Origin of the sequence: Duganella callida (genome assembly GCF_004614165.1) — a bacterium.
Taxonomy (GTDB): Bacteria; Pseudomonadota; Gammaproteobacteria; order Burkholderiales; family Burkholderiaceae_D; genus Rugamonas; species Rugamonas callida.
On record NZ_SPVG01000007.1, the window covers coordinates 1 to 42,404 of the forward strand.

36 protein-coding genes are annotated in these 42,404 nt (G+C 63.8%); 15 read left to right on the forward strand and 21 right to left on the reverse strand.

The features are described 5' to 3' along the window. A partial coding sequence (locus E4L98_RS00590) for a condensation domain-containing protein (protein WP_135199623.1) occupies nucleotides 1-695 on the reverse strand: 695 nt, incomplete at its 3' end. Continuing rightward, the gene (locus E4L98_RS00595; RefSeq protein ID WP_135199624.1) at nucleotides 692-10,411 is read right to left on the reverse strand and encodes a non-ribosomal peptide synthetase; all 9,720 of its coding nucleotides are present in this window, start codon (nucleotides 10,409-10,411) and stop codon (nucleotides 692-694) included. The genes E4L98_RS00590 and E4L98_RS00595, both read right to left, overlap by 4 nt. A 290-nt stretch (nucleotides 10,412-10,701) precedes the next feature. Here E4L98_RS00595 and E4L98_RS00600 point away from each other — a divergent pair, with 290 nt between their 5' ends. Both E4L98_RS00600 and E4L98_RS00605 read left to right on the forward strand, forming a co-directional pair. Further along, nucleotides 10,702-11,283: an acyl-homoserine-lactone synthase gene (locus E4L98_RS00600; protein WP_135199625.1), complete on the forward strand. Its 582-nt coding sequence runs from the start codon at nucleotides 10,702-10,704 to the stop codon at nucleotides 11,281-11,283. 53 nt (nucleotides 11,284-11,336) lie between these two features. Next, a complete protein-coding gene (locus tag E4L98_RS00605; RefSeq protein ID WP_135199626.1) occupies nucleotides 11,337-11,663 on the forward strand; it encodes a hypothetical protein in 327 nt (108 codons plus the stop codon). Here the strand turns inward: E4L98_RS00605 and E4L98_RS00610 are convergent. Beyond that, entirely contained in the window at nucleotides 11,660-12,361 is a 702-nt protein-coding gene (locus E4L98_RS00610; RefSeq protein WP_167761238.1) for a helix-turn-helix transcriptional regulator, read from the reverse strand. The genes E4L98_RS00605 and E4L98_RS00610 overlap by 4 nt on opposite strands. Before the next feature lie 149 nt (nucleotides 12,362-12,510). Between E4L98_RS00610 and E4L98_RS00615 the strand changes: the two genes are divergently transcribed. The 3 genes from E4L98_RS00615 to E4L98_RS00625 all read left to right on the forward strand — a co-directional run bounded on the left by E4L98_RS00615 (nucleotide 12,511) and on the right by E4L98_RS00625 (nucleotide 14,594). After that, nucleotides 12,511-12,870, forward strand: coding sequence for an acyl carrier protein (locus E4L98_RS00615; protein WP_135199628.1), 360 nt, complete (start codon nucleotides 12,511-12,513; stop codon nucleotides 12,868-12,870). 125 nt (nucleotides 12,871-12,995) lie between these two features. Beyond that, complete coding sequence (locus E4L98_RS00620; RefSeq protein WP_135199629.1) at nucleotides 12,996-13,829, forward strand: 4'-phosphopantetheinyl transferase family protein; 834 nt, start codon at nucleotides 12,996-12,998, stop codon at nucleotides 13,827-13,829. A 21-nt stretch (nucleotides 13,830-13,850) separates the two neighbouring features. Beyond that, nucleotides 13,851-14,594 (forward strand): hypothetical protein, encoded by a 744-nt coding sequence (locus tag E4L98_RS00625; protein ID WP_135199630.1) that lies wholly within the window; start codon nucleotides 13,851-13,853, stop codon nucleotides 14,592-14,594. A gap of 3 nt (nucleotides 14,595-14,597) precedes the next feature. Here the strand turns inward: E4L98_RS00625 and ruvB are convergent, their stop codons facing one another. From ruvB to ruvC, 3 genes are read right to left on the reverse strand one after another with little or no spacing between them, the layout of a single operon-like run. Then, nucleotides 14,598-15,653, reverse strand: a complete 1,056-nt coding sequence (ruvB, locus tag E4L98_RS00630; RefSeq protein ID WP_135199631.1) for a Holliday junction branch migration DNA helicase RuvB — start codon at nucleotides 15,651-15,653, stop codon at nucleotides 14,598-14,600. Nucleotides 15,654-15,693: 40 nt separating this feature from the next. Then, nucleotides 15,694-16,272, reverse strand: coding sequence for a Holliday junction branch migration protein RuvA (gene ruvA / locus E4L98_RS00635; RefSeq protein WP_135199632.1), 579 nt, complete (start codon nucleotides 16,270-16,272; stop codon nucleotides 15,694-15,696). 20 nt (nucleotides 16,273-16,292) lie between these two features. Beyond that, nucleotides 16,293-16,847 (reverse strand): crossover junction endodeoxyribonuclease RuvC, encoded by a 555-nt coding sequence (ruvC, locus tag E4L98_RS00640; protein ID WP_135199633.1) that lies wholly within the window; start codon nucleotides 16,845-16,847, stop codon nucleotides 16,293-16,295. A 105-nt stretch (nucleotides 16,848-16,952) separates the two neighbouring features. On the opposite strand from ruvC, the gene E4L98_RS00645 reads away from it, so the two are divergent. From E4L98_RS00645 to E4L98_RS00655, 3 genes are all read left to right on the forward strand, one after another. Then, complete coding sequence (locus tag E4L98_RS00645) at nucleotides 16,953-17,879, forward strand: LysR family transcriptional regulator (protein ID WP_135199634.1); 927 nt, start codon at nucleotides 16,953-16,955, stop codon at nucleotides 17,877-17,879. A gap of 115 nt (nucleotides 17,880-17,994) precedes the next feature. Continuing rightward, entirely contained in the window at nucleotides 17,995-18,399 is a 405-nt protein-coding gene (locus E4L98_RS00650) for a nuclear transport factor 2 family protein (protein ID WP_135199635.1), read from the forward strand. An 80-nt stretch (nucleotides 18,400-18,479) separates the two neighbouring features. Then, nucleotides 18,480-19,157 carry a carboxymuconolactone decarboxylase family protein gene (locus E4L98_RS00655; RefSeq protein ID WP_135199636.1) on the forward strand — a complete coding sequence of 226 codons (678 nt, stop codon included), beginning with the start codon at nucleotides 18,480-18,482 and terminating at the stop codon, nucleotides 19,155-19,157. A gap of 18 nt (nucleotides 19,158-19,175) precedes the next feature. Here the strand turns inward: E4L98_RS00655 and E4L98_RS00660 are convergent, their stop codons facing one another. From E4L98_RS00660 to tyrS, 8 genes are all read right to left on the reverse strand, one after another. Further along, on the reverse strand, nucleotides 19,176-19,886 hold the full coding sequence (locus E4L98_RS00660; RefSeq protein WP_135199637.1) for an SDR family NAD(P)-dependent oxidoreductase: 711 nt from the start codon (nucleotides 19,884-19,886) through the stop codon (nucleotides 19,176-19,178). Between the two features lie 206 nt (nucleotides 19,887-20,092). Further along, complete coding sequence (gene purH, locus E4L98_RS00665) at nucleotides 20,093-21,679, reverse strand: bifunctional phosphoribosylaminoimidazolecarboxamide formyltransferase/IMP cyclohydrolase (RefSeq protein ID WP_135199638.1); 1,587 nt, start codon at nucleotides 21,677-21,679, stop codon at nucleotides 20,093-20,095. A gap of 87 nt (nucleotides 21,680-21,766) precedes the next feature. Beyond that, nucleotides 21,767-22,000: a helix-turn-helix domain-containing protein gene (locus tag E4L98_RS00670; RefSeq protein WP_135199639.1), complete on the reverse strand. Its 234-nt coding sequence runs from the start codon at nucleotides 21,998-22,000 to the stop codon at nucleotides 21,767-21,769. A 110-nt stretch (nucleotides 22,001-22,110) separates the two neighbouring features. Next, nucleotides 22,111-23,127, reverse strand: a complete 1,017-nt coding sequence (gene dusB / locus E4L98_RS00675) for a tRNA dihydrouridine synthase DusB (protein ID WP_135199640.1) — start codon at nucleotides 23,125-23,127, stop codon at nucleotides 22,111-22,113. Nucleotides 23,128-23,261: 134 nt separating this feature from the next. Further along, the gene (locus E4L98_RS00680; RefSeq protein WP_135199641.1) at nucleotides 23,262-23,909 is read right to left on the reverse strand and encodes a histidine phosphatase family protein; all 648 of its coding nucleotides are present in this window, start codon (nucleotides 23,907-23,909) and stop codon (nucleotides 23,262-23,264) included. Between the two features lies 1 nt (nucleotide 23,910). Continuing rightward, complete coding sequence (locus E4L98_RS00685; RefSeq protein ID WP_135199642.1) at nucleotides 23,911-24,564, reverse strand: YbhB/YbcL family Raf kinase inhibitor-like protein; 654 nt, start codon at nucleotides 24,562-24,564, stop codon at nucleotides 23,911-23,913. A 1-nt stretch (nucleotide 24,565) separates the two neighbouring features. Next, nucleotides 24,566-25,012, reverse strand: coding sequence for a D-aminoacyl-tRNA deacylase (dtd, locus tag E4L98_RS00690; protein ID WP_135199643.1), 447 nt, complete (start codon nucleotides 25,010-25,012; stop codon nucleotides 24,566-24,568). Further along, a complete protein-coding gene (gene tyrS / locus E4L98_RS00695) occupies nucleotides 25,009-26,265 on the reverse strand; it encodes a tyrosine--tRNA ligase (RefSeq protein ID WP_135199644.1) in 1,257 nt (418 codons plus the stop codon). The genes dtd and tyrS overlap by 4 nt, the downstream gene beginning before the upstream one ends. Before the next feature lie 158 nt (nucleotides 26,266-26,423). On the opposite strand from tyrS, the gene E4L98_RS00700 reads away from it, so the two are divergent. Together E4L98_RS00700 and E4L98_RS00705 are read left to right on the forward strand one after the other, a co-directional pair. Next, nucleotides 26,424-27,818, forward strand: coding sequence for a M23 family metallopeptidase (locus tag E4L98_RS00700; protein WP_135199645.1), 1,395 nt, complete (start codon nucleotides 26,424-26,426; stop codon nucleotides 27,816-27,818). A gap of 98 nt (nucleotides 27,819-27,916) precedes the next feature. Then, nucleotides 27,917-29,011, forward strand: coding sequence for an anhydro-N-acetylmuramic acid kinase (locus E4L98_RS00705; protein ID WP_135199646.1), 1,095 nt, complete (start codon nucleotides 27,917-27,919; stop codon nucleotides 29,009-29,011). Between the two features lie 63 nt (nucleotides 29,012-29,074). Here E4L98_RS00705 and erpA read toward each other — a convergent pair whose 3' ends face one another. The 5 genes from erpA to E4L98_RS00730 all read right to left on the reverse strand — a co-directional run bounded on the left by erpA (nucleotide 29,075) and on the right by E4L98_RS00730 (nucleotide 33,882). Further along, a complete protein-coding gene (gene erpA, locus E4L98_RS00710) occupies nucleotides 29,075-29,425 on the reverse strand; it encodes an iron-sulfur cluster insertion protein ErpA (RefSeq protein WP_135199647.1) in 351 nt (116 codons plus the stop codon). 111 nt (nucleotides 29,426-29,536) lie between these two features. Next, the gene (gene argC / locus E4L98_RS00715; protein ID WP_135199648.1) at nucleotides 29,537-30,574 is read right to left on the reverse strand and encodes an N-acetyl-gamma-glutamyl-phosphate reductase; all 1,038 of its coding nucleotides are present in this window, start codon (nucleotides 30,572-30,574) and stop codon (nucleotides 29,537-29,539) included. Between the two features lie 154 nt (nucleotides 30,575-30,728). Then, complete coding sequence (gene rpsI, locus E4L98_RS00720; protein WP_135199649.1) at nucleotides 30,729-31,121, reverse strand: 30S ribosomal protein S9; 393 nt, start codon at nucleotides 31,119-31,121, stop codon at nucleotides 30,729-30,731. Nucleotides 31,122-31,130: 9 nt separating this feature from the next. Further along, nucleotides 31,131-31,559, reverse strand: a complete 429-nt coding sequence (gene rplM / locus E4L98_RS00725) for a 50S ribosomal protein L13 (RefSeq protein WP_135199650.1) — start codon at nucleotides 31,557-31,559, stop codon at nucleotides 31,131-31,133. Nucleotides 31,560-31,692: 133 nt separating this feature from the next. Further along, a complete protein-coding gene (locus E4L98_RS00730; protein WP_135199651.1) occupies nucleotides 31,693-33,882 on the reverse strand; it encodes an NHL repeat-containing protein in 2,190 nt (729 codons plus the stop codon). A gap of 140 nt (nucleotides 33,883-34,022) precedes the next feature. Between E4L98_RS00730 and E4L98_RS00735 the strand changes: the two genes are divergently transcribed. Beyond that, on the forward strand, nucleotides 34,023-34,445 hold the full coding sequence (locus E4L98_RS00735; RefSeq protein WP_135199658.1) for an OsmC family protein: 423 nt from the start codon (nucleotides 34,023-34,025) through the stop codon (nucleotides 34,443-34,445). Nucleotides 34,446-34,468: 23 nt separating this feature from the next. On the opposite strand, the gene coq7 is transcribed toward E4L98_RS00735, so the two are convergent. Together coq7 and E4L98_RS00745 are read right to left on the reverse strand one after the other, a co-directional pair. Further along, the gene (coq7, locus tag E4L98_RS00740) at nucleotides 34,469-35,110 is read right to left on the reverse strand and encodes a 2-polyprenyl-3-methyl-6-methoxy-1,4-benzoquinone monooxygenase (RefSeq protein WP_135199652.1); all 642 of its coding nucleotides are present in this window, start codon (nucleotides 35,108-35,110) and stop codon (nucleotides 34,469-34,471) included. Between the two features lie 51 nt (nucleotides 35,111-35,161). Continuing rightward, on the reverse strand, nucleotides 35,162-35,596 hold the full coding sequence (locus E4L98_RS00745; protein WP_135199653.1) for a hypothetical protein: 435 nt from the start codon (nucleotides 35,594-35,596) through the stop codon (nucleotides 35,162-35,164). A gap of 108 nt (nucleotides 35,597-35,704) precedes the next feature. On the opposite strand from E4L98_RS00745, the gene E4L98_RS00750 reads away from it, so the two are divergent. The 4 genes from E4L98_RS00750 (at nucleotide 35,705) to E4L98_RS00765 (ending at nucleotide 42,349) form a co-directional block, all read left to right on the forward strand. Beyond that, the gene (locus tag E4L98_RS00750; RefSeq protein ID WP_135199654.1) at nucleotides 35,705-36,484 is read left to right on the forward strand and encodes an ABC transporter ATP-binding protein; all 780 of its coding nucleotides are present in this window, start codon (nucleotides 35,705-35,707) and stop codon (nucleotides 36,482-36,484) included. Nucleotides 36,485-36,487: 3 nt separating this feature from the next. After that, nucleotides 36,488-37,684 (forward strand): ABC transporter permease, encoded by a 1,197-nt coding sequence (locus E4L98_RS00755; protein ID WP_135199655.1) that lies wholly within the window; start codon nucleotides 36,488-36,490, stop codon nucleotides 37,682-37,684. 171 nt (nucleotides 37,685-37,855) lie between these two features. After that, nucleotides 37,856-38,749, forward strand: a complete 894-nt coding sequence (locus E4L98_RS00760; RefSeq protein WP_135199656.1) for an ABC transporter ATP-binding protein — start codon at nucleotides 37,856-37,858, stop codon at nucleotides 38,747-38,749. A 9-nt stretch (nucleotides 38,750-38,758) separates the two neighbouring features. After that, nucleotides 38,759-42,349, forward strand: a complete 3,591-nt coding sequence (locus E4L98_RS00765) for an ABC transporter permease/M1 family aminopeptidase (RefSeq protein WP_135199657.1) — start codon at nucleotides 38,759-38,761, stop codon at nucleotides 42,347-42,349. Nucleotides 42,350-42,404: the final 55 nt, after the last annotated feature.

Sequence of the window (42,404 nt, forward strand, 5' to 3'; positions counted from 1 at the left end):
ACATCGCCCTGCAGCCAGCCGCGCTGCCATGCGGCATAGTCGGCGTACTGGATCGCCAGCGGCGGCAGCGGATCGGCCTGCCCCTGGCTGAAGGCCGCGTACAGGGTACTGATTTCACGGACCAGCACACCGACCGACCAGCCATCGGAGATGATGTGGTGCTGCGTAATCAGCAGCACATATTCGTCTTCCGCGAGGCGCAGCAACTGGCCGCGGATCAGCGGACCTGTGGCCAGATCGAACGGCTGCACCGCTTCGTCGTCGGACAGGCGCTGCACGGCGCACTGCTGCTCGTTGCCAGTCAGATGACCCAGGTCCATCTCGCTCAGCGCGAAGCCGACATCTGGCGCGGCGATCTGCTGCAGCGGCTGGCCTTCGGCGCCGGCAAACGTGGTGCGCAGGCTTTCATGACGGGCCACGACGCGGTCCAGCGTCGCCTTCAGTGCGGCTTTATCCAGGCGTCCGTTCAGCCACAACTGCGCCGGCATGTGATAGGCAATGCTGGCGGCGCGATCGAGTTCGGTCAAAAACCACAGGCGCTGCTGCGCGTAGGACAAGGCCAGCGGCTGGCCGCGGTCGACGGCAGCGATGCGCTCCTGCTGCTGCGCGGACGACTGGTTTTTCATACGCTGTTGCAGACGCTGGATCAGGATCGCTTGCTGCAATTTCTGCAGCTCGGTATGCGCTTGGTTCATTTTTGGGTCTCTTCATTCAGAATGGCCAGCAATTCGCTTTCGGACAGGTTGCCCAGTTCGTTCTTCATCTGCTCCATTTCCTCGCCCATGAAGCGTGCAAACTGCAGCGTGGTAATGGCGTCGGCCAGACGGCTCAGCACCGGATTCGCGAACAGGTCGGTCAACGACAGCTCGACTTGGCAGCTTTCGCGCACACGTCCCAGCAGCTGGACCGCCATCAGGGAATGCCCGCCCAGTTCGAAGAAATTGTCGTGACGGCCGACGCGCTCGAGGCCCAGCAGCTCCTGCCAGATCGCCGCCAGCACCTGTTCGGTGTCGCTGGCCGGCGCCTCGTACTCTTGCGCCACGGAGGCCGACGGATCGGGCGCCGGCAGCGCCTTGCGGTCGATCTTGCCGTTGGCATTGAGCGGGAACACGTCCAGCACGACGAAGGCGCTCGGCAGCATGTAATCGGCCAGGTGCGCCGACAGCTGCTGGCGCAGATCGCCGCCGGCCAGCACGGCGCCCGGCTGCGCGGTCAGGTACGCCACCAGTCGCTTGTCGCCCGGCTGGTCTTCACGCATCAGTACCAGCGCTTCGCGCACACCGTCGCAAGCCATCAGGCGCGCTTCGATCTCGCCTGGCTCGATGCGGAAGCCCCGGATCTTGACCTGAAAATCGTTACGGCCAATGAACTCGATATTCCCGTCCGCCAGCCAACGCGCCACGTCGCCGGTCTTGTACAGGCGGGCGTCCGGACGACGGCTGAAGGGATCGGCCACGAAGCGCTCGGCCGTCAGCTCCGGACGATTCAGGTAGCCGCGCGCCACGCCCGCGCCGCCGATGTACATCTCACCCGCCACACCCACCGGCACCGGCTGCATGTGGCTGTCGACGATGTATACCTGTGCATTCGCCAGCGGTGCGCCGATCGGCAGCGTGTAGGCGTCATCCTCGATGCCGGGGATGTCGAAGGTGGTGGCGAACGTGGTGGTCTCGGTCGGGCCGTAGCAGTGCACGAAGTGCTGTGGCGCGGCGTGGCGTGCCACCTGCTTGATGCGGCTCAAATCCGTCTTCTCGCCGCCGAACAGCACGTAGCGCATGCTCGGCAACAGCGCTTCCATGGCCTGCGCATACTGGTTGAACAGGGCAATGGTCATGAAGGTGGCGGTGGCGCCGCCTTCGGTCAGCGTGGATGTGAACTGCTCGGGATCGAGCAGCACCGCCTGCGGCACCACCAGGACGTGCGCGCCGTTGAGCAGGCCGCACCACACTTCCCAGGTCGAGGCGTCGAACGCCGGATTGGCGCAATGGACGATGCAGTCATCCGGACCGATGTCGGCGAACGAATTGTTGATCACCAGTTGCACGACATTGCGGTGCTCCACCATTACGCCCTTCGGCACGCCGGTGGAGCCTGAGGTGTAGATCACATACGCCAGGTGGTGCGAGGCCAGCCCGATCTGCGCCGCATCCAGATTGAATTGCGGCTGGGCGGCGATGGCGGCGGCATCGGCCGCGCTGTCGATCACGATGGTGCGCACGCCGGCGGCCGGCAGGCGGCCGGACAGCGAAGTTTGCGTCAGCAGCGCCACCGGCGCGCTGTCGGTCAGCATTGCGGCCAGACGGTCGGCCGGGCTGCTCGATTCGAGCGGTACGTAGGCGGCGCCGGCCTTGAGGATGCCGAGCCAGCCGACCACCATTTCGCTGCTGCGCTCCATGCAGATGGCGATGCGGTCGTCCGGCCGTACCCCCAGACCACGCAGATGATGGGCCAGCTGGTTGGCGCGGCGGTTCAACTCGGCATAGCTCAGCGTCACGCCCTCGTACACCACAGCGGTGGCATCCGGACGCAGTTCGGCCTGATGTTCGAACAGCTGGTGGATCAACTTGTCCTGCGGGTAGTCGCGCGCGGTGTCGTTAAAGGACAGCAGCACCAGGCGGCGCTGGGCTGCGGTTAATATCGGCAGACGGCTGACGGCCATGGCGTCATTCGCCACCATCGACGCCAGCAGCGTATCCAGATGCATGGCGTAGCGCTGGATGGTCGACTCGTCGAACAGATCGCTGGCATATTCGATTTCGCCGGTGATGATGTCGCCCTCGTCCTTCAGCATCAGACTGAGGTCGAAGCGGGTGGTGGCGTGCGCCTGCGCGATCGTGCCGGCCTCCAACCCAGGCAGCTGCAGGCCGTCTTCGCCGATGCCGCTGTCGAGATTCAGCGCGACCTGGAACAGCGGGCTGTAGCCCATGCTGCGCGCCGGCTGCACCGCTTCCACCACCTGCTCGAACGGCAGATCCTGATGCTCGTAGGCGGCCAGCGTGTCGGCCTTGACCTGGGCCAGCAGCTGCGCCACGTTGACCCCGTCCTGCAGGCGTACACGCAGCGCCAGCGTATTGACGAAGAAGCCGATCAGGCTTTCGGTTTCAGTGCGCTGGCGGTTGGCCACCGGCGTACCGATCACCACATCGTCCTGTCCCGACAGGCGCGCCAGCAAGGCGGCCCAGCCGGCCAGCAGCGTCATGAACAAGGTCGTACCGTGCTGCTGGCTCAGGGATTTCAGGCCGGAGGTCAAGCTGGCGTCCAGCGTCAGCGACACGCTGCCGCCGGCATAGCTCTGGCGTGCCGGGCGTGGGCGGTCGGTCGGCAGTTCCAGCAGCGTCGGCGCGCCGTGTAGCTGCCGTTTCCAGAACACGCCTTGCGCCCGCACCGCGGTTTCCTGCAGCCAGCCGCGCTGCCAGGCCGCGTAATCGGCATATTGCAGCGCCAGCGGCGGCAGCGGGTCGGGATTGCCCTGACTGAAGGCGGCGTACAGGGCGCTCAGTTCGCGCAACAGGACGCTCATCGACCAGCCGTCCGAGATGATGTGGTGCTGGGTGATCAGCAGCGCATGGTCGTCGTCGGCCAGGCGCAGCAGCTGGCCGCGCGCCAGCGGGCCGGCGCTCAGGTCGAAGCGGCGTGCGGCTTCCTCGGCGCCGATGTCGGCCAGCGCGCGTTCGCGTTCGTAGCCGGGCAGCTGGCTCAGATCGCGCTCGTTCAGGCTGAAGCCCGCATCCGGCGCGGCGATCAGTTGCACCGTCTGACCGCCGGTTTCGGCAAAGGTGGTGCGCAGGATTTCGTGGCGGGCGACGATGCGGTCCAGCGCCGCCTTCAGTGCGGTCTTGTCGAGCCGACCGCGCAGGCGCAGCGCCGCGGGCATGTGGTAGGCGGCGCCGGCGGCGGAGTCGAGACGGTCCAGGAACCACAGGCGCTGCTGCGCATGCGACAGCGCCAGCGGCTCGGTGCGCGGCACCGGCACGATGGCGCTCTGTACGGCGTCGCCGGCACCTGCGACGGCGGCGGCAAACGCCGACAGCACCGGTTGCTGGAACAGCGTGCGCAGGCTCACATCACGGCCCAGTTGCTGGCGCAGGCGCGCCATCAGCTGTACCGCCAGCAGCGAGTGGCCGCCCAGTTCGAAGAAGTGATCGTGACGGCCGACGCGCTCGATCTTGAACATCGACTGCCAGATGGCGGCCAGCGCGGTTTCGATCGCGCCCTGCGGCGCCTCGTAGGCACGCTGCGCCAGCGCCGCCTGCTCCGGCACCGGCAGCGCGCGGCGGTCGACCTTGCCGTTCGGCGTCAGCGGGAAATGCTCGATCAGCACGAAGGCGGAAGGCAGCATGAAGTCGGCCAGGTGCTGCGCCAGTTGCGTGCGCAGGCTGGCCGCTTCCAGTGTGGCGCCGTTCTGTGCGGTCAGGTAAGCGATCAGGCGCTTGTCGCCGCCGGCATCCTGGTGCGCCAGCACCAGCGCCTCCTTGACGCCGAAGCAGGCCGCCAGGCGGGTTTCGATCTCGCCCAGTTCGATGCGGAAGCCGCGGATCTTGACCTGGAAATCGTTACGGCCGATGAATTCGACATTCCCGTCCGGCAGCCAGCGCGCCAGGTCACCGGTCTTGTACAGACGGGCGCCCGGCACGCCGCTGAAGCGGTCGGCGACGAAACGCTCGGCGGTCAATGCGTCGCGGTTCAGGTAACCGCGGGCGACGCCGGCGCCGCCGATGTACAGCTCACCGGCCACGCCGACCGGGGCCGGCTGGTGATGGCGGTCCAGGATGTACAGGCGGGTGTTGGCGATCGGCCGGCCGATCGGCAGCACGTGGGCGCGCGCGATCGTCTCGTTCACCTCAAAAGTGGCGGTGAAGGTGGTGGTTTCGGTCGGGCCGTAGGTGTGCACCAGATGGCGCGGACGGCTGTCGCGGAACACTTGCGCCACCGTGGTCAGGTTGGCCTTGTCGCCACCGAACAGCAGGTAGTCGAGGCGGCTGAAGGCTAGTGCCAGCGGCTCGGCGTACTGGTGGAACAGGCCGGCGGTCAGTTGCAGGATGGTGGCGCCCTCCCGCGCCAGCAGGCGGCCGAAGGCGACCGGCTCCAGCAGCTCATCCTGGGTGACGATCAGCAGCTTGGCCCCGTTCAGCAGCGCGCCCCATACTTCCCAGGTCGAGGCATCGAAGGCCGGATTGGCGCAATACACCATGCAGGATTGCGGATTGATGTCCACGCAGGGTTCATTGATCACCAGTTGCAGCACGTTGCGGTGTTCGATCATCACGCCCTTCGGCATACCGGTGGAGCCGGAGGTGTACACCACGTAGGCCAGGTGGGCCGCGCTCAGGCCGATGGCGTCGGCGCCGATGTTGGTGTCGGGCCGCGCCGCCAGCGCCTGCAGACCGGCCGGAGCATCGGTGACGAACAGCGGCACGTCGCCCGGCGGCAGCAAGGACGCCTGCGCGGACTCGGTCAGGATGACGGCCGGCGCGCAATCATCGATCATGAAGGCCAGACGGTCGGCCGGGTAACCGGGATCCAGCGGCACATAGGCGGCGCCGGCCTTGAGGATGCCGAGCCAGCCGATCAGCATGGCGCTGCTGCGTTCCATGCAGATGGCGACGCGGTCGTCCGGCTGCACGCCCATGGCGCGCAGCTGGTGCGCCAGCCGGTTGGCGTGGCGGTTCACTTCATCGTAGCCGAGGCGTTCGCCCTGGTACACCATCGCCACCGCATACGGACGGATCTCGGCCTGCTCTTCGAACAGCTGGTGAATCAGCTTGTAGTCGGGGTAGTCGCGCGCGGTGTCGTTGAAAGCCGTCAGCAGCTGCTGTTGCTGGCCCGCGGTCAGCAGCGCCAGACGGCTGACGGTGGCGCTGTCGTCGGCCGTCATGGCGCGCAGCAGGGTTTCCAGGTGCACGGCCAGGCGCTGGATGGTGGCGGCATCAAACAGGTCGCTGGCGTATTCGATATAGCCTTCCAGCACGGCGCCGCTGTCCAGCTCCTTGTGCGACAGCGCCAGGCTCAGGTCGAAGTGGGTAGTGATGTGCGCCGGCTCCAGCATTTCGATGTCCAGATCGCGCAGGTGCAGCGTGCGGTCGCCGGGGGCGTTGTCGAGATTGATCAGCGCCTGGAACAGCGGGCTATGGCTCATGCTGCGTACCGGCTGTACCGCTTCCACTACCTGTTCGAACGGCAGTTCCTGGTGCTCGTAAGCGCCCAGCGTATGGGCCTTGACCCGCGCCAGCAATTGCGCCACGCTGGGGTCGTCCTCCAGCCGCACGCGCAACGCCAGCGTGTTGACGAAGTAGCCGATCATGCCTTCCAGCTCGGCGCGTGGACGGTTGGCCACCGGTGTGCCGATCACCACATCGTCCTGGCCCGACAGCCGCGACAGCAGCGCCGCCCAGCCGGCCAGCAGGGTCATGAACAGGGTCGCGCCATGACGCTGGCCCAGCGCTTTCAGGGCGGCGGTCAGTTCGGCGTCGAAGCGCAGCGTGACGGCGCCGCCGGCGTAGCTCTGCTGCGCGGGACGCGGGCGGTCGGCCGGCAGTTCCAGCAGTGCCGGAGCGCCGCTCAGCTGTTCCTGCCAGAAGGCGCTCTGCCGCGCCAGCACGTCGCCCTGCAGCCAGCCACGTTGCCAGGCGGCGTAGTCGGCGTACTGGATCGCCAGCGGCGGCAGCGGATCAGCCTCGCCCTGCGAGAAGGCGGCATACAGCACGCTGATTTCCCGCACCAGCACGCCGATCGACCAACCGTCGGAAATGATGTGGTGCTGGGTAATCAGCAGCACGTGTTCATCTTGCGCGAGGCGCAGCAGCTGGCCGCGGATCAACGGTCCGGCGGTGAGGTCGAAACGCTGGATGGCTTCGTCGTCGGCCAGGCGCTGCACGGCGTAATCGCGCTCATGGCCGGACAGATGGCTGAGGTCATGGGTCAGCAACGCGAAGCCGGCGTCCGGCGCGGCGATGATCTGCACGGTCTCGCCGTCGGCGTCACCAAAGCGGGTGCGCAGGCTGGCGTGGCGCGCGACGATGCGGTCCAGCGCAGCCTGCAAGGCTTGCCGGTCCAGGCGGCCCTGCAGGCGCAGCGCGGCCGGCATGTGGTAGGCGGCACCGGCGGCATGGTCGAGCTGGTCCAGGAACCACAGGCCCTGCTGGGCGAACGACAGCGGCAGCGGACGGCTGTCGTCGGCCGCCGTCACCCGATGGTGCACGCTGGCCGGCGCGGCGCCGACCACGGCGGCGAACGCCGCCAGCGTCGGCTGCTGGAACAGCGTGCGCAGGTTGACTTCGCGTCCCAGCTGCTGGCGCACATGGGCGGTCAGCTGCGCCGCCAGCAGGGAATGGCCGCCCAGTTCGAAGAAGTGGTCGTCACGGCCGACGCGCTCCAGTTTGAGCAGCGTCTGCCAGATGCCGGCCACGGTGGTTTCGGTCTCTCCCTGCGGCGCCGCGTAGGCGCGCGCGACCACGGCAGCCTGGCCCGGCGCCGGCAGATGATGGCGGTCCAGCTTGCCGTTCGGCGTGCGCGGTAGCGCGTCCAGCAGCACGAAGGCACTCGGGATCATGTAGTCGGCCAGGTCGTGCGCCAGCGCGGCGCGCAGTGCGGCCGGTTCCAGCCGGACATCCGGCTGCGCGGCCACATAGGCCACCAGACGCCGGTCGCCATCGGCCACGGCGCGCGCCACCACCACCACTTCGCGCACGCCGGCGCAGGCGGCCAGGCGCGCTTCGATTTCGCCCGGCTCGACGCGGAAGCCGCGGATCTTGACCTGGAAATCGTTGCGGCCAATGAATTCGATGTTGCCGTCGGGCAGCCAGCGCGCCAGGTCGCCGGTCTTGTAGAGACGCGCCTGCGGCTGGCCGTTGAACGGGTCGGCGATGAAACGTTCGGCGCTCAGTTCGGGGCGTTTCAGGTAGCCGCGCGCCACCCCTTCGCCGCCGATGTAGAGCTCACCGGCAACGCCGATCGGCACCGGCTGCAGCTGGCGGTCGAGGATGTGGATGCGGGTGTTGGCCAGCGGCCGGCCGATCGGCGTCGCACCGCTTGCGGCGGCAATGGCGGGTACCTCGGCGGCACGCGCGATGGTGGAATCAGCGATGGCGCCGGGGGCGCTGGCAGGCGTAGCGGCCGGGCCGGCGGCGCACAGATAAGCGGTGGCGCAGACCGTCGCTTCGGTCGGGCCGTAGGCATTGAACAGGCGGTAGCGGCTGCCCCAGTGCGCGGCCAGCGCCGGCGGCAGCGCTTCGCCGCCGACGATCAGCGCCTGCAGCTGCCCCAGTGCAGCCTCGCGCGGCAGTGCGGCCAGGGCCGCCATGGGCAGGCTGACATGGGTAATGGCATGCTGCCGCAGCGTCTGCGCCAGCGGTTCGCCCGGCATCAGCTCATGCGCCGGCGCCAGCTGCAGACGCGCACCGCTGCACAGCGCCATCACGATTTCCGATACGCAGACGTCGAAGCTGAACGAAACGAACTGCAGCACGTTGCTCCGCGGCGTCACGCCGAACAGGCGGATCAACGCATGCGCCAGGTTACACAGGCCGCGATGGTGGTTCATCACGCCCTTGGGCTGGCCGCTGGAGCCCGAGGTGTAGATCACATAGGCCAGATCGCTGGCCTGCAGACCGACCGGCGACGGATCGGTGTCGGCGCAGGCGGCCAGCGCCGCATCGGCATCGTCGACCAGCACGGTGGGCAGCGTGGTCGGCACCAGTGCGCGCAGCGATTGCTGGGTGATCAGCGCCACCGGTTCGGCATCGGCCAGCATATAGTCCAGCCGTTCCGGCGGGTAGGCCGGGTCCAGCGGTACGTAGGCGGCGCCGGCCTTCCACACCGCCAGCACGGCCTCGATCATGGCCACGCCGCGCTCGAGACAGATGGCGATGCGCTGGTCCGGCGCCGCGCCCAGCTGGCGCAGATGGTGAGCCAGCCGGTTGGCGCGCGCATTCAGTTCGCCGTAGCGAACCGTCCGGTCCTGCCAGGCCAGTGCCACCGCCTGCGGACAGGCCGCGGCCTGCGCCTCGAACAGCTGGTGTATCAGTTCGCCGCGCGGCCAGGCCGCTTCGGTGGCGTTGAATTCGACCAGCAGCTGGCGGCGCTCCTGCTCGTACATCAGCGGCAGCTTGGCCACCGGCGTCTGCGCATCGGCCACGGCGGCTTCGATCAGCAGCGCGATGCGGGTCTGCATCTTCTGCACCTCGCCGTGGGAGAACAGCGCGGTGTTGTAGTTGAAGTCGATGATCACATCCTCGCCCGGATGGTGATTGCGGATCACCACCGCCAGCGGCGCGTGCTCATAGCCGTTGTCCATCGGGATCAGACGCGCCGCTGCGCCGCCCAGTTCACCGCAGGTGTTGAACATCAGGTTGGACAGAGTGATGTCGAACAGCTGGCGGCGGCCGTTCTGCGCCAGCTTCAGGTGACGGTTGATCTCGGCGATCGGGAAGCGTTGGTGACGATAGCAGCGGCGCAGCTCGGCCGCCACTTCATCCAGCAGGGCGCCGAACGGTTGCGCCGGGTCGACGCGCACGCCGACCGGGCTGGCCGACGAAAACATGCCGATCGTCTGTTTCTGGCGCGCCGTGGCGCGGTTGTGCACCGTCACGCCGATCACCACTTCCTCGGCGTCCTGGATGCGCGCGAAGTAGGCGCCCAGCGCCGCCAGGATCAGATGGGTGATGCCGTGCCCCTTGGCGGCGGCAAATTCGTTGTAGCGGTCGAACTGCGCGCGCGGCACGTTCCAGCGCACCTGTTCGCTCAGCGCCAGCTGCCCGGACGCGCCCTCGTCCGGCTGCGGGAACAGCGGCGCCGGCAGATGCGCATAGCGTTCGCACCAGAACGCGCGGTCGCGCTCGTAACGCGGCGAATCCAGGTAGGCGCGGTCGTCGGCCACGAATTCCAGATAGGACGGGCCGGCTTCGGTCTGCGCCTGCGGGTCGGCCAGCAGGCGGTTATAGGCGGCCGCCACCGCGTGCAGCATGTTGGTCACGCCCCAGCCGTCGGTGGCCAGGTGGTGGAAGCAGTTGAACCAGTAGCATTCGCTCTCGGTGCGCACCAGGCGCGTATCCCACAGCAGGTCTTTCGACAGATCGAAGCTGCGGCGGAACGCGTGCTCCATATAGGCGCGCGCCTCGGCGTCGGCGTCCGGGCCGGAGAAGTCGACCACCGGCAGCGGGATGGCGACCGATGCCGGGAAATACTGCAGCGCGATGCCCTGCTCTTCACGCAGCGCCAGTCGCAGGGCGTCATTGGCCAGCGCCACCTGATGTATCGCCTGCTGCAACACGTCCGCCCGCACCTGGCCGCGGATGTGCCAGGCCATGCCGATGTTATACAGCGGCAGTTCCGGGTGCAGCGCCTGGTCCAGCCAGATCACCTGCTGCACCGACGACAACGGGGACAGCTGTTGGGAGGAATCCGTATCCGACATGATGCAAACCTTTCTGTATGCGCCGCGGGTGCCGCGCCAATGAAAGGCATTACATCAAAACCGCGTGTTTATTTTTACTAACAAGTTTGCTAGTTCGGCACGGTTGTAGCGCACCTGCACAAATTCCGCCAAGCGTACCTAGGAGGTCTGATAGGTTGTGGCACCCTTTTCACTAGCTGGTCCGCCAGTTATCCGGCTTAGCCAATTTGCATAAAGTAGCCACATCGAACGCAGCAATTCAGCGACGACATCAGCGTAGTAGCGAACTCTCAACCTCAAGGAGAATGACCATGTACTCGATGATTCAGATTGGCCAGCGTAACAAATTCACCCGCATCGAACTGCGCGACATCCACGTCCTGCGCGCCAAGGTCTTCCGTGACCGCATGGGCTGGGAAGTGCCGATCCTGGGCGGCATGGAAATCGACGGCTACGACGCGCTGGAACCCCACTACATGGTCATCCGCAACGATGCCCAGCGCATCTGCGGCTGCTGGCGCATCCTGCCGACCATGGGCCCGTACATGCTGAAAGACACCTTCCCGGAACTGGTGCAGAACGGCACGCTGCCGGAAGATGAAACCGTGTGGGAGCTGAGCCGCTTTGCGATCGAGACCGAAGGCGACAACCGCTACGGCTTCGCCGAGCGCGCCAAGGAAGCGATGCGCGGCATCGTCAACTTCGCCGACGAACAGGGCATCAGCAAATATGTGACGGTGACCACCACCGCGGTCGAGCGCCTGCTGCGCCACGCCGGCGTCGAGACCACGCGCATGGGGCCGCCGCTGCAGATCGGCGTGGAAAAAGCGGTGGCGCTGGAAATTCACCTGGGCCAGAAAACCCGCACCGCCCTGTTCGGTGCCTACCATTGACCGGCAGCGCGGCACGCGGCGGTGCAGTCGCGCCGCGTGCTGCAGGAGTGATCATGAACAAACCAATGATGGAGCAGCGCGCGACGGATGCGCGCACTGCGCCCCGGCGCATCGTGCTGGCGCCAGGCGACGAGGAGTTGCACTGGATTACCCAGCGCGACAAGTATCTGATACGCGATTTCCGCCACGTGATGCGCGAGAACCAGACCGCGTTCTGGCGCCGCTTCGGCGTGACGCAGACGCGCGGCAGCCGCTTCGAACGCGGCAAGGCCATGCCGCTGCCGGTGCTGATGCTGGTGCGCCTGTATCTGAAGCGCGTGATCAGCGACGCCGACCTGCTGCAGGTGCGCGCCGCGGACGACGCCGACGGCCCGCTCTAACCCGGCAGCGTGATCAGGCCGAAACGGATCGCCTTGATCACCACGTCGTTGCGGCGGCTGACGCCGAACTTGGTGCGCAGATTTCCGATGTGGAAGTTGACGCCGGCTTCCGAGATGCTGAGGATGCGGCCGATTTCCCACGCGGTCTTGCCGGCCGCCATCCACTGCAGGCAATCGAGTTCGCGCGCGGTCAGCGCCGGCACTTCCTGGCTGGGCGGCGGCGCGTGCATGTACGGGCGCATGGTGTCGAAGGCGAGGTCGCGCAACAGGGTCAGCTGACCCAGCTGCTGATGCAGATCGTTGATGAAACCGTTGCCGGGCGCCTGGTCGCGCACGCAGGTCAGCATGCCGATCTCGCCGCTGGAGCCGTGGATCGGCAGCGTCACGCCGGCCTTCAGGCCGTGGGAAGACGCTTCCTCGTACAGCGCGTGCTGCTGGTCGCCCTGAAACGATTGCGGCATCCAGATAAAGGGCGAACTGGCCTTGAAGCAGTGCTCGACGGTGGGATCGGCGGCGCGCAGGTTGTCGCGGTCATACTGTTCGCGCCAGCGGGTCGGATAGTTGCTGCGCATGTAGACATCGGACAGGCTGACCTTGGGCTGCGGGATGACGGCAAACATCACCCGGTCGAAGCCCAGTCCCTGCACGCCCGACTGCAGGCGCAGGATCGCATCGGCTTCGCAGGAAGCATCCGTCAATGATTCAAAAAGGCCGGAAAACCCGTTTATCATACCGTCAGCCATGCGCTTTTCCCCAGTTTTAGAGTCTGTCTTTTTCAACACATCTTCAACTTCCTTTACTTTAACATGATGAAAATCTTTAAATAAAGAGAATATAAATAGATAACATGGAAATCGCCAAAATCGCTCAACTTGCCGCTAAAGTGCTCTATCTTGAAGACGAACCGCTCGATGTGAGCAAATCGCTGTTTCAGACTTACCACATGTCCAGACTCGATTACGTCGATTTTGCAAGCGAGCTGCAACTTGCATCCGGCAAGCAATTCGATCCTGACCAGCTGTGGCCGATCAACGGCATGTTGAATCAGCCCGCGCTGTACCAGGCCGGGGGCTGGACCGAGGCCGGCCGCGCCGCGCTGGCGCGCCTGTTCGACGGTCACGCCGAGATCCCGGCCGGCGCGGCGCCCGCTACGCTGCAGGGCATGTTCACGGTCGAATACGTGGCGCACCGTCTGCGCGCCCTGTAGGGACCACGCCGGGGGACGATGTTGCCTGCTCCCGGCCTGCTAGTGGAACTATCAGAACTACTAGTTACCACACGGCAGCGTAGATCGGATAATCGGGCCATCGTTTTCACCGACAACGCCGCCTCATGTCTCACGCACGCCTGTGGCCTGATACTGCCCGCATCGATCCACGCGCTTATCCTGTCCAGGACGCCGTGGCAGTTTATCTGCTCGAACTGGATATTCCGCCACCGCTGGCCCAGCTGCCGCAGTACCTGTCCTACCTGGCGCCAGCCGAGGGTGCGCGCTGGCGCGGCATCCGTCCCGCCGAACGCCAGTGGCAATACCTGCAGAGCCGGGTACTGCGGCGGGTGCTGCTGGCCGCCTACACCGGACGCGAGGCGGCGCGGCTGCATTTCGCCCGCGATGAATGGGGACGGACGCTGGTGGCCGATCATCGGGCGCTGTATTTCAGTCTGACGCAATGCGCCAGCCATGTGGCGATCGCACTGGGCAGCCAGGCCGCGCTCGGTCTCGACGCCGAGACGGTGTTCCCGGTACGCCCCAGTTTCCTGCAGATCGCCCGCAGCCAGTTCAGCCAGGCCGACCTGCTGCAGATCTTGACCTGTCCCGAGCCGCGACGCTATGGCCGCTTCCTGGAATTGTGGACGCTCAGGCAGGCGTATCTGAAGGCGCTGGGACGCGGCCGCGCCAAGTCCCTGTCGGATCTGAGTTTTTCGCGCGCCAGCTCCGGCCTGCTGCTGTGCCGCGATCGCACGCCGCAGCCCACGGCCATGCCGCCGATGGCGTTCCTGAGCGAAAAGTGGGTCAACAGCTGTCAGCTCGCGCTGGCTTACCGCGCCGGCCAGCCGGTCAGCCTGCACTACCTGAACGGCAGCCAGCTGCGCCAGGACTGGCCGCACACGCAAGCCGGCAGCGAATATCCGCGGCGCGCAGCCTGGCCGCCACCGCTGTCGTAACCAACCTATAGAGGTCACACCATGAAACGCATCGCACAGATCGGTTTGTTATGTTTGCAGTGCCTGCTGCATCCCGCCTCGGCCCAGGACAGCGATCCGAATGTCGCGGCCGTGGTGGTCAGCAGCAGCAAGGATCCGGACTGGAAGACTTACCGCGCCTTCAGCGCCGGGCTGGATGTGTTCGACGAACAGCGTCGGCTGGCGCCGGCCGCGACGCTGCGTTTCGTGCTGTTGCCGAAGGCGGCGCAGGCGTCGCTCAAGGACATCAAGCTGCGCATTGCCGGCGACGATTTCAGCATTCCGGTGCCGGTGGCGCAGGACGGCACCTTCAGTGTGCCGCGCAGCGAGCAGGCGAGCAAGGGCGATGCCGATCTGATGCTCAACCGCCGGCCGGGCACCTTCCGCTGGCGGCCGGACATCCGCAGCCCCGGCGTGCCGGCCAACGCGCGCCGCCTCGGCGACCTGCGGCTCGAGTGCGCGGTGCGCTGGGCGATCGAGCAGTACGAGACGCCGTATTTGATACGCAAGCTGTTCTACGCGGCCGGCCAGCCGTGCCTGACGTCGAAGATCAAGGTCGACTATATGGCGCCGCGGCCGATCGCCGCCATGTACCTGGTCTCGGGCGAGCGCCGCACGCGGCTGGCGGACGATCTGCTGGAGGAAGGCGGCAAGGTCTACGTGGTACCGGTGCACGACCAGAGCTGGCCGGACGACGCCCTGCTCGAATTCGAATTCGCGCCGTACTGGCAGGCCTCGGTCAAATAACGCTTACAGATCCCACAGCTCGCCGTTGGGGTTGGTGCGCGGCGGGTTGACGCCGAAGTGCTTGTAGGCGGCGGCCGTGGCCACGCGGCCACGCGGCGTGCGCTGCAGGAAGCCCTGCTGGATCAGGTAAGGTTCCAGCACGTCTTCGATGGTGTCGGCCGCTTCGCCGATGGCGGCGGCCAGGTTGCCGATGCCGACCGGCCCGCCGCCGAATTTGTACAGCACCGCTTCCAGCAGCTTGCGGTCCATGACGTCGAAGCCGACGGTGTCGACGTCCAGCATGACCAGCGCGGCATCGGCGATAGATTTGGTGATGGCGCCATCGGCCTTCACTTCCGCGTAGTCGCGCACGCGGCGCAGCAGGCGGTTGGCGATACGCGGCGTGCCGCGCGCGCGGCGGGCGATTTCGTGGGCGCCCTCCTGGTCGATGCTGGCCTTCAGCAGCATGGCGCTGCGCGTGACGATTTTGGTCAGCTCGGCGGTGGTGTAGAACTCCAGTCGGGCGACGATGCCGAAGCGGTCGCGCAGCGGGTTGGTCAGCATGCCGGCGCGGGTGGTGGCGCCGACCAGGGTGAACGGCTGCAGGTCCAGCTTGACCGAGCGCGCGGCCGGCCCCTCGCCGATCATGATGTCGATCTGGTAGTCTTCCAGCGCCGGGTACAGGATTTCCTCGACCACCGGCGACAGGCGGTGGATTTCGTCGATGAACAGGACGTCGTTGGCTTCCAGGTTGGTCAGGATCGCCGCCAGATCGCCGGGGCGCTCCAGCACCGGGCCGGAGGTCTGACGCAGGTTGACGCCCATCTCGCGGGCGATGATGTTGGCCAGCGTGGTCTTGCCCAGGCCGGGCGGGCCGAACAGCAGTGTGTGATCGAGCGCCTCGCTGCGCTTGCGCGCGGCGGAGATGAAGATTTCCAGCTGATCGCGGATCTTGGCCTGACCGACATATTCATCGAGCAGCTTGGGCCGCAATGCGCGTTCGATCGCTTCTTCGTTCGGCGAGGACGGCGCGGCATCGATGATGCGCTGCTCGGTAAAATTGTCGGTCTGTATGCTCATACAGGTATTTTACCCTGCCTTGAGCGCACGCCGCCCGATTTTAGCCCTTGGACAGGGCTTTCAGGGCTTGCTTGATACCGTCGGAGACACTGGCGCCGGCCGGGACGGATTTCAGCGCCAGCAGCGCTTCCTTGTCGGAGTAGCCCAGCGCCAGCAGGGCGTTGAGGATGTCGGATTGCGAATCCGGCGCGGCATGCGCGCCGCCGGCGCCGATGTCCGCGCCCAGCTTGCCCTTGAGTTCCAGCAGCAGGCGTTCGGCCGTCTTCTTGCCGATGCCCGGCACCTTGATCAGCCGGCCCGACTCCTGCAGTGTCACCGCCTGCGCCAGGTCGGCGATCGACATGCCGGACAGGATCGACAGCGCGGTACGCGCGCCGACGCCGGTGATCTTGATCAGCTGGCGGAATACGGCGCGCTCCTCGGCGTTGCCGAAGCCGTACAGCAGGTGCGCATCCTCGCGGATCGCCTGGTGGGTGAACAGCACCACCTTCTCGCCCACGCCGGGCAGATTGTAGAAAGTGCTCATCGACACATCGACTTCATAGCCGACGCCGCCGACGTCGACCAGCAGTTGCGGCGGATTTTTTTCGAGCAGAATTCCGGAGAGACGTCCGATCATGGGGAGACCTTATAAAGTGTTCAGCCGACCAGGCGACCGCGGCGCAGGCGCAGTCCGGCCAGCGGGCTGCTGGCCGTGGCGGCACTGGTGCCGCCGGCGATCAGGGTCAGCGTTTCGCGGCTATGGGCGTGGCAGATGGCGATGCCCAGCGCATCGGCCGCATCGGTGCCAGGCAGGCCGGGCAGCTGCAACAGCCGCGCCACCATGTCCTGCATCTGCGCCTTCACCGCGCGGCCGGTGCCGACCACTGCCTGCTTGATTTGTGTTGGTGAATATTCGGCCACGCTGAGTTCGGCCGTCACCAGCGCGCAGATCGCCGCGCCGCGCGCCTGGCCCAGCAGCAGCGTCGATTGCGGATTGACGTTGACGAACACCTGTTCGATCGCCGCGCAATCGGGGCCGTAGGTGCGCGCCACCTGGCCCACGCCGTCAAGGATGACCTTGAGGCGGGTCGGCAGGTCGCCCTCGCCGCTCTTGATGGTGCCGGAGGCGATGTAGCGCAGCTTGCTGCCCTGCTTGTGTATGACGCCAAAGCCGGTCGTACGCAAGCCAGGGTCGATGCCGAGAATAATCATCCACGGATTGTATGCAGTAAAGAAAAACCCCGCAAGCTTTGCCGCCCTGGCCGGCGCGCCCGGCTGGTATATAGTGCTGTTTTACTTACGATTGCCCAGTCCGTCATGCAAGTCCAGACCTTACGTTATTTTCTGATGGTCGCCACCACCGGCAGTTTCCTTGCCACCGCGCGCCACTTCGCGGTGCCGGCATCGTCCGTGTCGCGCTTCATTGCGTCGCTGGAAAAGGAACTGGGACAGCAACTGTTTTACCGCAGCACGCGCGCGGTGCGGCTGACCGAGCAGGGGCAGCGCTACTACGCGCAAGTGCGCCAGGCCGTCGAACTGCTCGACGGCGCCGCCGAACAGTTCGACCACGGCGCCAATCCCATGCACGGCCTGGTCAGGATCAACGCCGGGGAATCGCTGGGCCGGCTGCATATCGCCAACCTGGTCAACCAGCTGCAAGCGCGATATCCCGACCTGCTGGTCGAACTCAGCCTGAGCAATACCTTCGTCGACCCGGTACAGGAAGGCGCCGATATCACGGTGCGCGTGGGGCGGCTGGTGGATTCCGGCCTGATCGGCAAGGTGGTGTGCGCGCAACGCTATGTGCTGGCGGCCAGTCCGGCCTACCTCGCGCTGCACGGCACGCCGCAAACGCCGGAAGACCTGCTGCAGCACAATTGCCTCTTGTACAAAGGCGTGCATGAACCGCAGCGCTGGCACTTCCGTCATGCCGCCGAAGCGCCGTACGAGCCGCTGGTGGTGAGCGGTTCGCTACGCAGCAATAATTCCGAGGTGCTGATCAATGCCGCGATCGCGGGGCGCGGCGTGGTGCTGTTCCCCAACTGGCTCTACCCGCCGGCTAGCTTCCAGGACGGCCGGCTGGTGTGGCTGCTGGCCGACTGGCAAATGTCCGCCTACGCGGACGACATCTACATTCAGATCCTGTCGCCGGAAAACCGGCTGCGTTCGCAAAAGGTGCGCGCGGTGTCCGCCTTCCTGGTGGACGCGATCGGCACGCCGCCGTACTGGGACGCTTTGGTATAGCCGGCCAAAATGCAGTTTCCGCAAAATTGAAATGCCGTGGCGACGGATTGTCCGGCGCAGAGGATAGACCTATTATTTTTCCTGTCTTCCACAGGAAAATTACAGGAGTACCTCCATGAACACCTCGCATATCACCGACTATTTCAAGGCTCTGAGCGACAAGAATACCCAGGGCATCTTGCCGCATCTGGCCGACAACATCGTGCTGCTCGGCCCGATCTTTCCTGAACCCACGGTAGGACGGGACGCGGTGGTCCAGATCCTGTCCGGCTTCCTTGCCACCATCGACACGCTGGAAGTCAAGCTGACGTTTGCCTCGGACCGCGACGTGGCGGTGTTCTTCAGCTTCTCCTGCAAGGGCATCACGGTGAAGGGCAACGAGCATCTTCATCTGGATGAGAACGGCTTGATCGATCACATCGAAGTCGCATGGCGCCCGCTGCCTGACGCCGTGCTCATCCAGGAAATCTTCGCGCACAAACTGGGCTTCGAGCCGATGCGCCTGGTCCCGGCCGTGTGATCTTTTTGCCGACAGGCCCAACTGGGCAGCGTGCGCCATCACCGGCGGCGCTGCCCTTTTTATTTACAGGAGTGAACATCATGATGAGTTCAAACGCGCCATCGACGGCACTGGAACGCTACACGGCACAGGTGTTGCTGGGCGATGTGTGGCAGCGTCCCCTATTATCCATGCGCGACCGCGCCATCGTCACCATGGCCGTGCTGATTGCCCGTAACCAGAGCACGCAGCTGCCGCCTTACCTGGAACGCGCGCTCGATCACGGCGTGCGCCCCAGCGAGATATCGGGCCTGATCGCGCACCTTGCGTTCTACTCGGGCTGGGCCAACGCGCTGGCCGCGGAAGATGTCGCGCGCCCTATCTTCGCACGACGCGGTATCGATGCGGGCGAGCCTGCCCCGGCCGCACTGCTACCCCTGGACGAAAGCGCCGAGCAGCGGCGCCACGCCATCGTCGAACGCAAATTCGGTGCCGTCGCGCCGGGCCTGGTGCAGCTGACCAGCGACGTGATCTTCCGGGATCTGTGGCGGCAACCGGCACTGTCGGTACGGGACCGTTGCCTGGTGACGATAGGTTCGGTGATTGCGACTGCCCAGACGGCACAACTGGCGTTTTACCTGAACCGCGCGATGGACAATGGCGTTAGCCGGGCGGAACTGTCGGAAGTGATGACGCAGGTGGCGTTCTACTCAGGCTGGTCGAGCGTCTATACGGCGCTGGCGGTGATGAAGGAGGTATTCGAGGGCCGGCCTGACTGACCGGCCCGGTTAGCGTAGTTAGCGGCCGGCGTGCTGGCCGCCGTCCACGTGGATGATTTCACCGGTGACGAATTCCGCGGTTTCCAGGAATGCGATCGCGCTGGCCACTTCGCCCGCATCACCAATGCGGCCCAGCGGATGGTATTTGCCGAAGAACTGCAGATTTTCTTCCGCGTGCATCGGCGTGCGGATCACGCCTGGCGCGACCGCGTTGAAGCGGATGCGACGGTCGGCGTACTCGATCGCCAGCGCGCGGGTGGCGGCGTTCAGGCCGCCCTTGGTCAGGCCCGCCAGGCCGGTGTAAACACCGCCGCTCATGCCATTGTCGATGCTGCCGGTCACTGTCACCACATGGCCGCCCGCCTGCTTCTCGATTTCTCCCAGCGCCAGCTGGGTGATGTGAAAGAAACCGGCCATGTTCACGTTCATGATCGCGTTGTAGTCCTCGACGCTGAACGCGGTGAACGGCTTGCCGATGTAGATGCCGGCATTGTTGACCAGCGTGTCGACACGGCCGAAGCGCGCCACCGCTTCCGCCACGATGCGTTGCGCGGTGGCGCGGTCGCCGATGTCGCCGGCCACAGTCACGATGTCAGGATCGTCGGACGGTTTGATCGTGCGTGAAGTGGCGACGACGCGATAGCCCAGCTGGCGGTATGCCTTGACGATTTCCGCGCCTATGCCTTGCGATGCACCGGTAACGATGGCGACTTTTTGCGATGTGCTCATGCTGTTGCTCCTTGAGGATAAGTTGGTATCGATAAGAACTCGACGTAAAAATAATAAGGTCGTCGATGCCCTGCAACAATCCGTCGGGACAGCATTTCATTTTTGCGAAAACCGCATTTAGCGCGCGGCATAAAAAAACCCCGCGCGCCGGCCAGCGGCGCACGGGGTCGATCAGCATGCGGCGGCGTGGCCGCAATGGCAGACGATCAGTGGCGGAAGTGACGGGTGCCGGTGTAGACCATCACCACGCCGCGCTCGTCGGCGGCGTCGATCACTTCCTGGTCGCGCATCGAGCCGCCCGGATGGATAACGCAGGTCGCGCCCGCATCGACCACCACGTCCAGACCATCGCGGAACGGGAAGAAGGCGTCCGACGCCACCACCGAGTTCGCCAGCGACAGGCCGGCGTTCTGCGCCTTGATCGAGGCGATGCGCGCCGAATCGATGCGGCTCATCTGGCCGGCGCCCACGCCCAGCGTCATGTTGTTGCCGCAGAAGACGATGGCATTCGACTTGACGTACTTGGCCACGCGCCAGGCGAACATCATGTCCTGCAGTTCCTGCTGGGTCGGCTGCTTCTTGCTGACCACCTTGATGTCGGCCAGCAGCACGTTTTTCGAGTCGGCCGACTGCACCAGCAGGCCGCCGCCGACGCGCTTGAAGTCCATGGCGTTGACGCCATTACCGAGCGGGATTTCCAGCAGGCGTACGTTCTGCTTGGCCGACAGGATCTGTTTGGCTTCGGCGGTGAACGACGGCGCGATCAGCACTTCCACGAACAGCTTGGCCAGCTCGGTGGCGGCCGCGCCATCGACTTCCACGTTGAAGGCGATGATGCCGCCGAAGGCCGAGGTCGGGTCGGTCTGCAACGCGCGCTTGTACGCTTCCACCGCGTTGGCGCCCAGCGCCACGCCGCACGGGTTGGCGTGCTTGACGATCACGCAGGCCGCCGACTGGTCGAAGCCACCCATGCTCTTCACGCATTCCCACGCCGCATCGGCGTCGGCGATGTTGTTGAACGACAGTTCCTTGCCCTGCAGCTGCTTGTAATTGGCCAGCGCGCCTTCAGTCTTCACCACGTCGCGGTAGAAGGCGGCCGACTGGTGCGGGTTTTCACCGTAGCGCATGTCCTGCACTTTTTCGAAGGCCACGTTGAGCTTGGCCGGATAGGCGCTGCGGCTGCCGTGCGCGCGGGTTGCATCCAGGCTGGTCAGGTAATTGGCGATGGCGCCGTCGTACTGCGCGGTATGCGAATAGACCTTGGTGGCCAGCATGAAGCGGGTGTCGTAGCTGACGTAGCCGGGCGCGTTATCGGTGGTTTTCATTTCCGCCAGCACCACGCCGTAGTCGGCCGGATCGCAGATCACCACCACGTCCTTGTGGTTCTTGGCGGCGGAACGCAGCATGGCCGGGCCGCCGATGTCGATGTTCTCGATGGCGTCGTCCAGCGTGCAGGTATCCTTGGCCACGGTGGCCTGGAACGGATACAGATTGACCACCACCATGTCGATGGTCGGGATGTCGTGCTCTTGCAGCTTGGCCACGTGCTCGGGGAAGTCGCGGCGCGCCAGAATGCCGCCGTGGACTTTCGGGTGCAGCGTCTTCACGCGGCCGTCCAGCATCTCCGGGAAACCGGTGTAGTCGGCAACTTCGGTCACGGGCACGCCGTTGTCGGCCAGCAGTTTGGCGGTGCCGCCGGTCGACAGGATGTTGACGCCCATGGCGGACAGCGCGCGCGCGAAGTCCAGCACACCGGTTTTGTCGGATACGGAGATGAGAGCTTGTTTAATCATGGCTATGTATGACCAGGTGGTTAAGTAATTCGGTGACGGCCGGCATTGCGGCCATCCCAGCCACACATGCCGGATAGAACGGGCGCTTTACAGCAGGCCGTGTTCCTGTAATTTCTTGCGCAAGGTATTGCGGTTGATGCCCAACATCTGCGCGGCGTGCGATTGATTGCCGTCCGCCCGCGTCATGACCACTTCCAGTATCGGCTTCTCGACGGTCAGCACGACCATGTCGTAGATATTCGATGCCTGCTGTTCGCCCAGGTCGTTGAAGTATTCTTCAAGGCTCTTCTGAATGACTTCCTGGATACTTTCTTTGCTCATTTTTTGTCGTTCGGCTAATTAATCTGTTGTTGCTGGCAAATCCTTCCAGCTCGTGACTGGAAACGTTTGCCCTTCTGATAATGGGGCTTTTTTAGTGCTCTTCTGGACGCTCAGGCGGCCTGCAACTCTTCAGCGAGGCGGTATTGTAACCGTTCGCCGTATCGCCACTGCGATTCGAAGAATTGGTCTACGGCAATCAATTGTTCTTCCGTGGATACAAGCAGGTTCATACGCTGACGGAATTCTTCGCCGCCTTCGAGGTCGCGCACGTACCAGCCGATGTGCTTGCGGGCCGTGCGCACGCCCAGGTAGTCGCCGTAGAAGGCGTAGTGGGCGCGCAGGTGTTCATCCATCAGCGCACGCACTTCGTCCACATAAGGCGCCGGCAAATGCTTGCCGGTGCGCAGGTAATGGTCGATCTCGCGGAAGATCCACGGCCGGCCTTGCGCGGCGCGGCCCACCATCACAGCGTCCGCACCGGTGTAATCCAGAACGAATTTGGCTTTTTCCGGCGAGGTAATGTCGCCATTCGCCACCACCGGGATTGAAACCGATTTCTTCACGGCCGCGATGGTGTCGTATTCGGCGTCGCCCTTGTAGCCATCGGCGCGCGTGCGGCCGTGCAGGGTCAGCATGGCGATGCCGGCGTCCTCGGCGATGCGGGCGATCTTCAGCGCGTTCTTGTTTTCGCGGTCCCAGCCGGTGCGGAACTTCAGCGTGACCGGCACGTCGACCGCGCCCACCACCGCATCGACGATGCGCTTGACCAGCTCCTCATCCTGCAGCAGCGCCGAGCCGCACCAGGCGTTGCATACCTTCTTGACCGGGCAGCCCATGTTGATGTCGATGATCTGCGCGCCGCGCTCGACGTTGAAGCGCGCGCAATCGGCCAGATCCTTGGGATCGGCGCCGGCGATCTGCACCGCCTTCGGTTCCATCTCGCCGGTGTGGTCGGTACGGCGCGAACTCTTTTCCGTCGCCCACAGACGCGGGTTGGACGCGGCCATCTCGGACACCGCATACCCCGCGCCGAGCTCCTTGCACAGCTGGCGGAAAGGGCGGTCCGTCACGCCCGCCATGGGGGCGACGAAAACGTTGTTGCGCAGTAAATGAGGGCCGATTTGCACTTGCAATACCTGAAAGCGGGAAGAAGGAACCTTCTATTTTAACCGAAGGACTGCTCAAATAATAAGCACTATTTTTTATTAAATCGGCAAACGTGCAGGTTTGCCGTTATGAGTGGAAGTTTCCGCAGGGTATTTTAGCCCACGTCATCCATGGCCAAGGACAGGTGGCCGACCTCTCCCCAGCTAGTCAGCACTAACTTGCCTTCGGTCGCGGCGAAGCGGTTGATGCTGGCATTTTTCACCTGGAAATCGCGCGGACTGTCGAGCTGGATGCCGCGCGCGGCCCGGTAGGCGCACTCCAGTACCCCGCCGTGCGCCACGACCGCCACCGTCTGGCCCGGATGGCGCGCGGCCACCGCATGCAGCGCGGCGATGGCACGCTCGTAGAACTGGCGGAAGCTTTCGGCCAAGCGCTCGCCGGCCGGCATGACGGAATCGACATCGCGCGCCTGCCACAAGGCGAAGTCGGCCGGATATTCGTCCTGGATGTCCTGGTACAGCATGCCCTCGAACGCGCCGTAGGCACGTTCGCGCAGATGGGCGTCGGTCTGCAACGTGATGCCGGGGTGCGGCGCCGCCACCGCCTGCGCGGTCTGCACGGCGCGTTGCAGGTCGCTGGAAACGATGGCGTCCAGTTTTTCGGCGGCCAGCGCGCGCGCCAGCGCGGCGGCCTGGCGTTCGCCCTCCGCGTTCAGCGGGATATCGATATGGCCCTGCAGGCGGCGCACGGCGTTCCATGCCGTCTCGCCGTGGCGGATCAGCAGAATAGTGGTGTGGTTCATGCTATCGTGTATGCGGCTGACGGATCAGCGCGGGATTCAGTGTATAAGTCGCGATCAGCTGCGCTTCATCGACGATATGGCCGTGAATGGCGTTGAGTACGTCCGCGCAGCCGAAGCGCGCCGGCACCGCCAGACGCGGTACATCGAGCGCATAGATGCGAAAAATATAATGGTGCACGCGCTCATCGTTCCATGGCGGACAGGGACCATCATACCCGTAGTAGTCGCCGGACATGGCCAGGTCTGCCGAAAACCAGCCATGGTAATCGTTCAGGCCCTGACGCAGTGGCACGCCGTCCAGTGTCGTGGTCGGCCCCGGCTTGCCGCGCACGCTGACGCCGTCGGACAGCGCGCCCTCGGCGATGGCCGCCATCGACGGCGGAATGTCGATCAGGCTCCAGTGGAAAAAATCGCCGCGCGGCATGGCGGCCGGCAGCGTGTACCCCTCACGGTTGACGTTGCCCGCGTCGAGCGGCGCGTCGCCGTCGATGCACAGCAGGGCCAGCGACGCCACGCCGGCCGGCACCTCGCTCCAGCTCAGCTGCGGATTGCGGTTGGCGGACAGCGCCACCTTGCCCTGCGCATCCAGCGCCGCCAGGGCGCAGTCGGCCGGGATGACGCCACCATTGCGGAAACTGTCGCTGGAGAGCTTCATCTTATTTGGGGCTGGTCTGCAGCCAGAAGGTGACGGGACCGTCGTTGGTCAGGCTGACTTTCATGTCGGCGCCGAACTGGCCGGTCTGCACCGTCGGATGCTTCAGGCGCGCCCGCTCGACAAAGTAAGAAAACAGCCGCAGCCCATCGGCCGGCGCCGCGGCCGGCGTGAACGAGGGCCGCGTGCCGGATTTGGTATCGGCCGCCAGCGTGAATTGCGGCACCAGCAGCAGTCCGCCGTTGACGTCTGTCACGCTGCGGTTCATCTTGCCCGCCTCGTCGGCGAACACGCGGTAACCGAGCAGCTTTGCCAGCAGCATATCCGCCTCCTTTTCCGTGTCGTTGCGTTCGGCGCAGACCAGCACCATCAGACCGGCGTCGATGGCGCCTACCGTCGCGCCATCGACCACCACGCTGGCGCTGCTGACGCGTTGCAGCAGCGCGATCATGCGGACAGGGTCACGCGCGCGAACTTGCGCTTGCCGACCTGCAGCACAAAGGTGCCGGCCTGCACCTGCAGACCTTTGTCGCTCAGCACGGTGCCATCCAGGCGCACGCCGCCCTGCTCCACCATGCGCATCGCTTCCGAGGTCGAGGCGCACAGGCCGGCCTGCTTCAGCAGCTGGGCGATGCCGGTCGGCGCGCCGCTCAGCGCGACTTCCGGCACATCGTCCGGAATGCCGCCTTTCGAGCGGTTGACGAAGTCGGCCAGCGCGTCCTCGGCCGCCTGCTGCGAGTGGAAGCGCGCCACGATCTCCTGGGCGATCGCGACTTTCGCGTCGCGCGGGTTGCGGCCGCCGGCCACTTCGGCTTTCAGCGCCGCCACATCGGCGATCGAGCGGAACGACAGCAGATCGTAATACTTCCACATCATCTCGTCGGAAATGCTCATGATCTTGGCGAACATGGTATTGCCGGGTTCGGTGATGCCGATGTAATTGTTCTTCGACTTGGACATTTTTTCCACGCCGTCCAAACCTTCCAGCAGAGGCATGGTCAAAATGCATTGAGGCTCCTGACCGTAATCCTTTTGCAGTTCGCGGCCGACCAGCAGGTTGAATTTCTGATCGGTGCCGCCCAGTTCCAGGTCCGACTTCAGCGCCACCGAGTCGTAGCCCTGCATCAGCGGGTAGAGAAATTCGTGGACAGCGATCGGCGTGCCGTTTTTAAAGCGCTTGGTGAAATCGTCGCGCTCCATCATGCGCGCCACGGTGTAGCGCGAGGCCAGCTGGATCATGCCGCGCGCGCCCAGCGGGTCGCACCATTCGGAGTTGTAGCGGATTTCGGTCTTGGACGGATCCAGCACCAGCGAAGCTTGTTTGAAGTAAGTCTGGGCGTTCTGCTCGACCTGCTCGCGGGTCAGCGGCGGACGGGTGGCATTGCGGCCGGATGGATCGCCGATCATGGAGGTGAAGTCGCCGATCAAGAAAATCACCTGATGGCCCAGATCCTGCAGCTGGCGCATCTTGTTCAGCACCACGGTATGGCCCAGGTGCAGATCCGGCGCGGTCGGGTCCAGGCCCAGCTTGATGCGCAGCGGGGTGCCGGATTTTTCCGAGCGCGCCAGCTTTTGCGCGAATTCGCTTTCAATCAGCAGCTCGTCGACACCGCGTTTGGTGATCGCAAGTGCCTCTTGTACGTTGTCGGATAACGGCAACGCTTCTTTAGAGGGGGCCGCGGGTGTCGAAGAGGAGGTAGTCATGATTTTTTAAACGGTTTTTTCAAAAAAAGGTGGGCAGCTCCAGGAGTTTGCTATAATCCCCGATCCATCAATCTTGCCGTACGAAAACGAACAACACGAAGAATTAGAAGAAATAAAACGTTCCTGAATAGTTCAAGCGGCAAATTTTAACTGATTGCATGAACCAAATACACAAAATCACGAGCTCACGCTTGTTCAATTTGCTAGGTTCTACGCGAAAGGCGCGCATCATCAGCGCGTCGGCTTTGTTTCTCGCAGTCTGTGCTTTCGGCGCCGCCGGTGTAGCTCCCCTTGCTCCCGACGCATCCGATTTGCCGGTCAAAACTGTCCAGGAAGCCGTGGTCGTCCCCGACCTCTCCGCGCAGATCAACACGCTGGAACAGCAGTCCTCCAACGCCCAATTCATCCACGAAGAACGCATCCGCGCCGGCGACACGCTGGCCACGCTGCTGACCCGTCTCGGCGTCGACGATGACGCGGCTGAAACCTTCATCAAAAAAGACAAGGTTGCCAAAGGCGTCATGCAGCTGAAAGCGGGCAAGCGCGTGCAGGCGCAGACCGATGAGGAAGGCAATCTGCAGTGGCTGCGCGCCACCGTGGTCGACGGCAAGGACGATCCAGTCACCAATATTAAGATCACCCGCAAGGGCGATAGTTTCGTCGCCAGCGCGGAACCGGCCAAGCTGGAACGCCGCGTGGAAATGCACGCGCGTACCATCACCTCGACGCTGTATGCGGCCACCGACTCCAGCGAAGACGGCGCCAAGCTGCCGGACACCATCGTCAAGCAGATCATTGAAATGTTCTCGACCAACGTCGACTTCCGCGGCGACTTGAAGCGCGGCGACAGTTTCAACGTGGTCTATGAGACGTTCTGGCAGGATGGCGAATTCGTGCGCGCCGGCCGCGTGCTGGCCGGTGAACTGACCAACCGCGGCACGACGTATCAGTCGGTGTGGTTTGAAGATCCGCAGAGCAAGCAAGGCGGCGGTTACTACAGCTACGACGGCAAATCGCTGAAGAAGGCGTTCCTCAAGTCGCCGGTGGAATTCTCGCGTATTTCCTCGGGCTTCTCGATGCGCGTGCACCCGATCTCGGGCCAGTGGAAGCAGCACAAGGGCATCGACTTCCCGGCCCCGACCGGCACGCCGATCCGCGCGGCAGGTGATGGCGTGATCGACTTCGCCGGCACCATGAATGGCTACGGCAACTTCGTCACCATCAAGCACTGGAGCAACTACACCACTGCTTACGCGCACATGAGCCGCTTCGCGCCTGGCCTGAAAAAAGGCAGCAAGGTGTCGCAGGGTGACGTGATCGGCTACGTCGGCACCACCGGCTGGTCCACCGGCGCCCACCTGCACTACGAATTCCGTGTCGGCGGCGAAGCCAAAGACCCGAGCAAGATGAACGTACAAGCGCAGGCGCCTTTGACCGCTGCCGAAATGAGCCGCTTCAAAGTCTATTCGAACGACATGATGCACCGCTTCGCCCTGCTCCGTCCGGCCGGGTCCGGAGGCAGTACGCGCGTCGCGCAAGTCGCGCAAAAATAAGTTGGACAGAACAGGCCGCATCGTCGGCCTGTTTTTTTATTATCATGCGCCTCTGAGATGATTTATTCCGTGCGACAGCACACACACATGAGGTGGCTATGACTTTGTACATCGGCTTAATGTCGGGCACCAGCCTGGACGGCGTGGACGGCGCGCTGGCGCAGTTCGACGGCGACCAGATCACCACCATCGCCTCCGCCTACATCGCCTTCCCGCCCACGCTGCGCGCCGAGCTGATGGCCCTGCAGGCGGCCGGCGACAACGAAATCGAACGCGAAGCGCTGGCCGCCAATCAGCTGGCGCAGCACTATGCGCAATGCGTGGCCGAACTGCTGCGCGAATCGGGCCGTGCGCCCGAAGACATCCGCGCCGTGGCCGTGCATGGCCAGACCATCCGCCACCGCCCCGAACTGGGCTTCACGCGCCAGACCAACAATCCGGCCTTGCTGGCCGAGCTGTGCGGCATCGACGTGATCGCCGACTTCCGCAGCCGCGACGTCGCCGCCGGCGGCCAGGGCGCGCCGCTGGTGCCGGCCTTCCATGCGGCCCTGTTCGGCAAGGCCGGGCAGCCGCGCGTCGTGGCCAACATCGGCGGCATCGCCAACATCAGCGTGCTGAGCGACGATGGCGTGACCGGCTTCGACACCGGTCCCGGCAACGTGTTGCTGGACGGCTGGATCGGCCGTCACCGCCGCCAGGAATACGACGCCGACGGCGCCTGGTCGGCCAGCGGCAAGCTGATCCCGGAACTGCTGCTGGAACTGCTGCAGGAACCGTATCTGGCGCTGCCGGCGCCCAAGAGCACGGGACGCGACCTGTTCCACCTCGACTGGCTGGACGGCCATCTGCAGGCTTACAGCCACCTGGCGCCGCAGGACGTGCAGCGCACGCTAGTCCAATACACGGCCGTGACGCTGGCGGATGCGATCAGGCAGCATGGCGCCGGCGCAGACGCCGTCTACGTCTGCGGCGGCGGCGCGTACAACAGCGTGTTGATGGATGCGCTGGCGGCGGAACTGGGCAAGCAGGTGCTGGTGGCGTCCACGCAAGCACTGGGCGTCGCCCCCAACCGCGTGGAAGCGCTGGCGTTCGCCTGGCTGGGCTACCGTCACAGCGAGCGCCTGGCGGGCAACCTGCCCGCCGTCACCGGCGCCCAGGGCGATCGCATCCTCGGCGCCCTCTATCCGCGCTAGGTGTCCACTTTAAAAATAAAAAAAGGCGGCCCGCAGGCCGCCGTTTTCAAGGGAAATCCGAACTTATACCGAGAACGAAGAACCGCAGCCGCAGGTCGAGGTGGCCTGCGGGTTCTTGATCACGAACTGGGCGCCTTCCAGGTCGTCCTTGTAATCGATTTCCGCGCCAACCAGGTACTGGTAGCTCATCGAATCGATCAGCAGCTGGACGCCGTTCTTGACCATGGTGGTGTCGTCTTCATTGACGATTTCGTCGAAGGTGAAACCATACTGGAAGCCGGAGCAGCCACCGCCCTGCACGAATACGCGCAGTTTCAGGTCTGGATTGCCTTCTTCCTCGATCAGTTGGGCCACTTTTTCAGCAGCGCTATCGGTGAAGATGATAGGCGCTGGCATTTCAGCAACAGCATTCATTTCTAACTCCTACGAGAAAACAATTGAAGGCCATTATAGACCGGGGGCGTTTTTTCTGCTCCGCCCAGCTTCAAATTTGGCGATAAACCACAAAAAATCAAGTGCTTCAGATCAAGGCAGCAGTGCAATCTGGGTCAGGCCGGTGGTTTCTTCCAGGCCAAACATCAGATTCATGCACTGTACCGCCTGGCCGGAGGCACCCTTGACCAGATTGTCCTGCACCACCAGCACGATCACGGTGTCGCCGTTGTCCGGACGATGCAGCGCCAGGCGCAGCATGTTGGAACCGCGCGTCGAGCGGGTTTCTGGATGCGAACCGAACGGCATCACGTCGACGAAGGCGCTGTCCCGGTACTGCTCTTCGAACAAGGCTTGCAGTTCGTCGTTGCTGATGTCCTTGGTCAGGCGGCCGTACAGGGTCGAGTGCATGCCGCGGATCATCGGCACCAGGTGCGGCGTGAAGATCAGGCCGACCTTGTCGGAAGTGAAACGTTGCAGCTGCGCCGAGGTCTCAGGGGTGTGACGGTGGCCGGCCACGCCGTAGGCCTTGAAGTTGTCCGACGCTTCCGAGAACAGGGTGCCGATTTCCGCCTTGCGGCCGGCGCCCGAGACGCCCGATTTGCAGTCGGCGATCAGCGAACCGGCATCGATCACGCCAGCCTTCAGCAGCGGATAGAAGCCCAGCTGCATGGTGGTCGGGTAGCAGCCCGGATTGGCGACCAGCTGGGCTTTCCGGATGTCTTCACGGTTCAGCTCGGCCAAACCGTAGGCCGCCTGTTCCAACAGGTCCGGGCAGGTGTGTTCGATTTTGTACCATTTTTCGAAGACGGCTTTTTCCTTGATGCGGAAGTCGGCCGCCAGGTCGATCACCTTGACGCCCGCCTTCAGCAGCTCGGGCGCCTGGGCCATGGCGACGCCGTGCGGGGTGGCGAAGAACACCACGTCGCACTGGGTCAGGTCGGCGTTTTCCGGCGACGAGAATTTCAGGTTCACGCGGCCACGCAGCGATGGGAACATGTCAGCCACTGGCAAGCCGTCCTCTTTGCGCGAGGTGATTGCCGTCAGTTCCACATCCGGGTGGACTGCCAACAAACGCAGCAGTTCTACCCCGGTATAACCGGTGCCGCCGACGATGCCAACTTTGATCATTTTTGTTCCTTAAAGTATGCGTGGAAAAGGGAGAGTCATTTTATCAGCCATGCGCTACCGCCGCATGACAGTACCAGATAGCAAAAAAGCCGCCCGGCACAGGCCGGCGGCTTTTTCGGTGATGCGCTGCAGGCAGCGCACCAGAGCGTAACGATTAACGCTTCGAGAATTGCTTTGCGCGACGTGCTTTGCGCAGACCAACTTTTTTACGTTCAACTTCACGCGCATCACGGGTGACGAAGCCGGCACGTGCCAGATCGCCCTTCAGTGCTGCATCGTAGTCGATCAGGGCGCGGGTGATGCCGTGACGCACAGCACCTGCCTGGCCCGACTCACCGCCGCCGTGGACGTTGACTTTGATGTCGAAACGCTCAACGTTGCCGGTCAGTTCCAGCGGTTGACGAATAACCATCAGGCCGGTTTCGCGCGAGAAGTACTCAGCCGCTGGCTTGCCGTTAACGATGATTTGGCCGGTGCCCGATTTGATGAACACGCGAGCCACTGCACTCTTGCGACGTCCGGTGCCGTAGTTGTAGTTACCGATCATGTCAGTTCCTTAGATTTCGAGTGCTTTAGGTTGCTGAGCAGCGTGCGGGTGCGAACCTTCGGCGTACACTTTCAGCTTCTTGATCATGGCGTAGCCCAGAGGACCTTTAGGCAGCATGCCCTTGACAGCCTTCTCCAGAGCGCGACCTGGGAAACGCTGTTGCATTTTCAGGAAGTTGGTCTCGTAGATGCCGCCTGGGTAGCCCGAGTGACGGTAGTAGGTCTTCTCGGTGGCTTTGGTGCCGGTCACGCGCAGTTTGCCTGCGTTAACGACCACGATGTAGTCGCCGGTGTCGACGTGAGGGGTGAACTCTGGCTTATGCTTGCCGCGCAGTCGGAGTGCCACTTCGCTGGCAACACGTCCGAGGACTTTGTCCGTCGCGTCAATCACGAACCAGTCGCGCTGGACTTCATGTCCTTTAGCGGAAAAAGTTTTCATGTGATGACTTTCTAAATTAGAAATTACCGCTCAAATGGTGGTTCCGCTAAACGCTTCAGCGGACTCGGCCTTTTTATTTACTTTCCTGAGCGAATGGAAAGCCGACTATTCTAACCGGCTAACGCTCAAGGCGTCAAGCGGCAATCCGCTCGGGAACCGCTGGCGCGGTCGGATAACTGAAAACATTGACCACATTGAAAGTCGTGTCCGGCACATACAGGCGGCCGCGGTCGGCGTAGATAAAGTACGGCATCCACACGCCGCCGGCGTCCGGGTATTTCTTGAACACCGACGCGCCGGCCACGTAGCTCAGCCGATCCCCCTCGATGCGGAACATCTTCAGGGCGCGGTTGACCAGGTCGTTGACGAACAACAGGTCGCCATCGATGCAGACGCTGGCCGGCAGCATGAATTTTTCGTAGTCGGTATCGACGTTGTCGCAGTAGCCCAGCTGGCCGTAGCTCCACAGGCTCTGCCCCTGGCGGTCGAACACGCGCAGGCAGTTGTTGAACTGGTCGCAGACGAACAGGCGGTCCTGGGCGTCGACCGCGATGTCGCAGGGCGTGAACGTGTCGCTGTCCTGCCAGTGGAAATTCTTCACGAAGCGGACGTAGCCGGTCGGCTGGATCTGCCACATCGAAATCCGGTTGTTCAGCGAATCGGCGATGTAGATCTCGCCATGGCCGTTGACGGCGATGCCCTGCGGCGCCTTCAACGTGCCGTCGCCGCCCAGACCCTCGCGGCCGAACGGCAGGCCGTAATTGATCAGGAAACCGGCCGGGCTGAACTGGTACATCGACACCGTGCAGGTATTGAAATTGGTGACGAAGACCAGCGGCGTGCCCGGGCACAGCTGGCCCAGCGGCGCCGTTTGCGGGTAATAGACTTCCATCGCCAGGTCGCCCGGCACGAAGAAGCCGCGCATCAGGTCCTGCAGCTGGTGGTAGGGATCGGCGTCGGTGTTGAAGGTCTTCATGCACCAGTTGCCGGAATCGATGTTCAGCGACACGCCGCCCACGCGCGCCAGCGGATCGATCCCGGTCAGCAGGCGCCACTGGTCGTACCAGTATTGATACATGCGGTTGCCGGCCATGGCCCATTGCTCCACCCAGTTGCCGGAAGTGGGCGCGCGCGGCGGCGCGCGGCGCCGGGTATCGACGCCGATCACCGCCGTCATGCAATTGAATTGCGAGGTGCGGCGGCGGCGTTCCTGATCGTCGCGGCGGTGGCCGACTGCTTCGATCAGCAGCGCATCCTCCTCGCCGCGCTGACGCGGGATGCGCGCCTTGATCACGCGCGAGGCGAACGGCTCGCTGATGAAATACACATCGGGCTCGCCCTCGGCGGCGCAGATCTGGTAGGGACCGACGAATACCAGGTCTTCCAGCGCGCCGTAGACAAAATCGGACAGCGAATGCACCGGCTCCAGACCGTGGTTCCACAACGGCAGCAAACCGTTGACCACGGTTTCCAGTTTGCCGTTCAGGTCGTAGACGGCGATGGCGTTTTCGATATGGCCCGGCACCATCACGCGATCGCCGACCACGCACACCGAACGCATCACGTTAAACTTGCCGATGCCGGTGGGCTTGCCGTGCTGATGCAGCAGCACCGTGTCGTGCGGCGCCTGCACCACACCGTCGACGATGGGCCAGGCGGTGCTGATCTTGAGCACTTCGTAAAAGCCGGTGTTGGCCAGATAGAGATTGCCCTTGGTGTCACTGGCCAGTCCTTGCGGCCACAGCAGCTGGTGCTTGACGCCGGGGCCACTCACATAACGGAACTGGGCAACGAACTTGCCATCCAGCGTGAACTTGACGCAGCGGCTGGCCAGGTCGTCGTCGGTGTGGAAGAACTCGTCGCAGACATAGAGGTAGTCGTTACCGTCCTGCTCCTTCACCACCGTGATGCCGTTGGGATCGGACAACGGCAGATAGCTGTCGTCGCCTTCACCGAAAATGAAATCGGTCCACACCTCATACTCGTCGTAGGCGAAAGCCACCACGCGGCCGTGGCCCATGTCGGTGCAGTACATGATCTGGTGGGTAGGATGCGGATGCACATGAAACGGCATCAACAGCCGCGGCGCCTGCGGCGCATGTTCGCCCGGCCCTTCGACCACGTGCAGCAAAGTGGACAGGTCGGCGGAGAACACCAGCACCCGGCTGTTGCCGGTATCGCAGACCCACAGCCGGCCGTAATTATCGGCATGCACGCCGACCGGCGAGTTGAGGGTGAAATCGTCGGCCAACCTGCCGGTGGGCGTGCTGCCGGGCAAAGTAAGATCGCCGTACGAACAAAGATATTGCATAGCTTGACTCATCGGACCGCTCCTTGAGGTTGCTCAATACAACGAGGGAATTATCCCGTTGCTGCACTGCAGCGGCAAGTAAAAAAACCTCATGCAAGTCAATCTGGACAGAGTCCTTTACAATATGGGCAACGATTTTTACGGAGAGTATGATGGAGTGCAAAGTCAGCTGGAACGGCCCGTCGGGCATGAGTTTCTTGGCCCAGACCGGTTCTGGCCATCTGGTCACGATGGATGGCGCGCCGGAAGGCGGCGGCCACAACCTGGCGCCGCGGCCGATGGAAATGGTGCTGCTGGGCACCGGCGGCTGCACGGCCTACGACGTGGTACTGATCCTGAAGCGCGGCCGCGCCGACATCCGTGGCTGCGAGTGCACGCTGAAGGCGGAGCGTGCCGACAGCGATCCAAAAGTCTTCACCAAGATCAACTTCCACTTCACCGTCACCGGCAAAGGGTTGAAACCGGAAGCGGTGGAACGCGCGATCACCCTGTCGCACGACAAATACTGCTCGGCCTCCATCATGCTGGCCAAGACCGCCGAAATCACCCACTCGTTCGAGATCGTCGAAGCGTAGAAGATCGGGGTCAGAGCCGACATTTAGATGTAGTAGGCGCTGCTGGTCATGAGCTTGCCCATGGCCGACATCAGGTGCTGCACCGGCGCCGGCATGTCGGCCGCGCCAAGACGCTGGGCGGCGGCGCCGTGCTCGATTTCATCGATGCGCATCTGGTCGACGATGGCGCGCGACTTGGCGTCCTGCGCCGGCAGTTTGTCCAGGTGGCTGGCCAGGTGGGCTTCGACCTGGCGCTCGGTTTCCACCACGAAGGCCAGGCTGCGCGCATCGCCCAGCAAGGCCGCTACCGTGCCCAGCGCATACGCGCCGGCGTAGAACAGCGGGTTCAGCACGCTGATGTGGGAGTTCAGTTCTTCCAGGCGCTGCGCAGTCCAGGCCAGATGGTCTTCTTCTTCACGGCTGGAATGCTCGAATTGCTGGCGGATGGCGTCCGTCCTGGCGAAGCGCGCCTGGGCGTTGTACAGCGCCTGGGCGCACACCTCGCCCACGTGGTTGACGCGCATCAGGCCGGCCGCATGGCGTTGTTCCGCATCGCTCATGTCCGCATCGGCCGCATGCGTCGCCGGGTTCGGTCGCGACGAGGTCGCCACGCCGGTGACGACGCGCAGGGCCTTGTCGGCGCTGGCAATAAAACGGTCCAATGGGTTGTGGTGGTAGGCGGCCATGGTGTGCAGACTCTTATTCGATGGAAAGTCTCATTATAAAGGGCGCACGCTTTATTGCGCGTCTGCCTCCTCACGCAGCACGCGCTGGCGTTCGATGTAGTCGGCCACCGGGCCGCGCACGTCGATTTTGGAGATGTCCTTGGCCACGCCCAGGTTCAGTCCCAGCAGGAAGGGGATGTTTTCCACCGGCACGTCGGTGCAGCACTGTTCGAACGCTTTCAGGAAGCGTCTCGACTCCACCACTTTCACCACCTTTTCTCCGCTCATGTATTGCAGGATGCTGGTGATGCTGTGGCCCTTGCCGATGGTCTGGTAGATGAAGCGGTTGTAGTCGCGGTCCAGCTGTTTGAAGTCCAGCTGGTCCTTGGTCATCAGGCTGGACAGGTAATACAGCCCCAGCGCCACGCGGAAAAATCCGGTGGCTTCCTCGCGGTCCAGGCCCATCTGCGTGACGGCCCGGATTTTCTCCTGTATCTGTTGGTTCATCTTGTTTGCTCCCGTACGCGACTATAACAAGAGTTTATGCAGCCGGTAGCTTGCGTGTCGGAATTTCAACATGCTACTCTTGAAACTTTTCAACCTTGGGACATGGCGATGATCGAGGTAAGGAATCTGGCCAAGCGCTTCCGCCTGCCCACGCGCGGCGGCAGGACGCCGTTGGCGCGCGATCCCCGCGATCACGACGGCTGGTTCCACGCGGTGCGCGATGTGCATTTCCATTGCGGTCCCGGCGAGGTGCTGGGCTTGCTCGGCCCCAACGGCGCCGGCAAGACCACCACGCTGCGCCTGCTGTCGACCGCGCTGAAACCCGACGCCGGCAGCATCCACGCCAACGGCGCCGACCTGCTGGCCGATCCGCTGTATGCGCGCCGCCACATCGGTTTTCTGTCCGGCAGCACCGGGCTGTACGGACGGCTGACCGCGCGCGAGAACATCGAATACTTCGGCCGTCTGCACGGCATGACGCCGGCCCGCCTGCAGCGCCGCTGCGACGAGCTGTTCGATCTGCTGCAAATGCACCAGTTCGCCCACAAGCGCGCCGATCAGTTGTCCACCGGCATGAAGCAGCGCTGTTCCATCGCCCGCACCGTGGTGCACGAGCCGCAGATCGTCATTCTGGACGAGCCGACCACCGGCCTCGACGTCATGTCCGCCAAGGTGCTGCTCGATTTTATCGCCAGCTATAAGGCGATGGGTGTCCCGCTGATTTTCTCCACCCATCACCTGCACGAGGTGGAAAAGCTGTGTGACCGCGTCTGTATCATCAACCACGGCCGCACCGTGTTCCACGGCGGCATGGACCAGCTGCGCCTGCAGGGCGGCAGCGCCGATCTGTACGACGCCTTTGTCGGCATCGTCAACCGGGAGCCCTGAGCCGTGTGGACCATCTATCGGAAGGAACTGCTGGAGTTGATGCGCGACCGCCGCACGTTTTTCTTCACGGTGTTCATCCCGGTGTTCGCGATGCCGATGATTTTCGCCGGCTTCGGCTATCTGTCGACCAGCATGTTTCGCCAGGCCAGCCAGGCCGGCATGCCCTACGCCGTGTTCGGCAAGGAACACGCGCCGCAACTGGCCGCACGCTTCGCCAGCGAAAAAGACTTTCATGAGGTCATGCTGGACAGCCCCGAGCAGATCCGCCACGCCATCGCCGCCGGTCGCATCAAGTTTGCACTGGTGATCCCGCCCGGCCTTGCCGACCGGCTGGCCGGGCAGCAGCAGGCCGTGATCCAGCTGCACTACAACAGCGCCGCCACCGTCGACCTGACCCGCAAGCGCGTGATGGCGGTGATCGGCGCCCAGAACCGCGAATTGCGCGAGCATGCGCTGTCCGCCCTCAACCTGAGCAAGCGGCAACTGGCCTACGTGCTCGATCCGATCACGCTGGAAGACCACTCCACCGCCGACAAGCGCGAGCAGATGGGCGCGGTCATCGGCGGCATGCTGCCCTACGTGCTGCTGATGGTGTGCCTGATGGCGGCCATGTACCCGGCGATCGACACCGGTGCCGGCGAAAAGGAACGCGGCACGCTGGAAACCCTGTTGCTGGCACCGGTCTCGCGCAGCGCCATCGTGGCGGCCAAGTTCCTGGTGCTGTTCACCATCGGCCTGACTTCGGCGCTGCTGATGATCGTCAGCGTCGGCCTGCTGCTGCGCTACTTCGGCGCGCTGGTCGGCGGCGACCTGGTGCTGATGCTGCGCGCCATCGGCCCGCTGGACGCGGCCATGGTGGCGCTGATGCTGGCGCCGACCGCCGCCATCTTCGCCTCGGTGCTGCTGTCGATCTCGATCTATGCCCGAAGTTACAAGGAAGCGGCCGGCCTGATTTCGCCGCTGATCATCGTCACCATCCTGCCGACGCTGGTGGCGCTGCTGCCCGGCGTCGAGCTGAACTGGCGCTGGGCCATGGTGCCGCTGACCAATGTGTCGCTGGCAATGAAGGAACTGGTCAAAGGCACCATGGACTACCGCATGTTTTCCGTGATATTACTGTCAACAACCCTGACTGCCGGCCTGCTGCTGGCCCTGTGCCGCTGGTGGTTCAACCGCGAGCAGGTTTTGTTCAGGAATTGAATAAGTTGTCTATTCAACCATGCCCAACCCATTGCGGCCTGTTCCGCCTTTTCTGCACTCTGGCGCACCGTTTCCCCCGCCCATCGCAATGGCGCCACCACACTGGAGCAAATTCAATACAATGCCATCATGTGAAAAGAGTATGGCCGTGCAGAAATGTCAGGAGTTAGTATGGAATTGAGCATCAGAAACTTGTCTAAAACCTACGCCAATGGCGTGGTCGCTTTGGACAATATTTCCCTCACCATCCCGACCGGGATGTTCGGTTTGCTGGGCCCGAATGGCGCCGGCAAGTCGACGCTGATGCGCACCCTGGCCACCCTGCAGGAATGCGATTCCGGCGCGGTATTCTTCGGCGACCTGGACGTGCTGGATGAGAAGGATGAATTGCGCCGTCTGCTCGGCTATCTGCCGCAGGACTTCGGCGTGTATCCGAAAGTGACCGCTTACGAACTCCTCGACCATTTTGCCGTGCTGAAGGGGCTGAGCAACCGCAACCGCCGGCGCGAGGTGGTTGACGGCCTTCTGCAGCAGACCAATCTGTTCGAGGTGCGCCATCAGCGCCTGGGCGGCTTTTCTGGCGGCATGCGCCAGCGTTTCGGCATCGCCCAGGCCCTGCTCGGCGATCCGAAACTGATCATCGTCGACGAGCCGACCGCCGGCCTCGATCCACAGGAGCGCGTGCGCTTCCACAACCTGCTGTCCGACATCGGCGAGGACAAGACCGTGATCCTGTCCACCCACATCGTCAGCGACGTGGCTGACCTGTGCGCCAACATGGCCATCATCAACAAGGGCCATTTGCTGCTGTGCGGCCCGACCCAGGAACTGATCCACGAGGTCAGCGACAAGATCTGGGCCCGCTTCATCGACAAGCGCGACCTGCAATCGTTCCAGCTGCGCCATCCGGTGATCTCGTCGCGCCTGCTGTCGGGCCGCACCCTGATCCACGTCTACAGCGAAACCGATCCCGGCGACGGCTTCGAGGAAGCGCTGGGCGACCTCGAGGATGTTTACTTCGCCACCATCGCCGGCCGCCACCGCGCCGCGAACTCCTGCGATTAAGGGCCGATCATGTTGGCCATCGCCCTTTTTGAAGCGCGCCAGCGCCTCAAGCTGCTCTCGACCTGGGTGTACTTCGCCGGCTTCCTGGCGCTGACCATGCTGTGGATGGCCGCCGCCGGCGGCTATTTCAAAGGCGCCTCGGTCAGTTTCGGCAGCCAGCTGATCGACTCGCCGCGCTCGCTGATGTTCACCACCAGCTTCCTCGGCTCGCTGGGCGTGATCGTGATCGCCGCCATGATGGGGCGCTCGGTGCAGCAGGATTTCGAGTACGACATGCAGCACTTCTTCTTCAGTGCCCCGATCAGCAAGTTCCAGTACATGTTCGGCCGCTTCATCGGCGCCTACCTGACGCTGGCGGTGATCTTCACCAGCATTTTGCTCGGCGCCTGGCTCGGCAGCTTCATCCCCGGCATCGAGCCCGAGCGTCTGGCCCATCCGGACGCGCTGGCTTATCTGATTCCCTACCTGATCGTCATCCTGCCCAACATCTTCATCTTTGGCGCCGTGTTCTTCATCCTGGCCGCGCTGACGCGGCGCATGCTGCCGGTCTACATCAGCAGCGTGGTGATGCTGATCGGCTACATGGTGGCGCCCGGCCTGGCGCGCGACCTCGACTACAAAACCTTCGCCGCGCTGATCGACCCGTTCGGCACCACCGCCGTGCTGCGCGTGACCGAGTACTGGCCCATCATCGAACGCAACACCCGCATGTTCTGGCCGGAAGGCGTGTACCTGCTGAACCGCGTGATCTGGGCCTCGGCGGCGCTGGTCGGCCTGCTGGTCGGTTACTGGCGCTTCCACTTCATCGCCACCAGCGACAGCGGCCATGGCCGCAAGAGCAGCACCAGCACCGGCGAAGGCGAGCTGCCGCAGCACCTGTCGGCCACCTCCACCAACACCCAGGAAACCCCGGACTTCAAGTCGCGCCGCCTGTGCTGGCTGCTGGTGCGCATGAGCTGGCTGAACCTGCGTGAAACCACCAAGAACATCTATTTCCTGGTGATCGTGCTGGCCGGCGTGCTGACCATGTTCGCCAGCTCGCTGGACATGGGCTCGCTGTGGGGCACCAATACCTATCCGGTAACTTACCTGGTGCTGGACGTGGTCAGCGAAACCTTCGCGCTGTTCATGATGGTGATCACCACCTTCTACGCCGGTGAGCTGGTCTGGCGCGAGCGCGAGGCGCGCATGGCGCAGATGCTCGACGCGCTGCCGATCCCGAGCTGGCTGCCGCTGCTGTCCAAGCTGTTCGCGCTGATCGGCCTGCAGGCGCTGCTGATGCTGGTGGTGATGCTGACCGGCATGGCGATCCAGATCTTCAAGGGCTACTTCATGCTGGAGCCGGGGCTGTACCTGCACCAGCTGTTCCTGGTCCACATGCCGTACTACATCCTGATCGCGGTGCTGTCGATCGCCATGCAGGTGATCATCAACCAGCGCTACATCGCCTACTTCGCGATGATCGTGTACTACGTCATCAGCCTCACCGCGCCGAATGCCGGCTTCGACAACCCGCTGCTGATTTACGCCAACACGCCGCACATCATCTACTCGGCGATGAACGGCTACGGCCACTTCCTGCTGCGCGAGCGCTGGTACGACGCCTACTGGGGCGGCGCGGCGGTGCTGCTGACCGTGGCCTCGCTGCTGTTCTGGGACCGCGGCACCAACGACGGCTGGCGCCAGCGCCTGCAACTGGCGCGCCACGCGCTGACCGTGCCGGTGCTGGGCACCATCGCCATCGGCTTGCTGATCTTCGCCGGCGCCGGCGGCGTGCTGTTCTACAATCAGCAGGTGGCCAACCACTACAAGTCGGCCTATGACAAGGAAACCGACAAGGCGCAATACGAAACCAGGTACAAGCAATATGCGGCGCTGCCGCAGCCGCGCATCACCGACGTCAAACTGAGCGTGGAGATCCTGCCGGAACAGCGCACGCTGGTGGTCAAGGGACGCTACCAGCTGATCAACAAGACCGCGCAGCCGGTGACCGACATCATCGTCAGCCAGGACAACACCGTCTCGCACTACGGCGTGCGTTTCAGCCAGGAGGTGCGCAACGGCCTGCAGGACCGCGACCGGGGCTTCTACACCTACAAGCTGTCCCAGCCGCTGGCGCCGGGGGCGCGGATGACGATGGAGTTCGATATCGGCTACGCGCCGGGCGGCATCTTCGGCCTGGGCCAGGACACGCCGGTGATTGCCAACGGCACCTTCTTCAACAACAGCGTGATGCCGCGCATCGGCTACCAGCAGGACTGGGAATTGAACGACGCGCGCGACCGCCGCAAGCACCGGCTGCCGGCACGCGAGCGCATGCTGCCGCGCGACGACGCCGGCGGCCTGGCCAACAACTTCGCCGGCAACGACGCCGACTGGATCAGCTTCGATGCCACCGTCGGCACCAGCGCCGACCAGACCGCGATCGCGCCAGGCATGCTGGTCAAGGACTGGATGAGCAAAGGGCGCCGCTACTTCCATTACAAGGCGGAGCAGCCGATGCTGAACATGTACGCCTTCCAGTCGGCACGCTACCTGGTCAAGCGCGACTGGTGGCAGGACGTCGGCATCGAGCTGTACTACCATCCCGGCCATGAGTACAACCTCGAGCGCATGGACAAGGGCATCAAGGAATCGCTGGATTACTACAGCAAAAACTTCGGCCCGTATCAGCACAAACTGGTGCGCATCGTCGAATTCCCGCGCTACGCGCAGTTCGCGCAATCGTATCCGAACACCATCCCGTATTCCGAGTCGGTGGGCTTCATCGCCAAGGTCAACGACAAGAATCCGAAAGACCTGGACTACCCGTTCTACGTCACCGCGCACGAAGTGGCGCACCAGTGGTGGGGCCACCAGTTGGTCGGCGGCTACACGCGCGGCAGCACCGTGCTGAGCGAAACGCTGGCGGAATACTCGGCGCTGATGGTGATGAAGAAAAACTTCGGGCCCAACAAGATGCGTCGCTTCCTGCGATACGACCTCGACCGCTACCTGCTCGGCCGCGCGCTGGAGCGCAAAAAGGAACTGCCGCTGGCGGACAATGAAAATCAGGACTACATCCAGTACCACAAGGGCAGCCTGGCAATGTACCAGCTGCAGGACCTCCTGGGCGAAGACCAAGTCAACGCCGCACTGAAAGACGTGCTGACGCAATACGGCCGCACGGCGGGCGCGCCGTATCCGAGCGTTACGGTATTGGTTGACGCGTTGCGCAAGATCACGCCGGCCGGCCAGGCCTACCTGATCGACGACCTGTTCAACCACATCGTCCTGTACGAAAACCACGCCGTTGCCGCCAGCGCGCGCAAGCTGAACGACGGCCGTTACGAAGTCAGCTTCGTAGTCAGCGCCGCCAAGGCACGCGCCAGCGAACAGGGCGAAGAAAAAGACGTGGCGCTACAAGACTGGATCGACATCGGCGTCGACGACAAGGATGGCAACGCCCTGCTGCGCGAGCGCAAGCTGATCGACCAGAAGGAAAACCATTACACGGTGATCGTCAGCGGCCGGCCGGCCAGAGCCGGCATCGACCCCGACAACAAACTGATCGACCGCAAGCCGGACGACAACATGATCAACGTCGAGCTGCAGCAATAATCCGGGGTCAGGTCTTCCATTGCGTCACGGGCTCTGCCGTAGCGGCCGCTACGGC

Bases quoted from the DNA above. Each gene is read 5' to 3' on its own strand.
- E4L98_RS00595 (WP_135199624.1), bottom strand. From the start codon at position 10,411: ATGTCGGATACGGATTCCTCCCAACAGCTGTCCCCGTTGTCGTCGGTG.
- E4L98_RS00600 (WP_135199625.1), top strand. From the start codon at position 10,702: ATGTACTCGATGATTCAGATTGGCCAGCGTAACAAATTCACCCGCATC.
- E4L98_RS00605 (WP_135199626.1), top strand. From the start codon at position 11,337: ATGAACAAACCAATGATGGAGCAGCGCGCGACGGATGCGCGCACTGCG.
- E4L98_RS00615 (WP_135199628.1), top strand. From the start codon at position 12,511: ATGGAAATCGCCAAAATCGCTCAACTTGCCGCTAAAGTGCTCTATCTT.
- E4L98_RS00620 (WP_135199629.1), top strand. From the start codon at position 12,996: ATGTCTCACGCACGCCTGTGGCCTGATACTGCCCGCATCGATCCACGC.
- E4L98_RS00625 (WP_135199630.1), top strand. From the start codon at position 13,851: ATGAAACGCATCGCACAGATCGGTTTGTTATGTTTGCAGTGCCTGCTG.
- ruvB (WP_135199631.1), bottom strand. From the start codon at position 15,653: ATGAGCATACAGACCGACAATTTTACCGAGCAGCGCATCATCGATGCC.
- ruvA (WP_135199632.1), bottom strand. From the start codon at position 16,272: ATGATCGGACGTCTCTCCGGAATTCTGCTCGAAAAAAATCCGCCGCAA.
- ruvC (WP_135199633.1), bottom strand. From the start codon at position 16,847: ATGATTATTCTCGGCATCGACCCTGGCTTGCGTACGACCGGCTTTGGC.
- E4L98_RS00645 (WP_135199634.1), top strand. From the start codon at position 16,953: ATGCAAGTCCAGACCTTACGTTATTTTCTGATGGTCGCCACCACCGGC.
- E4L98_RS00650 (WP_135199635.1), top strand. From the start codon at position 17,995: ATGAACACCTCGCATATCACCGACTATTTCAAGGCTCTGAGCGACAAG.
- E4L98_RS00655 (WP_135199636.1), top strand. From the start codon at position 18,480: ATGATGAGTTCAAACGCGCCATCGACGGCACTGGAACGCTACACGGCA.
- E4L98_RS00660 (WP_135199637.1), bottom strand. From the start codon at position 19,886: ATGAGCACATCGCAAAAAGTCGCCATCGTTACCGGTGCATCGCAAGGC.
- purH (WP_135199638.1), bottom strand. From the start codon at position 21,679: ATGATTAAACAAGCTCTCATCTCCGTATCCGACAAAACCGGTGTGCTG.
- E4L98_RS00670 (WP_135199639.1), bottom strand. From the start codon at position 22,000: ATGAGCAAAGAAAGTATCCAGGAAGTCATTCAGAAGAGCCTTGAAGAA.
- E4L98_RS00680 (WP_135199641.1), bottom strand. From the start codon at position 23,909: ATGAACCACACCACTATTCTGCTGATCCGCCACGGCGAGACGGCATGG.
- E4L98_RS00685 (WP_135199642.1), bottom strand. From the start codon at position 24,564: ATGAAGCTCTCCAGCGACAGTTTCCGCAATGGTGGCGTCATCCCGGCC.
- dtd (WP_135199643.1), bottom strand. From the start codon at position 25,012: ATGATCGCGCTGCTGCAACGCGTCAGCAGCGCCAGCGTGGTGGTCGAT.
- tyrS (WP_135199644.1), bottom strand. From the start codon at position 26,265: ATGACTACCTCCTCTTCGACACCCGCGGCCCCCTCTAAAGAAGCGTTG.
- E4L98_RS00700 (WP_135199645.1), top strand. From the start codon at position 26,424: ATGAACCAAATACACAAAATCACGAGCTCACGCTTGTTCAATTTGCTA.
- E4L98_RS00705 (WP_135199646.1), top strand. From the start codon at position 27,917: ATGACTTTGTACATCGGCTTAATGTCGGGCACCAGCCTGGACGGCGTG.
- erpA (WP_135199647.1), bottom strand. From the start codon at position 29,425: ATGAATGCTGTTGCTGAAATGCCAGCGCCTATCATCTTCACCGATAGC.
- argC (WP_135199648.1), bottom strand. From the start codon at position 30,574: ATGATCAAAGTTGGCATCGTCGGCGGCACCGGTTATACCGGGGTAGAA.
- rpsI (WP_135199649.1), bottom strand. From the start codon at position 31,121: ATGATCGGTAACTACAACTACGGCACCGGACGTCGCAAGAGTGCAGTG.
- rplM (WP_135199650.1), bottom strand. From the start codon at position 31,559: ATGAAAACTTTTTCCGCTAAAGGACATGAAGTCCAGCGCGACTGGTTC.
- E4L98_RS00730 (WP_135199651.1), bottom strand. From the start codon at position 33,882: ATGAGTCAAGCTATGCAATATCTTTGTTCGTACGGCGATCTTACTTTG.
- E4L98_RS00735 (WP_135199658.1), top strand. From the start codon at position 34,023: ATGGAGTGCAAAGTCAGCTGGAACGGCCCGTCGGGCATGAGTTTCTTG.
- coq7 (WP_135199652.1), bottom strand. From the start codon at position 35,110: ATGGCCGCCTACCACCACAACCCATTGGACCGTTTTATTGCCAGCGCC.
- E4L98_RS00745 (WP_135199653.1), bottom strand. From the start codon at position 35,596: ATGAACCAACAGATACAGGAGAAAATCCGGGCCGTCACGCAGATGGGC.
- E4L98_RS00750 (WP_135199654.1), top strand. From the start codon at position 35,705: ATGATCGAGGTAAGGAATCTGGCCAAGCGCTTCCGCCTGCCCACGCGC.
- E4L98_RS00760 (WP_135199656.1), top strand. From the start codon at position 37,856: ATGGAATTGAGCATCAGAAACTTGTCTAAAACCTACGCCAATGGCGTG.
- E4L98_RS00765 (WP_135199657.1), top strand. From the start codon at position 38,759: ATGTTGGCCATCGCCCTTTTTGAAGCGCGCCAGCGCCTCAAGCTGCTC.